At 45.9% G+C, this 56681-nt stretch carries 53 protein-coding genes, 1 tRNA gene and 4 pseudogenes (1 of these 58 running past the window's edge); 31 read left to right on the top strand and 27 right to left on the bottom strand.

Going from position 1 to position 56681, the window contains the following annotated elements; all coding sequences use genetic code 11:
- Positions 1-1368 carry the 5' portion of a hypothetical protein gene (locus QZW47_RS07720; protein ID WP_293125747.1) on the bottom strand. 81 nt of this gene lie to the left of the window's left edge, so 1368 of the gene's 1449 nt are visible here — the first part of the coding sequence; its start codon is at positions 1366-1368; its stop codon lies off the left edge, out of view.
- Positions 1369-1518: 150 nt separating this feature from the next.
- The gene (locus QZW47_RS07715; protein WP_293125745.1) at positions 1519-2181 is read right to left on the bottom strand and encodes a class I SAM-dependent methyltransferase; all 663 of its coding nucleotides are present in this window, start codon (positions 2179-2181) and stop codon (positions 1519-1521) included.
- A 300-nt stretch (positions 2182-2481) separates the two neighbouring features.
- Between QZW47_RS07715 and QZW47_RS07710 the strand changes: the two genes are divergently transcribed.
- Positions 2482-2952 (top strand): MarR family transcriptional regulator, encoded by a 471-nt coding sequence (locus QZW47_RS07710; protein WP_293125743.1) that lies wholly within the window; start codon positions 2482-2484, stop codon positions 2950-2952.
- Between the two features lie 163 nt (positions 2953-3115).
- Complete coding sequence (locus QZW47_RS07705; protein ID WP_293125741.1) at positions 3116-4795, top strand: HlyD family secretion protein; 1680 nt, start codon at positions 3116-3118, stop codon at positions 4793-4795.
- On the opposite strand, the gene QZW47_RS07700 is transcribed toward QZW47_RS07705, so the two are convergent.
- Entirely contained in the window at positions 4788-5120 is a 333-nt protein-coding gene (locus QZW47_RS07700) for a hypothetical protein (protein WP_293125739.1), read from the bottom strand. The two genes, QZW47_RS07705 and QZW47_RS07700, sit on opposite strands and share 8 nt — an antisense overlap.
- An 869-nt stretch (positions 5121-5989) precedes the next feature.
- On the opposite strand from QZW47_RS07700, the gene rpmH reads away from it, so the two are divergent.
- The 7 genes from rpmH (at position 5990) to QZW47_RS07665 (ending at position 11330) form a co-directional block, all read left to right on the top strand.
- On the top strand, positions 5990-6127 hold the full coding sequence (gene rpmH, locus QZW47_RS07695) for a 50S ribosomal protein L34 (protein ID WP_006632320.1): 138 nt from the start codon (positions 5990-5992) through the stop codon (positions 6125-6127).
- 47 nt (positions 6128-6174) lie between these two features.
- Complete coding sequence (rnpA, locus tag QZW47_RS07690; RefSeq protein WP_293125726.1) at positions 6175-6564, top strand: ribonuclease P protein component; 390 nt, start codon at positions 6175-6177, stop codon at positions 6562-6564.
- Positions 6551-6943 (top strand): PH domain-containing protein, encoded by a 393-nt coding sequence (locus QZW47_RS07685; protein ID WP_293125724.1) that lies wholly within the window; start codon positions 6551-6553, stop codon positions 6941-6943. Before rnpA ends, QZW47_RS07685 begins: the two co-directional genes overlap by 14 nt.
- Positions 6944-7146: 203 nt before the next feature.
- Entirely contained in the window at positions 7147-8295 is a 1149-nt protein-coding gene (gene yidC, locus QZW47_RS07680; protein WP_293125722.1) for a membrane protein insertase YidC, read from the top strand.
- A gap of 8 nt (positions 8296-8303) precedes the next feature.
- Entirely contained in the window at positions 8304-8777 is a 474-nt protein-coding gene (locus tag QZW47_RS07675) for a R3H domain-containing nucleic acid-binding protein (RefSeq protein ID WP_293125720.1), read from the top strand.
- A 261-nt stretch (positions 8778-9038) separates the two neighbouring features.
- On the top strand, positions 9039-9557 hold the full coding sequence (locus QZW47_RS07670) for a YceD family protein (protein WP_293125718.1): 519 nt from the start codon (positions 9039-9041) through the stop codon (positions 9555-9557).
- Between the two features lie 264 nt (positions 9558-9821).
- On the top strand, positions 9822-11330 hold the full coding sequence (locus QZW47_RS07665; protein WP_293125716.1) for an AAA family ATPase: 1509 nt from the start codon (positions 9822-9824) through the stop codon (positions 11328-11330).
- Positions 11331-11399: 69 nt separating this feature from the next.
- Here QZW47_RS07665 and QZW47_RS07660 read toward each other — a convergent pair whose 3' ends face one another.
- Positions 11400-11627: a hypothetical protein gene (locus tag QZW47_RS07660; protein WP_293125712.1), complete on the bottom strand. Its 228-nt coding sequence runs from the start codon at positions 11625-11627 to the stop codon at positions 11400-11402.
- On the opposite strand from QZW47_RS07660, the gene QZW47_RS07655 reads away from it, so the two are divergent.
- From QZW47_RS07655 to QZW47_RS07645, 3 genes are all read left to right on the top strand, one after another.
- Positions 11628-12086, top strand: coding sequence for an SH3 domain-containing protein (locus tag QZW47_RS07655; protein ID WP_293125710.1), 459 nt, complete (start codon positions 11628-11630; stop codon positions 12084-12086). It abuts the gene before it with no gap.
- Between the two features lie 559 nt (positions 12087-12645).
- Entirely contained in the window at positions 12646-12978 is a 333-nt protein-coding gene (locus QZW47_RS07650) for a hypothetical protein (protein WP_293126151.1), read from the top strand.
- Positions 12979-13292: 314 nt separating this feature from the next.
- A complete protein-coding gene (locus tag QZW47_RS07645; protein ID WP_293125714.1) occupies positions 13293-14624 on the top strand; it encodes a DUF559 domain-containing protein in 1332 nt (443 codons plus the stop codon).
- Between the two features lie 33 nt (positions 14625-14657).
- Here the strand turns inward: QZW47_RS07645 and cysC (QZW47_RS07640) are convergent.
- Positions 14658-15178: pseudogene (cysC, locus tag QZW47_RS07640) on the bottom strand (adenylyl-sulfate kinase).
- Positions 15179-15665: 487 nt separating this feature from the next.
- Between cysC (QZW47_RS07640) and QZW47_RS07635 the strand changes: the two are divergent.
- Positions 15666-16250: pseudogene (locus QZW47_RS07635) on the top strand (AAA family ATPase); the annotation flags it as partial.
- A gap of 69 nt (positions 16251-16319) precedes the next feature.
- On the opposite strand, the gene QZW47_RS07630 reads toward QZW47_RS07635, so the two are convergent.
- Entirely contained in the window at positions 16320-16547 is a 228-nt protein-coding gene (locus QZW47_RS07630) for a hypothetical protein (protein ID WP_293125712.1), read from the bottom strand.
- On the opposite strand from QZW47_RS07630, the gene QZW47_RS07625 reads away from it, so the two are divergent.
- The 3 genes from QZW47_RS07625 to QZW47_RS07615 all read left to right on the top strand — a co-directional run bounded on the left by QZW47_RS07625 (position 16548) and on the right by QZW47_RS07615 (position 19541).
- Entirely contained in the window at positions 16548-17006 is a 459-nt protein-coding gene (locus QZW47_RS07625) for an SH3 domain-containing protein (protein ID WP_293125710.1), read from the top strand. It abuts the gene before it with no gap.
- Between the two features lie 560 nt (positions 17007-17566).
- Positions 17567-17743, top strand: a complete 177-nt coding sequence (locus tag QZW47_RS07620) for a hypothetical protein (protein ID WP_293125708.1) — start codon at positions 17567-17569, stop codon at positions 17741-17743.
- 340 nt (positions 17744-18083) lie between these two features.
- Complete coding sequence (locus QZW47_RS07615) at positions 18084-19541, top strand: peptidoglycan-binding protein (RefSeq protein WP_293125706.1); 1458 nt, start codon at positions 18084-18086, stop codon at positions 19539-19541.
- A gap of 300 nt (positions 19542-19841) precedes the next feature.
- On the opposite strand, the gene QZW47_RS07610 is transcribed toward QZW47_RS07615, so the two are convergent.
- The 3 genes and pseudogenes from QZW47_RS07610 to lipA all read right to left on the bottom strand — a co-directional run.
- A complete protein-coding gene (locus QZW47_RS07610) occupies positions 19842-20369 on the bottom strand; it encodes a transcriptional repressor (protein WP_293125704.1) in 528 nt (175 codons plus the stop codon).
- A 260-nt stretch (positions 20370-20629) separates the two neighbouring features.
- A complete protein-coding gene (gene sigC / locus QZW47_RS07605) occupies positions 20630-21898 on the bottom strand; it encodes an RNA polymerase sigma factor SigC (RefSeq protein WP_293125703.1) in 1269 nt (422 codons plus the stop codon).
- 998 nt (positions 21899-22896) lie between these two features.
- Positions 22897-23769 (bottom strand): annotated as a pseudogene (gene lipA / locus QZW47_RS07600) (lipoyl synthase); the annotation flags it as partial.
- Positions 23770-23872: 103 nt separating this feature from the next.
- Between lipA and QZW47_RS07595 the strand changes: the two are divergent.
- Positions 23873-23946 (top strand) — tRNA-Pro (locus tag QZW47_RS07595).
- 236 nt (positions 23947-24182) lie between these two features.
- On the opposite strand, the gene QZW47_RS07590 is transcribed toward QZW47_RS07595, so the two are convergent.
- Complete coding sequence (locus QZW47_RS07590; RefSeq protein WP_293125701.1) at positions 24183-25058, bottom strand: SDR family oxidoreductase; 876 nt, start codon at positions 25056-25058, stop codon at positions 24183-24185.
- A 9-nt stretch (positions 25059-25067) separates the two neighbouring features.
- Here QZW47_RS07590 and QZW47_RS07585 point away from each other — a divergent pair, with 9 nt between their 5' ends.
- Positions 25068-25229 (top strand): hypothetical protein, encoded by a 162-nt coding sequence (locus QZW47_RS07585; protein WP_293125699.1) that lies wholly within the window; start codon positions 25068-25070, stop codon positions 25227-25229.
- Positions 25230-25366: 137 nt separating this feature from the next.
- On the opposite strand, the gene xth is transcribed toward QZW47_RS07585, so the two are convergent.
- Together xth and QZW47_RS07575 are read right to left on the bottom strand one after the other, a co-directional pair.
- Positions 25367-26152 (bottom strand): exodeoxyribonuclease III, encoded by a 786-nt coding sequence (xth, locus tag QZW47_RS07580; RefSeq protein ID WP_293125697.1) that lies wholly within the window; start codon positions 26150-26152, stop codon positions 25367-25369.
- A 24-nt stretch (positions 26153-26176) separates the two neighbouring features.
- Positions 26177-27628: an ATP-binding protein gene (locus QZW47_RS07575; RefSeq protein WP_293125695.1), complete on the bottom strand. Its 1452-nt coding sequence runs from the start codon at positions 27626-27628 to the stop codon at positions 26177-26179.
- Between the two features lie 250 nt (positions 27629-27878).
- On the opposite strand from QZW47_RS07575, the gene QZW47_RS07570 reads away from it, so the two are divergent.
- The 5 genes and pseudogenes from QZW47_RS07570 to QZW47_RS07550 all read left to right on the top strand — a co-directional run bounded on the left by QZW47_RS07570 (position 27879) and on the right by QZW47_RS07550 (position 30786).
- Complete coding sequence (locus tag QZW47_RS07570; RefSeq protein WP_293125693.1) at positions 27879-28268, top strand: hypothetical protein; 390 nt, start codon at positions 27879-27881, stop codon at positions 28266-28268.
- Positions 28269-28273: 5 nt separating this feature from the next.
- Positions 28274-29005: a cysteine peptidase family C39 domain-containing protein gene (locus QZW47_RS07565; RefSeq protein ID WP_293125691.1), complete on the top strand. Its 732-nt coding sequence runs from the start codon at positions 28274-28276 to the stop codon at positions 29003-29005.
- Positions 29002-30117 carry an outer membrane beta-barrel protein gene (locus QZW47_RS07560; RefSeq protein WP_293125689.1) on the top strand — a complete coding sequence of 372 codons (1116 nt, stop codon included), beginning with the start codon at positions 29002-29004 and terminating at the stop codon, positions 30115-30117. The genes QZW47_RS07565 and QZW47_RS07560 overlap by 4 nt, the downstream gene beginning before the upstream one ends.
- Positions 30118-30218: 101 nt before the next feature.
- Positions 30219-30553, top strand: a pseudogene (locus QZW47_RS07555) (DUF6883 domain-containing protein).
- A gap of 8 nt (positions 30554-30561) precedes the next feature.
- Positions 30562-30786 carry a DUF4926 domain-containing protein gene (locus QZW47_RS07550; RefSeq protein ID WP_293125685.1) on the top strand — a complete coding sequence of 75 codons (225 nt, stop codon included), beginning with the start codon at positions 30562-30564 and terminating at the stop codon, positions 30784-30786.
- A gap of 332 nt (positions 30787-31118) precedes the next feature.
- On the opposite strand, the gene QZW47_RS07545 is transcribed toward QZW47_RS07550, so the two are convergent.
- The 5 genes from QZW47_RS07545 to cysC (QZW47_RS07525) all read right to left on the bottom strand — a co-directional run bounded on the left by QZW47_RS07545 (position 31119) and on the right by cysC (QZW47_RS07525) (position 39692).
- Positions 31119-32756 (bottom strand): acetolactate synthase large subunit, encoded by a 1638-nt coding sequence (locus tag QZW47_RS07545; RefSeq protein ID WP_293125683.1) that lies wholly within the window; start codon positions 32754-32756, stop codon positions 31119-31121.
- A 298-nt stretch (positions 32757-33054) separates the two neighbouring features.
- Complete coding sequence (locus QZW47_RS07540; protein ID WP_293125681.1) at positions 33055-34422, bottom strand: NAD-dependent succinate-semialdehyde dehydrogenase; 1368 nt, start codon at positions 34420-34422, stop codon at positions 33055-33057.
- A gap of 456 nt (positions 34423-34878) precedes the next feature.
- The gene (locus QZW47_RS07535) at positions 34879-37155 is read right to left on the bottom strand and encodes a tyrosine-protein kinase domain-containing protein (protein ID WP_293125679.1); all 2277 of its coding nucleotides are present in this window, start codon (positions 37153-37155) and stop codon (positions 34879-34881) included.
- A 190-nt stretch (positions 37156-37345) separates the two neighbouring features.
- On the bottom strand, positions 37346-39130 hold the full coding sequence (locus QZW47_RS07530) for an SLBB domain-containing protein (protein WP_293125677.1): 1785 nt from the start codon (positions 39128-39130) through the stop codon (positions 37346-37348).
- Positions 39131-39167: 37 nt separating this feature from the next.
- The gene (cysC, locus tag QZW47_RS07525) at positions 39168-39692 is read right to left on the bottom strand and encodes an adenylyl-sulfate kinase (protein WP_293125675.1); all 525 of its coding nucleotides are present in this window, start codon (positions 39690-39692) and stop codon (positions 39168-39170) included.
- Between the two features lie 883 nt (positions 39693-40575).
- Between cysC (QZW47_RS07525) and QZW47_RS07520 the strand changes: the two genes are divergently transcribed.
- From QZW47_RS07520 to hetR, 3 genes are all read left to right on the top strand, one after another.
- The gene (locus QZW47_RS07520) at positions 40576-42462 is read left to right on the top strand and encodes an FAD-dependent oxidoreductase (RefSeq protein WP_293125673.1); all 1887 of its coding nucleotides are present in this window, start codon (positions 40576-40578) and stop codon (positions 42460-42462) included.
- A 95-nt stretch (positions 42463-42557) separates the two neighbouring features.
- Positions 42558-42782 carry a hypothetical protein gene (locus QZW47_RS07515; RefSeq protein WP_293125671.1) on the top strand — a complete coding sequence of 75 codons (225 nt, stop codon included), beginning with the start codon at positions 42558-42560 and terminating at the stop codon, positions 42780-42782.
- A gap of 652 nt (positions 42783-43434) precedes the next feature.
- A complete protein-coding gene (gene hetR, locus QZW47_RS07510) occupies positions 43435-44337 on the top strand; it encodes a heterocyst differentiation master regulator HetR (protein WP_293126143.1) in 903 nt (300 codons plus the stop codon).
- A 202-nt stretch (positions 44338-44539) separates the two neighbouring features.
- On the opposite strand, the gene QZW47_RS07505 is transcribed toward hetR, so the two are convergent.
- Positions 44540-45460, bottom strand: a complete 921-nt coding sequence (locus QZW47_RS07505) for a TIGR00297 family protein (RefSeq protein WP_293125669.1) — start codon at positions 45458-45460, stop codon at positions 44540-44542.
- Positions 45461-45471: 11 nt separating this feature from the next.
- Between QZW47_RS07505 and QZW47_RS07500 the strand changes: the two genes are divergently transcribed.
- Positions 45472-45903, top strand: a complete 432-nt coding sequence (locus tag QZW47_RS07500) for a VOC family protein (protein ID WP_293125667.1) — start codon at positions 45472-45474, stop codon at positions 45901-45903.
- A gap of 625 nt (positions 45904-46528) precedes the next feature.
- Here the strand turns inward: QZW47_RS07500 and QZW47_RS07495 are convergent.
- Positions 46529-47146: an alpha/beta fold hydrolase gene (locus QZW47_RS07495; protein ID WP_293125665.1), complete on the bottom strand. Its 618-nt coding sequence runs from the start codon at positions 47144-47146 to the stop codon at positions 46529-46531.
- 315 nt (positions 47147-47461) lie between these two features.
- On the opposite strand from QZW47_RS07495, the gene QZW47_RS07490 reads away from it, so the two are divergent.
- The gene (locus QZW47_RS07490) at positions 47462-47935 is read left to right on the top strand and encodes a hypothetical protein (protein WP_293125663.1); all 474 of its coding nucleotides are present in this window, start codon (positions 47462-47464) and stop codon (positions 47933-47935) included.
- Positions 47936-48397: 462 nt separating this feature from the next.
- Here the strand turns inward: QZW47_RS07490 and QZW47_RS07485 are convergent, their stop codons facing one another.
- Complete coding sequence (locus QZW47_RS07485) at positions 48398-49585, bottom strand: tetratricopeptide repeat protein (RefSeq protein WP_293125661.1); 1188 nt, start codon at positions 49583-49585, stop codon at positions 48398-48400.
- 108 nt (positions 49586-49693) lie between these two features.
- Between QZW47_RS07485 and QZW47_RS07480 the strand changes: the two genes are divergently transcribed.
- Positions 49694-50017 carry a DUF4258 domain-containing protein gene (locus QZW47_RS07480; RefSeq protein ID WP_293125659.1) on the top strand — a complete coding sequence of 108 codons (324 nt, stop codon included), beginning with the start codon at positions 49694-49696 and terminating at the stop codon, positions 50015-50017.
- Positions 50007-50231, top strand: coding sequence for a YgiT-type zinc finger protein (locus tag QZW47_RS07475; protein ID WP_293125657.1), 225 nt, complete (start codon positions 50007-50009; stop codon positions 50229-50231). Before QZW47_RS07480 ends, QZW47_RS07475 begins: the two co-directional genes overlap by 11 nt.
- A gap of 18 nt (positions 50232-50249) precedes the next feature.
- Here the strand turns inward: QZW47_RS07475 and QZW47_RS07470 are convergent, their stop codons facing one another.
- The 7 genes from QZW47_RS07470 to sir all read right to left on the bottom strand — a co-directional run bounded on the left by QZW47_RS07470 (position 50250) and on the right by sir (position 55726).
- Complete coding sequence (locus QZW47_RS07470; RefSeq protein ID WP_293125655.1) at positions 50250-51017, bottom strand: PPC domain-containing protein; 768 nt, start codon at positions 51015-51017, stop codon at positions 50250-50252.
- A gap of 12 nt (positions 51018-51029) precedes the next feature.
- A complete protein-coding gene (locus QZW47_RS07465; protein WP_293125653.1) occupies positions 51030-51476 on the bottom strand; it encodes a hypothetical protein in 447 nt (148 codons plus the stop codon).
- 64 nt (positions 51477-51540) lie between these two features.
- Complete coding sequence (locus QZW47_RS07460) at positions 51541-51945, bottom strand: lysozyme inhibitor LprI family protein (RefSeq protein WP_293125651.1); 405 nt, start codon at positions 51943-51945, stop codon at positions 51541-51543.
- A gap of 101 nt (positions 51946-52046) precedes the next feature.
- Positions 52047-52403, bottom strand: a complete 357-nt coding sequence (locus tag QZW47_RS07455) for a type II toxin-antitoxin system PemK/MazF family toxin (protein WP_293125649.1) — start codon at positions 52401-52403, stop codon at positions 52047-52049.
- Complete coding sequence (locus QZW47_RS07450) at positions 52384-52614, bottom strand: hypothetical protein (RefSeq protein WP_293125647.1); 231 nt, start codon at positions 52612-52614, stop codon at positions 52384-52386. Before QZW47_RS07450 ends, QZW47_RS07455 begins: the two co-directional genes overlap by 20 nt.
- Positions 52615-52673: 59 nt before the next feature.
- Entirely contained in the window at positions 52674-53495 is an 822-nt protein-coding gene (locus QZW47_RS07445; protein ID WP_293125645.1) for a 16S rRNA (uracil(1498)-N(3))-methyltransferase, read from the bottom strand.
- A gap of 239 nt (positions 53496-53734) precedes the next feature.
- Positions 53735-55726 (bottom strand): sulfite reductase, ferredoxin dependent, encoded by a 1992-nt coding sequence (sir, locus tag QZW47_RS07440; RefSeq protein WP_293125643.1) that lies wholly within the window; start codon positions 55724-55726, stop codon positions 53735-53737.
- 287 nt (positions 55727-56013) lie between these two features.
- Here sir and QZW47_RS07435 point away from each other — a divergent pair, with 287 nt between their 5' ends.
- Positions 56014-56262 carry a chlororespiratory reduction protein 7 gene (locus QZW47_RS07435; protein WP_293125641.1) on the top strand — a complete coding sequence of 83 codons (249 nt, stop codon included), beginning with the start codon at positions 56014-56016 and terminating at the stop codon, positions 56260-56262.
- The last annotated feature ends 419 nt before the right edge of the window (positions 56263-56681 follow it).

The raw sequence follows: 56681 nt of genomic DNA, 5'->3' as shown, positions 1-56681 counted from the left end.
GACACCGCTGACGCCTAAGCTAATTTTATACATAACTGAGGAGTTATTGGCGATGCTATTGGCATTAACCAGAAATGTATATCCCGAAATATAACTGCCCCCAAGGCTTACTTTCCCGGTAGAATCGTTGGGATAGGGATTGTAAGTCCCCACCAGAGCAATTGCGATCGACATACTGGCAATAACTACAAAAAACTTTTTCAGCAATCGCGAGCTTCTAACTTGGTTTGCGAGATGACTTAACGGCAAGCACAATATAAACATAGGAGCCACAAACCACCTGACGCCGTAGGAATACCCACCGTACCCAACTGTCCTAAATGTATACATTAGCATGAAAGCTAGAGAGGCTACCAGACCGTAAAGGTAGGGGATTTTGTACGGCAATATTCTTTGTCTCAAAATTGCTATAACACCCATAAATGAGAAGCACAGAAGAGGAGTATGCGAGAACAATCCTCGACTGCCTAAAAACAAAGTAAAGGCATATTTCATCGTCCCTAAAAAACTCTTCTGTGTCACCAGTCCAGACAAATTTTCCTTGTTAAAAAGAGAGCCAGGATATTCCCACAGCGCTGAATTCATTGCGGGGGGGACTATACTGCCAGAAAGATATATATTTAACAATAAGTAAATTCCTAATAAAGGAATAAATGATAGAATAAATACAAATACCAGCTTGATAGATTTGCTTGTATAAAAAACTAGAAAAAAAGGCATAAACAAAAAGCACGTGATGTCCACATTCCCTGCCATTGACACCAAAATACCGCAAAGGATAACATTCCTGATTTCTACGGATTCAATTTTCAACAAGTAGTATAAACTGGCTATCAGGAATACGGCAGCCAGACTGTGATTGTTAAATGTAAGTGAATAAGGCAAAATCAGAGTTCCTGTGCCTGCCAAAAATGTTGTTATATTAGCCCACGCTTCCTTTATATCAAATATTTCGAGCAAAATTTTGTGAAAATAAACTAAACCTATACAAGATAGGACTCCCACCGTACTTAAGGTCACTAAATAATAAGTTAATTCCAAATTATTCGACAAATCAATACCGCAGATTTTATTTAACAAAAAATAAACCGCAGCCCCCATAAGTGCTGGCAGTGGCGGTTTATCCGAATAGAAGTGGTTGTTGTAAAAATACTTGTCGATCGTAAATAAGGGGGAGTTGTCAAATTGAGAGTTATCGATCGTAAAAGTTTGATATTCCACCAAAGACTTAACAGTAGCTATTCTGGAAGCATCAGCCACAGATTGAATATCTGATTTTGTTAGCAGAGCCAGCAAAAAAAAATACATCACAAAAACTGTGACATACTTGTCCACTTTTATCTGCTTTAATCGTTTTACAAATTCCATTGTTTTTGGGGTTGAATAGAATAATAGGTAGGCGACCCGATGGCGATCGCCTTACAAGATTAAGATGGTTGGCATTTTTTAGAGCAAGGATTTTCCCCTATTCACATTTTAGTTCGTGTTGCTTGCCAACGAAGCCCCACCCTCCTATTATTAATTTTGGCGGTAAGCAACTACCGCGTAAAACGGATCGCCGCCTCCGATCCCCAGCATTTGCATAAAACTCGGCAAGCTAGACTGTTTAGCAATTACTTCCGGCTTGCTAAATCCGGGTATATTAGCTCCTTTGACAGAATCAAAGTAACCCTTGACTAATTCTACCCGATCGCTCTCCGAGCCTTCGCGCCAAGCAGCAATTGCTTTTTGATAAAACATCCGGTTAGAAAAGCTCATAATGGCTACGCCCCCCGGCTTCAATATCCGGTGAATCTCCGCAAAAATCGCATCCGGCTGCTGCAAATATTGTACCGAAACGCAGTTGACAACCGCGTCAAACTCTGCATCTGGCAGTGGCAATTTGGGATTTGCGTTCAAATTCTGCACGAAATAATGATTCAGTCTGGGATTTTTTGCCAATTCTGCTTCATTCATCCCGTGTCCTTCGACATGGGCAAATTCCATTTCCTCCGGCAAATGAGACACCCAACTGCTCATCATATCCAAAATCCGAGTATTCGGTTTCAGCCGTTCCCGATACAATTCGGTTAATTGCTGAATGAATCCCTCGTCTACGTGCGTCACAAACCGGGGAGAGGAATAGAACAAAAGGTCGTCTGTGTCGTCTAACTTGGTACGCTTAGAGGCTGGAAGCAACATAAATTCCATCGCAAATCAGATTTACCCTTTCTAGTTTAAAAAAAATTAAGAATTGTAAACACACTTCCGAGGGCGGAGATCCGGCACTAGGGTGATTGAGGGTGCGATCGACAATAGTATTGAAGGCGACACATCCCTAAATAACCTGTTTGAGCACAGGCTCTGGGGCCTGTGTTACTGCAAAATTTAGGTATTGTGGAACGAGCCGGAGAGCCCGCAGAGCCCAAAAAACCTTAGATACCCTTGACAGCTCAAAAAAAACATCTTACACTGATAGTACGAACGCTAAGTAATAAGCATATGGTTACTACATCCACTGTCGATCGCACAAATCTAGCTCAGTGGCACGACGTTCTCGCCCCCTACAGCCTGGGGTACCGCATCAAACTGCTGGGACAGCTAGGGACTCGCAGGCTGCAAGAAGCACTCGAACCCTTTGGGCTGACACCGTTTCACTGGTTGGTGCTGTGCTGCTTGTGGCAAGAAGACGGTTTGCCAACTTCCAGCATTGGTGACAAACTGCAACAGGTAGGCGGGACACTGACAGGCGTACTCGATCGCATGGAAGAAAGAGGCTTAGTCCGCCGGGAGAGAGACACGCGCGATCGGCGGATTTGGCGAATTTGGCTGACAGATGCAGGTAGGGAACTGCAAGACGTGCTGCCGCCGCTAGTAGCAGATATCAGAGAGAAGTCGATGACTGGAATTTCCGACGCCGATCGCCAACTCTTCTCCCAATTGATCGATCGGGCGATCGTCAATTTGTCCTAAACCGAAAAATCGCTCTTTCGACGGAAGCGCAGCAGCATCTACCTCCACTACATTACTAATAACCGAAAAATACTACGCACTCTTAAAACAAGCAGTCTTACTAAATAAAAACTACGTACCCTAAACAAACGACATCTTACTAAAGTATCAGGAGTCAAATACGATGAAAGGCACAAACGAAATCAACCCAGCAGAATTCAACGGCAACGGCAAAGCAGTAGCGATCTTAGAAAAGCCTCACGACGACACCATAGCCAAAAGCCTGCCAGTAATCCCCGCACCAGAAACAGAAGTCAGCGCCCCTACCGAACTCAAAACCAGCCCAGAAACAGAAATCCAAGCACCCCTACCGGTGCCGCCAACACCCAAGAAAAAGCCCACCAAAGCGATAATTTTAGCAGCGCTGGGCATCGGGGCGATCGCCGCCGCGGGCAACTTCGGCTACCACTACTGGCAATACGCCTCCATCCACCAAGAAACCGAAAACGCCACAGTAGCCGGACACATCCACCAAGTCAGCAGCCGCATCAACGGTACTGTCGGCGAAGTCTTGGTAGAAGACAACCAACAAGTAAAACCCGGACAACTGCTGATTAAACTCGACCCCCGCGACTACCAAGTTAAACTGCAACAATCTCAAGCAGCCTTAGAAAACGCCCGCCGCCAAGCCGAAGCAGCCTCCGCCAATATTGCCCTAGCTTCTCAAACCAGCCAAGGCAAAACAGCCCAAGCCCAAGGAGATATCGGCACAGCCAACGCTGGCATTTCCACCGCCCAAGCGGCAATTAGAGAAGCCCAACAAGGCGTACCCGCGGCAGAAGCCGCAGTCGCCCAAGCAGAAGCTGGCGTGCCCGCAGCGATCGCCAAAGTTGCCCAAGCTGAAGCTGGAATTCCCCAAGCACAAGCCAAAGTGACGGAAGCTGAAGCGGGTATTGCCGCGGCGCAAGCTCAGTTAGTGCAAGCGCAAGCTAATCTGGTGAAAACCCAAGCCGATTATCAAAGATATCAAAGCTTGCAGCAAGAAGGGGCGATCGCCCGCCAGCAACTAGACGCATCGAAAGCAGCCTACGAAGTAGCGATGGGCCAAACCACCGCAGCCCAACAAGGAATTGCCCAAGCTAGAGCCAGGTTAGCTCAAGCCAAAGAAGGCGTCACCGCAGCCGAAGCAGCAGTCGCCCAAGCTCGGGAAGGAGTAAAACAAGCCGAAGCCCAAGTAGCCCAGGCTAAAGTCGGCATCGCCAGCGCTCAAGCTAAAGTCGCCGTAGCCCAAGAAGGAATCAGCACCGCCGAAGCCAAACTTGCTGCGTCGAAGGGCGGATTGCAACAGGCTCAAGCTACGGGCGAGCAAACTAAAGTCAGTCGATCGCAGTACGATGCTGCTAAGGCTGCGATCGCCCAATCGGAAGCTGCGGTTAAAGATGCTCAATTGCAACTTTCTTACGCCAATATCACCGCTCCCGCCGCCGGACAAATCGGCCGCAAATCCGTTGAAGTCGGGCAGCGGGTGCAGTCTGGAACTCCCTTAATGGCGATCGTCAGCAACGATTTGTGGGTAGTTGCCAACTTCAAAGAAACGCAACTAGCAAACATGAAACCAGGGCAAAAAGTTGAAATCAAATTAGATGCTTTTGGCTCCCGCAAATTTGAAGGCCGTCTCGATAGTTTTTCCCCAGCTTCTGGCGCTCAATTTTCCTTATTGCCTCCAGACAATGCGACTGGTAACTTCACTAAAGTAGTCCAACGGATTCCGGTGAAAGTTGTATTTGATGCCGAAAGCATTAAAGGTTATGAATCGCGAATTGCACCTGGGATGTCTGCTACCGTAAACGTTGAACTCAAATAAACTCAGCATTCATTCCACAGCCCAAGAAACCGGGTTTCTGCGATAATTTTGGTTGGGTGACGAGTATCTGGGAAGAAACCCGGTTTCTGGAGATTATCCACAGCCCAAGAAACCGGGTTTCTGCGATAATTTTGGTAGCGTGACGAGTATCTGGGAAGAAACCCGGTTTCTGGAGATTATCCACATCCCAAGAAACCGGGTTTCTTCGATAATTTTGGTTGGGTGACGAGATATTTGGCAAGAAACCCGGTTTCTGGAGATTATGTAAAGGCCAAGAAACCGGGTTTCTTCGATAATTTTGGTTGGGTGACGAGATATTTGGCAAGAAACCCGGTTTCTCCTTAATTATGCAAAGCCCAAGAAACCGGGTTTCTTCGATAATTTTGGTTGGGTGACGAGATATTTGGCAAGAAACCCGGTTTCTGGAGATTATGTAAAGGCCAAGAAACCGGGTTTCTTCGATAATTTTGGTTGGGTGACGAGATATTTGGCAAGAAACCCGGTTTCTCCTTAATTATGCAAAGCCCAAGAAACCGGGTTTCTTCGATAATTTTGGTTGGGTGACGAGATATTTGGCAAGAAACCCGGTTTCTGGAGATTATGTAAAGGCCAAGAAACCGGGTTTCTTCGATAATTTTGGTTGGGTGACGAGATATTTGGCAAGAAACCCGGTTTCTCCTTAATTATGCAAAGCCCAATAAACCGGGTTTCTGCGATAATTTTGGTGGCGTGACGAGTATCTGGGAAGAAACCCGGTTTCTGGAGATTATGCACAGCCCAATAAACCTGGAATAGCGTCGATATCTCGTCGCCCAACCCAAACTTCTCATCGGCGGAGAATCGAAGTAATAATCACCGTAATAGTCGCACTTGCAATCAGACTGAAAGCAAGCTGCACAACCCACTGCGTAGCTTTCTGGTAGTTGTCGAACTTGTCGTTAAATTTTTCAACCTCAGCCGATAATTTCTCAACATCAGCCGACAGCTTGTCTAGCTTGTCTAGCTTTTGAATAACATCTGCTAGCGTCGGCTCATTACTGGAAGTAGTTGTGATTATCTTTCCCTAAAAACAACAATATTAAAACCTCATTATATCACTATTTTCAAAAAGATTGCCAATAAAACAACTCTATGGTACACTAGAAGATTGTGAATATTAATCAAAAGTAAAGTAACAAGCCGGGAGAAATCGAAATGACACAGCAAACCCTGCACGGAACCAGCCGCAAAAGAAAAAGAACATCCGGTTTTCGCGCCAGAATGCGCACCGCAACCGGTCGATTGGTAATCAAAGCCCGCCGCAGCAAAGGTCGCCACCGCCTCGCAGTCTAGCACTGCACTATTGGTTGAGAAGCCGATGATCGCGATCGCCCAACGCCATGTTGCCTCCTACAAACCGACTCAAGCACCGAAAAGACTTCAGCGCCGTCTACCGCAAGGGAATGCGCCGCAACTCCGCTCATTTCAGCTTGAGAGCTCTACGCAAACCCAAAAGCGTCGAATCAAGCAAGCCCTCGGCCGAGAAATCCTTGCAGCCAACTCGCACAGGCATTTCTATCAGTCTCAAGGTGAGCAAGCGCGCTGTAGTCCGCAACCGGATCAAGCGCCAGATTCGTGCTGCTTTGCGACAGCTATTGCCCAGATTAAAATTCGGGTGGGATTTAGTAATTGTCGTGCGTCCGATCGCACAAGAGTGCAATTATGCAGAAATTCTGCAAGAATTAGAGCAGTTGTTGGTAGAAGCCGAGGTATTAAATGGGAATTCGTGAGGAAGTATATTATGAAGGCGGCCCCGCGCCAGGAGACTTGATTATCAACTTACTGCTGGGGCTGACTGTGGTAGGAATCCCCCTCGCCGTAGGATCAATTGTCCGGGCGCTGTGGCTGCGCTACCGGATTACCAGCCGCCGAGTATCCGTAACTAGCGGTTGGATGGGGCGCGAACGCACAGACGTTATCTACTCAGATATAGTCAAAATCGTCACAGTACCTCGGGGTTTCGGCAGTTACGGAGATATGGTGCTGACCCTGAAAAATGGCAGCCGCTTGGAACTGCGATCGATTCCGAAATTTCGAGCAATGTATGACTACATTAACGAAAAAATTCCCGCAGCAGCTCAAAAAGCTAACGCGACTCCAGGTAAATAACCTCACCGCTTTCACCCTGATTAGAGGCTGAAGTCATTAGCAGTATTGGCTTTGCTCATTACAAGAACCAGGTAGCGGGCGGTCGATCGACAGGCAATGTCCTAAGATAGAGACAACAGCCTAAAAGTTGAGACGGCCCGCATTCAGCGGGTAAAAATAGTTCTCAACAGCAAACAAAGAGCACCTAAATTAACTCAAAGCGAATGGATTTTGGTATCTCGTTTCTTTCCAACAACCTCATGCTGCCGATCCTAGATTTTTTCTACGGGATCGTGCCAAGCTATGGTTTAGCGATCGTAGCTCTGACGCTGGTGATTCGCTTTGCTCTATATCCTCTAAATGCAGGCTCTCTTCGCAATATGCGGCGCATGAAAGTAGCGCAGCCGTTGATGAAAGAGCGAGTAGATCAAATTCAAAAACTGTATAAAGAAAATCCTGCCAAACAGCAGGAAGAAATGAGCAAAGTATACAAAGAATTTGGCAATCCTCTAGCAGGATGCTTCCCGTTAGTATTGCAAATGCCGGTGCTATTTGCACTGTTTGCAACGCTGAGGGGTTCGCCTTTTTCTGATGTAAATTACAGCGTCAACGTCCAAGTTTTGCCGAAAGAACAAATCGAAACTGTTCAACCGCAAGCCTTTGCTACGCCTCCACAAAATATTTACGTGACGGGTACATTTCACGCTCCAGTTGTGGGCGTGATTCCAGCAGGTGACAAACTCGCAGTCGGCGATACAACCAAGGTTGAATTTAAGACCCCAGAGGGCAAACCTCTCGAAGCTTTAGCGGCCGAAAACAAGAGCGAAGTTGACTTTGTTCCCCGCTGGAAAGTTATCAAAGGCGAAGAATTTGTGAAGGTAGACGAACAGGGCAACATCGTGGCTTTAGCGCCCGGTGAAGCCACAGTTCAAGGCACAATCCCCGGATTGGCTACTAACAAAGGATTCCTGTTTATCGAAGCTCTAGGCCGCGTGGGCGCGATCGACTCAGACGGTACAATCCACTGGGATATTTTAGTGATGATCCTCGGCTTCGGCATCAGTTTGTACATCAACCAAACTCTTTCGGGACAAGCACAAGGGCCAAACGACAACCCCCAACAGGCTACAGTCAACAAACTGACACCTGTAATATTTTCGGGGATGTTTTTGTTCTTCCCGCTCCCCGCTGGCGTGTTGATGTATATGCTGATTGCGAACATCTTCCAAACAGTTCAATCGTTTATTTTGTCCAGAGAACCACTGCCCGAAAACCTCCAAAAAATCGTGGACGAAGCAGAGGCGAAAACCAAAAAAGAACAGGGATTAGATGCACTTCCCTTCGAGCCGGGCCGTACTAAGAAAAAGGCTTGATTGTTAAAATGAAAGACTCAGAAATGCAGCGCGGACAGCAATGGTTAGAAGAATTGCTAAAACTGTCCGCAATTCCCTCTAACGTGGTAGGCCAACAGCAAGATGATTGCTATTGGATGACAATAGATGAAACCAATCTCACGCCCGAACAAGTTGCGATATTAATTGGCCCAGACGGTAATGTCCTAGATGCCATTCAGTACCTCTGCAACACAGTTGCGAACATCGCTCACGAATCAGATGAACCGATTGCTTATACAGTCGAACTAAACGGCTATCGCATCCGCCGACAAGCAGAATTGCGATCGATGGCAGAATATGCAGCAGAGCAAGCGCGATCGACGGGAGCGGAAGTAGAACTCAAATCGCTCTCTTCGGCAGAACGCCGTCAAGTCCACAGCTTTTTGAGCGAATGTGAGGATATAGAAACTTACAGTCAAGGACAAGATAGCGATCGGCGTTTGGTAGTGCGTCTGCGCTGACGGTGACAAGAAAAAAGAAAAAAGGAAAAAGGAAAAAGCCAAAAATGAGCTATTCCTTTTGACTTTTGGCTTTTGACTTTTGACCCACCCAAAAACAGGTACAAGCCCCCGACTCTCTAGGTGTGGAAATCGCCAAATTTTAGACTTTTGTTTAAGCTAAGCTCCCAGATTCATCTGTGAAGTCAATCTAAAATCTAAAATCTAAAATCGACTGGCTTTTACCTTGAGTTCAGGATAACAAAACGGCGAAAGATGATGATTATGGAGACAATTTATATCCCTCATCTACTCACAAAAACTGAGCGGAAAGAGGTAATTGATTTTGAAGAAATTATCCCCGACTTAGAAACTCTGACTCCGGTGCGGGGGCGACTGCAAGTTACTCACAAAGGGAATTTTCTCGATGTGAAGGCGAAAGCTGAAACAATTGTGACTCTTAGCTGTCACAGATGCCTGAAACAATACAATCACCGTTTAAAAATCCAATCATCGGAAATAATTTGGCTCGAAGAGAAAGTGAGTGAGCCTGATGCAAGTTCAGGAGAATTTGAAGTTGATTTAGAAGATTTGGTGGAAAATTTATCTCCCACAGGCTATTTCTCTCCGACTGATTGGGTGTACCAACAATTGTGTTTGGAACTGCCACACAAACAGCTATGCGATGTTGAATGTCAGGGAATAGATTTAAATGAGAATGATGCAGAAGAGACAGAAATCTCAGAATCTGTATCGGACAGTCGCTGGGCATCTCTGGCAGCACTTAAACGGCAGTTGCCTTAGGCAGTTGTCAGTAGGCAGTTGTCAGTAGGCAGTTGTTAGTAGGCAGTTATTAGGGGCTTCCAGCTTAATACTATACCAATCAGTTTGTTGCTCCTTCGACAAGACAATTGCATGGCTGAGATTTTATTTATACGCAAGTCCCTTAGTTCTCAATGGCAATTACTAATTACTAATTACTAATTACTAATTACCAATTTACCAATTACCACGGCCAACTGACAACTGCCAACTGCCTACTGCCAACTGACAAATGACTAATAACTAATGACTATTTTTAGCGACGAGTTTGAACTGCTGCTACGATCGCGCTACCCCCTAATCTACATTCCCACACGGGAAGAAGAGCGCGTAGAAGTCGCGATCGCCCAATGCGCCAAAAAACAGGGTTCTCGCGCCGTCTACATCTGGGATTTTGTAGATGGCTACCAAGGCAATCCCAACGATGCGGGTTTTGGCAAGCGCAACCCGCTACAAGCTTTAGAGTTTCTCGAAAAATTGCCCGCCTCTGCACCAGCAATCTTTATTTTGCGAGACTTTCAGCGGTTTTTAGAAGATGTCTCGATTTCCCGCAAGCTGCGGAATTTGGCGAGACTCCTCAAATCTGTGCCCAAAAATATTGTCATCGTGTCTGCGACAATTTCGATTCCCGAAGACCTCAGCGAAGTCATCACAGTTTTGGAGTTTCCCCTGCCTGCGGCGGCGGAAATAAAAATTGAGGTGGAAAGACTGTTAGGGGCTACCGGACAGGTCATAGAAGGGCGTTTGCTGGACGAAATGGTGCGCTCCTGTCAAGGTTTGTCGATCGAACGAATTCGCCGAGTCTTGGCAAAGGCGATCGCCACCAGAGGCGAACTGCATCCCGACGACGCGGAACTTATTTTAGAAGAAAAACGCCAAACCATCCGCCAAACTCAAATTCTTGACTTTTACCCAGCCCGCGAAAACATCTCCGATATCGGCGGTTTGGACAATCTCAAGGAATGGCTGCTGCGGCGCGGTGGTGCTTTTTCCGATCGCGCGCGGCAATACGGTTTGCCACATCCCAGAGGCTTGTTGTTAGTGGGAATTCAAGGTACAGGCAAATCATTAACCGCAAAGGCGATCGCCCACCACTGGCATTTACCTTTACTGCGGTTGGATGTCGGGCGCTTGTTTGCCGGATTAGTCGGGGAATCGGAATCGCGCACCAGACAAATGATTCAGCTAGCGGAAGCCTTGGCGCCTTGCGTGCTGTGGATTGACGAGATTGACAAAGCTTTTTCGGGATTGGATGGTAAAGGCGATTCGGGGACAACCAGCCGCGTGTTCGGGACTTTTATTACTTGGTTGGCTGAAAAAACTTCGCCGGTGTTTGTCGTCGCTACGGCGAACAACATTCAGTCTTTGCCGCCGGAAATGCTCAGAAAAGGCAGGTTTGACGAAATATTTTTTGTAGGTTTGCCAAGTCAGGAGGAACGGCGGGCGATTTTTGAGGTACATTTGTTGCGGTTGCGATCGCACAGCATCAAAAACTACGATCTAGAGCGCTTGGCTTACGAAACTCCTGATTTTTCAGGAGCCGAAATCGAGCAAACTTTGATTGAAGCCATGCACATTGGGTTTAGCCAAAATCGAGACTTTACTACTGATGATATTTTAGAATCAGCGAGTCAGATGGTGCCCTTAGCCCGAACGGCGAGCGAGCAAATCCAATTTTTGCAAGATTGGGCTGCTGCTGGAAAAGCTCGCCTTGCTTCTAGATACGGCAGTTTGAGCCGCCGGATTCAGGGATAGTCTCACGAAGACATTGTGCAGACAGCATTCGGCATTCGCCAGAAGCTGAATTTTTTTTTCTCCCGTAGTCTATTCCACCCAGCCCGATTTTCCCGATTCCCGATTCCCGATTCCCAATTCGCAATTCCCGATTCCGTCTTCCGTCTTCCGTCTTCCGTCTTCCGTCTTTCTTCTTCCTTCTTCCTTCTTCCGTCTTCCGTCTTCCGTCTTTCTTCTTCCGTCTTCCGTCTTTCTTCTTCCCTCTTCCTTCTTCCCTCTTCCTTCTTCCTTCTTCCTTCTTCCTTCTTCCTTCTTCATATGAACAGTGTCTATAGCGTTTTCAAGTTTTTAGTGGGTTTTCTGCTAGCGATCGTCCTAATGGCAGGCGCTAGCGTAGCTGCTGCACTTTACTTTGCCGCCAAGCTAACTACCGCGCCCGAAAGACCTGTGTTTCCTAACGATAAAACAGCAGTTCAGATCGCCGCCGGGGCCAAGTCAACAGCCAAAGCCAGCCCTGTTTCTACCTCTAGCGATGCCTCGTCTCCGAAACCGCTGGAACCTGGAACTTACCGAGCTTTAGTCACTCAGCCGATCGGTTTAATTCTCCGGGATAGTGCCAACCGCGACTCCAACCGCATTGGCGGTGTTGGTTACAAAGAAAAAGTCGTAGTTTTGGAAGATTCACCGGACAAAGAGTGGCAGCGGATTCGAGTGGAAGATGGCAACCGCGAAGGTTGGGTCAAGGGCGGCAATACCGAAAAAGTAGAAGGCGAGTAAATCGATTTTGGATTTTGGATTTTGGATTTTAGATTTTAGACCAGAGACAGTCAAATCCTTCTGAGTCTTTTTTGTTTTTTGTATAACATCACATCTTAAGCAATAAGTCAAGTTAAATTTATTTAAGTATCTTTGGCAGCCTATTCTGAGAAGCTGAGACTGTGGGTGCGATCGCTCTTAATAGATCCCAATTTTCAGATAAAAGTTGAGCTGACAAAAGGTTTAAATCCCTATAGCCCAATACGGTTCACTTAAAGTTTTTTTGTCATTGCGAGCGTACCCGCGAAGCAATCGCAGTGTTTATTTTTCACATGATTTTATAGACTGAACAGTCTTAAGTAAACCGTATTGCCCTATAGCCAAACAGCAAAACTCTAATTTTGATAATTAAAACTTATGTAGTTTATGTAATTAATGATAATATGTTAATAATTTTAGCAAAACTTTAAGGTTGATTGCAAAAAACCGCCCTTTGTCACCGCAACAAGGACAAGAGTGGTAGTTGTAATTACACGATTCAAGTTGGCTTTGAAATTAACAGCTATTTAGGATAAAAAATATGTACGATAAACGTCCCGATCGAGATTGGGCTACTGCTGCTGTGACTGCGGCTTTGGGAGCAGGAGTTGTCACATCTTTTGCTGTCAGCAGAGGTCAGAATCCGCTGGTAGCTTTGGAAATTACTGTTTTTGCCACGGGAGTTGCTTTATTGCCCACATTCCGCTACTATAATAGTAGTGGTCTAAACAACCCACCCAACTTTGCAGTCGATAATTGCCAAAAACTAGGCAAGAAACCAAGCCTGAAGGAGACACGGGGAAGCAGACGTAAGGCAATGGCGAAATCCAACCTTGAATGCACTGATACATTCTCAACAATTAAAAGAATTTGATTGTAGTCGCCATAGGGTATTGGGAGACTTTAAACGGACGCTGAGACAGAGTAGGCGCTTGCAGCTTAATACTATACCAATCCTTTGGTTGCTCCTTCGACAAGACAATTGCATGGCTGGGATTTTATTTATACGCAAGTCCCTTATCAAACATTTGACCAGCAATTTCATGGTTTTTCAGTTCCTACCGTTTGAATTTGGAATTGCTGACAAAATCTATAGGGCGTTGCTGAATAAGCAGTAGATATGCTAAAATATCATGTCGGGAGCGCGGGTATTGATAATGATGATATTAATTTTTAGGGATTTCTACCATGTCTAATCAAATTAATCCAGATTTGATGAAAAAAAATATATCTCAAAGAAATGTCATTAAAGAATCTGATGAATCTGATAGCCTTTCAGAACCAAGCATAGTCATAGAACAACAACCAGTTAATCAAAGTATATTAAGTGAGAGGTTTAATGTTCTTAATCAAGCTACCCTTTCCTGGCAAAAAACGACAGAAAAAGCAAGTCAAACATTAAGTAATGTCACTGATTCTGCCACTCAAAAGGCTCAAGAGGCTAAAGCCACTCTCAATCAAACCTTAAATCAATCCGAACAAATTAGTGACTCTGTAATAAAAAGTATCCGAAAAGTGATTGTAAACTCTTTACAACAATGGATGGAAAATCGTCCTTTCATTGCCTGGATGTTAAATCATCCTTTATCGAGCTTACTATGCCTGTTAGTGTCGATTTCCTGGCTGCTCAATAATCCTTTATGGATCTTCATATACTTGTTATTAATATCCATAATAGGGTGGGAACGTTTAGCAGTAATTGCTGAAATTATTCAAAATATTTGGTTATTATTTTTAGAATCTTCTAAGGTTTGGTTATCATTTTTTAAATCTTCTAAAATTTGGTTATCATTTTTTAAAGCTTATATAAAATTAAGAGAATGGTTGATGTTAAACTCTTCTAAGTTATTCACTTTCAACAAAACTAATGTTTCAAAGAAAGTTAATAGTAATTTTGAGGAATTGACTAAAAGTAACCAGATTACCGTTATTCCTGAGAAATCTACCAACCAAGTCAATGCCCAAGTCAATAGTAATTTTGAGGAATTGACTAAAAGTAACCAGATTACCGTTATTCCTGAGAAATCTACCAACCAAGTCAATGCCCAAGTCAATAGTAATTTTGAGGAATTGACTAAAAGTAACCAGATTACCGTTATTCCTGAGAAATCTACCAACCAAGTCAATGCCCAAGTCAAGGTTCCCTATGAGTGGAGTGGGATGTATTTTGGATCTCAAGTCGAGATTTACATCGCCCAGGAACTTGATAAACGGGGGGTCTTATTCTTCAGTAACCTCCAGGGTCGATTTAGTCAGGATGGTTCCCCTATGACTGTTGCTAATAATCTGCTCAACGGAAGGATTGAGTTAGATTTCCTTGTCTTTCATCAGGGTAAGTGTCTCATCCTTGAAATAGACGGTATTCATGATCAGAACAAAGGACATAAGGAGATCGATTATGCCCGCGATCGCATTCTATTGAGAAAAGGAATAACAACAGTCAGATTCACCGCTCAAGAGTGTCTGAATCAACCTGCCGATGTCGTAAGTGAGTTTTTGCTTTGCGTTAGTGAAGGGTAAATCTTGATTGAGGTGGATTGGCAAAGAAACTCTCTACACTTTTTCTAAAATCTTATCTAAAACCTTGTCTACAGATTGGGCAATTGTCTCCACATCGGTATGACAGATCAATTCTGGAGAGATGGGAGATTCGTATGGATCGCTAAGGCCAGTGAAGTTAAGAATTTCTCCCGATCGCGCTTTGGCATATAAGCCCTTAACATCGCGGGCTTCACAGACTTCTAATGGAGCATTTATAATACTTCCACAAAAATATTTGTGGATTGACGAATTTCATCGCGGAGCGATCGATACGGACTGATGGCAGCCACGATCGCAATCACACCATTGCGACTGAGCAAGTTTCCCACAAAAGCAATGCGGCGAATATTCGTGTCACGGTCTTCCTTGCTAAAACTCAATCCCTTGGATAAATGAGTTCTGACGACATCACCATCTAACAGTTCTACCTTGTAATTTGCGGCTTTGAGTTTTTCGATGACAGCAAGGGCGATCGTCGTTTTCCCTGCGCCAATCAAGCCCGTAAACCATAAAAGCATCCCAAAATGATTCAAATTATTTACCTTAAAATCTACTAATAGATGATATCTTGGTTAGTGTCACAAATTTTTTGACACCTGTATTTTGAAATTTTGGGATACTCTTGAGTAAGACTTGAGAAAGTCAAATTTTGCTTCTGGTGAAAAAATAAAGACACTAACCTTTTTCGAGCCGATGCCAGAGTTCTGTATGGGGTAGTGCCTACAACATCGCGAAGGTGATGGTGGGAATGCCTGTGAGTTCCGCAAAGCGGACAATGCGATCGCCTCAACAATCTTCTTCTCAAGTTTATAAGGGGCGATTCCTACGGAGCGCTTCGCTATCGCTATCCCATCCAACTACAAATATTCTCGAATGATTTGATGCGTTTTAGCTTGCGATCGCCATAAAAATTTCGGCGTTGCTGATTTATGGCATGAAAGGCTAAATATGCAATCCATGAAAACCAGTGTCTATAAAGCTTCTGGATTTTTAAATTATTTGTTTCATACCTTGATTAAGCAACGCCTGATTCAGCTAGCTGAAGCTCTAGCGCCCTGCGTGCTGTGGATTGACGAGATTGACAAAGCTTTTGCCGGATTGGATGGTAAAGGCGATTCGGGGACAACCAGCCGCGTGTTCGGGACTTTTATTACTTGGTTGGCTGAAAAAACTTCGCCGGTGTTTGTCGTCGCTACGGCGAACAACATTCAGTCTTTGCCGCCGGAAATGCTCAGAAAAGGCAGGTTTGACGAAATATTTTTTGTAGGTTTGCCAAGTCAGGAGGAACGGCGGGCGATTTTTGAGGTACATTTGTTGCGGTTGCGATCGCACAGCATCAAAAACTACGATCTAGAGCGCTTGGCTTACGAAACTCCTGATTTTTCAGGAGCCGAAATCGAGCAAACTTTGATTGAAGCCATGCACATTGGGTTTAGCCAAAATCGAGACTTTACTACTGATGATATTTTAGAATCAGCGAGTCAGATGGTGCCCTTAGCCCGAACGGCGAGCGAGCAAATCCAATTTTTGCAAGATTGGGCTGCTGCTGGAAAAGCTCGCCTTGCTTCTAGATACGGCAGTTTGAGCCGCCGGATTCAGGGATAGTCTCACGAAGACATTGTGCAGACAGCATTCGGCATTCGCCAGAAGCTGAATTTTTTTTTCTCCCGTAGTCTATTCCACCCAGCCCGATTTTCCCGATTCCCGATTCCCGATTCCCAATTCGCAATTCCCGATTCCGTCTTCCGTCTTCCGTCTTCCGTCTTCCGTCTTTCTTCTTCCTTCTTCCTTCTTCCGTCTTCCGTCTTCCGTCTTTCTTCTTCCGTCTTCCGTCTTTCTTCTTCCCTCTTCCTTCTTCCCTCTTCCTTCTTCCTTCTTCCTTCTTCCTTCTTCCTTCTTCATATGAACAGTGTCTATAGCGTTTTCAAGTTTTTAGTGGGTTTTCTGCTAGCGATCGTCCTAATGGCAGGCGCTAGCGTAGCTGCTGCACTTTACTTTGCCGCCAAGCTAACTACCGCGCCCGAAAGACCTGTGTTTCCTAACGATAAAACAGCAGTTCAGATCGCCGCCGGGGCCAAGTCAACAGCCAAAGCCAGCCCTGTTTCTACCTCTAGCGATGCCTCGTCTCCGAAACCGCTGGAACCTGGAACTTACCGAGCTTTAGTCACTCAGCCGATCGGTTTAATTCTCCGGGATAGTGCCAACCGCGACTCCAACCGCATTGGCGGTGTTGGTTACAAAGAAAAAGTCGTAGTTTTGGAAGATTCACCGGACAAAGAGTGGCAGCGGATTCGAGTGGAAGATGGCAACCGCGAAGGTTGGGTCAAGGGCGGCAATACCGAAAAAGTAGAAGGCGAGTAACCATAATACCGGATCTGATCTCCTGTACGATCGCAGCTATCTGTTAGTAGTGATGAATTGACTCGTGATAGTTTCACCAGACTCCCATTGCATTTATTCGCTCGCTGTAAATCTCTAGAAATTACCTGCGTTAATCTGCTCGATCTGCGTCGATTGACGCTTGAACGATCGCTCGAAAATTTATGCTATCAGTCTCAGATTAATCTCCGGTTTCCGCAAATTACTATCACTTTTTGTTCTGAAAATCAAGTTAAGTTTATTAACGATATGGGACGGGCAGTCCAAGATGCAGAGCCAGCAGGCGATCTCGCCCCTGCAAAATCCAGTATTTGACTTCACAACACAACGGAAAAAAGCTTTTCATACCTAAAACTTAACATCAACACTCGAAAATACAGAATTTCAATTTGTCTGCTCGCTCAAAGTATGTTAAGTTTTTTAACAAAATTTTAAGGTTAGTTGCAAAGCGTAGGCTTTTGTCACCGCAGCAGAGGCAAGAGTGATAGGTTGAAGTGCATAGATCTAAGTTTTCAGTTTCAAAATTACTAACCATAAAAAATATGTACGACAAACGTCCCGATCGAGATTTGGCGACTGCTGCTGTAACTGCTGCTTTAGGAGCTGGGGTGGTAACTTCTTTTGCAGTTAGCAGGGGACAAAACCCTCTGGTAGCCTTGGGAATTACTGTTTTTGCAACGGGAGTAGCTTTGATTTGCGATCGGTTCGGCTTAATTTAACTGACTGCCATACCTAAAAAGTGCTGTAAGTCAACGGTATTGCTCAATAATTAACATTTTTCTCGAAAAACCAAGAATTTTTAGGCAATAATACACAAAAACTGGTCATTTTTTGCTCAGGAAGGCTAAGATGTGGCTGCAAACTTTTTGCTCGCAGTCGCGTCTGTACGAACAGCGATGCTATCTTGGTTGTTGCCTGTAATTATTTTTGAAAGAAAAATTTTTACCAACGGGTGCTTGGCGCAAACAGGTAAAACTTAGCCTTGATAGAGCAGCAGCAGCCTAAAGCTGAGCTTGAGTTTGCTCGTACACCCCAGCCACAATTTCACACTAAAAATTTATGGAATCCCTCGCCTATCTCGAACTTGCTCTGGTTTGCGAAGCACCCGCACCAGAGTCAAACATTTTTGATGCACCCAAGTGGAAAAACCTATCGAGTCAGACTTATTTGCGCTTGCTTTCACTGGCTGTGATGCTGTCAGTTTTGAGCGCGGCAGGTTCGGCTTTTGCTCAAATAGACCCGGTTTATCCCAATTTGCGTTCAGTTCAAGACAGGTTGCGGGATCTCGGCTATTTTCCCAGAGCTTCTACTGGGCAGCTCGGCTCGGTTACGAAACAAGCTCTTACTAACTTTCAGCGAGACTATCAACTGTCGCTAACCGGTAGGCCCGATCGATCTACGGTGATAGTCCTCAACAGTTTGGCTGATGGCGATCGACCTTTTAAAACTACTTATACAAACTATAGCTATAACGAGCTGCGCTTTGGAGACTCGGGTGCAGAGGTTTCGGATCTCCAGCGCAGGTTGCGGCAGCTAGGCTACTTCAACACCACTCCTACAGGGAATTTTCGCGAAATTACTCTCAATGCAGTCAGATACTTTCAGCGAGTCAACCGGCTGCGGGTGAATGGAGTTGCTGACAGACAAACTTTAGCTTTGCTGTTTGGTTCCACCAGGCCCGTTCCCCCGACGGCGCCTCCGGAAAATATTTCGGGAAATGGCGGTTGCAAGGGGCTGCGGTTCGGCGACAGAGGGGCGACGGTAGACTTGATCCAGCGGCAGTTAAAAGCTTTGGGCTATTTTGAAGGTGGCGTTGACGGCAAGTTTCGCGAACGCACTCTCTACGCTGTGACTCGTTTTCAACAAGATTACAATCTGATTTCTGATGGCTGTGCTGACACTGCTACTTTGACTGCGATTGATGCCCAAATGAGGGCTGCTCAAATTACCTCATTTTCTGAGGATGATGACGTGCAAAGCAAGGCGCCAGCAGATGTTTTGAAGTTGGGTGACAGGGGCAAACAAGTAGAAGTTGTGCAGCGGCGGTTGCAACAATTGGGTTATTACAGGAGCCAGATTCACGGTTGGTTCGATCGACCGACGGAAGCAGCTTTGAGCCGGTTTCAGAAAGATCGAGGGCTGTTCGGGACTGGAAGAGTCGATCGCAGCACTCAATCGGCTTTGCAACAAGGTAACAAGCCAGCTACTCAAGCGCTGTCCCCCGGTCTGCGACGGGGCGATACTGGCCCTGCTGTCCGACAGCTTCAATCTGCGCTCAACAGTCTCGGCAAAAACCCCGGCCAGATCAATGGAGTTTTTGGAGCGGAGACTGAGCGGGCCCTGCTGTCGTTTCAGCAGGAACGCAATTTGTCTCCGGCGACGGGTATTGCCACTCCGGAGACTTTGAAGGAATTGCAAAAAATGTCGGCTGGGCGGTTGGCTGTTCCAGCAGTTCCCATTAGTGGCAGTGTTAATTCTCGTCGATCGAACACTCAGCAGTTGCAAACTAAGCTGTAAGACCTCGGCTTTGATGCAGGATCGATCGGCGGAGTTTGGGATGCTACAACCAAACACGCGATCGCTCCTGTTCAGGGCAGTTACCGAGGCACCACAGAGGATTTGTTGAGCGAGATTTTTTAGTTCGCGACTAGGGAGTGCTGCGTCACAGCAGCCGTCTGGCTTCTGATTTCCGGCTCATTCGTTCAACCATTTCTTTTGCTTCAGGGCGGCTATTTCGGCGCAGGTGCGATCGCACCTGCGCCGATTTTTGTTAATAATTCTAACAATCCCTACTAAAAATGCAAAAATAGTGTACGATCACTCGATTGCATCCGGGGCGCTGCTGCCGTTGGTGGCGATCGACCTCGGACAAGACCAATTGCTAGAAACCAAAGACGGCCATCCCATTCGCAAAGCTTCGTGGCACACCGTATGAATCGTTAGCTGGCAGTCTAAAAGGTGTAACCCAGACTTTTCAGCTTGCTTCATGCCAATTTTCAAAATCGAATCGTTGTTAAATTCGATCGTTCTGTTGCACTGAACGCAGACCAAGTGGTGGTGGTGGTGCGGGTAAGGCTGGTTTATTTCATAGTGTTTGTGACCTTCGGCTAGTTCGAGTTCGCGGAGCAGGCTCATCCTTGCCATTAACTTTAAAGTTCGGTAAATGGTGGACAAGCTAATGTTTTCGCCCCTATTTTTTAACAAAGTGTACAAATCCTCGGCACTCAGGTGGTTGCCTTTCGGGAGGTTCTGAAACACCTGCAAGATGGTTTCCCGTTGGGGAGTCATCCGCCAGCCTTTGTCATTGAGTTCGGCTTTAAATGAGGACGCGGTGTAAAGTGCCATAGTGACCCTCTCAAGAAAGTCTGCCTATTGACAATAATACACAATGATCGAGAGCTTTTGCAAATATCTAAGCTTATTGAAAAAAGGTTGCAGAAAAAATTTGGTTTTTGATAATTTCAGACTGCAAACTAGCCAGAAAGCCTTGGACAGAGGACAGAAAAATCTTGTTGAAGTTGAAATAATTACTTCTGTCGAATGTTTTCTGTCGAATGCCTTCTACCTAGTTTCAGTATTGACCCGTAAATGCACGCCCGCCCACTTTAACCCAAAGACTCCAGATAGTCGCGCACGCGGTTGCGTCGCTTGGGTTGGCGGAGTTTTTGTAAAGCTTTAGCTTCGATTTGGCGGACTCGCTCGCGGGACAAGTCCAGAGCGCGACCGATTTCTGCCAGCGAGTAGGGGTGTCCGTCGCCCAAACCAAAGCGCATCAGAATTACATCTCGCTCGCGGCTGGTCAAATCTGCCAGCAATTGCTGCAAGTCGCGGTGCAGAGCTTCTCGCATCAGCATTTCTTCTGGGGAGATGCTGTCGGTTTCGAGCAAGTCGCCCAACTCTGTATCTTTTTCGTTCCCTACTTTAGTTTCCAGAGAAACAGAGCGGGGGACTCGCAGCAAAACTTCTCGGACTTGGGGGGCTGTCATGTCTAACTCGACAGCGATATCTTCAATAGTCGCTGTGCGACCTTTTTCTTGAGAAATTTTGCGCTGGGCTTTCTTGATTTTGTTAAGTTTTTCGGTGATGTGGACGGGGAGGCGGATCGTCCGGCTTTGAGTAGCGATCGCCCGGGTAATTCCCTGGCGAATCCACCAGTAGGCGTAGGTGCTAAACCGATAACCGCGAGTCGGGTCGAATTTTTCGACAGCTCGCTCCAGTCCCAGAGTTCCTTCTTGTATTAAATCGAGCAATTCTAAACCGCGATTTTGATATTTTTTCGCCACCGAAACCACTAGGCGCAGGTTCGCCTTAATCATGTGGTCTTTAGCTTCGACCCCTTCCGTTTGAATTCTTTCGATCACCTCGACGGTCATCTCTGCTAATTCTGCCCACTCCCGCTTCCCTTCGGACATAATTCGCTTGAGTTCTGGCACGTCACTGACGCCAGCAGTTAATGCCCAGCGTTCCAAAGATGGTTTGTGTCCCAATTGTGCAGACAGGCGATCGCGCACCTCAATTAAATGTACGAAGCGTGCAATTAGCCCTTCTTCTTGGGAGGCCACCGTGTTCCGCAATTCCAACAATTTGATATAGCGCTGAACTTTTTGAGCTTCCGAGACTTCTTCGTCTCTACCCAATAGACGCACTCGACCAATTTCTTGTAAGTACAGGCGCACTAGATCGGTGGTGCGGCGACTAGCATTTTTTTGCAATTTCGATGCTGTGTCTGCGTCTTCTGTCTCTGCTGAGTCTTGGTCGATGGGTTCGTCTCCAGCTTCTTCAGCATCTTCATCCAACACATCTACATCTTGCAAGGGATTGACTCGCAGTTGTTCGTCGAATTCAGCTTCAGCGTAAAAAGAGGTGGCTGGCATAGTGATTTTCTCAGTTGCTCCGGGTGAAAAGATGCTACGCTTGGCGGTTATTTATAATTATGATGCCCATTTCGTTAAGATGAAGCATCACCGCTTTTTGTTTCTTGACTAACTTTCCTGACTTTTGTGCTGTCGTTCGATCGAACTTTGGCTGCCCCACTTGTTTTACCAAGATTCGGGAAAACGCTAAGAACTTTCTGATGTAACAGTTTGAAGGCCCGAAAAGTGCGTTGTACTTCTTTGCTTACATAGCTAGTATAGATAATTACTGGCTATAAACAAGTGACCGTGGTCAGAAGTTAAGTTAATCTTCATCACCAATAACCTGGTTCCCGATCACTTCGGAAAAATAGGGATTTTTTTAATAAAACTTTATATATTTACCTTTTTCCATTATATCTATTGCAGTTGGGTGGAAGTTTAATCCCCTACAGAATATGAGCTTGAGAGTATTTTTACCCTGCCGGACGCTACGCGGGCCGATGGCGAATAAATGGGGTTGCTGCTTGAAAAATTTGACAAAAATACCCGGTTGCTCCATGTATTTAGCGTAGGTGTCGAGTGGGATGGGGCCATCAATCTCTAACTTTTTTGGCTGTGAACTGGGGCTGGGGACTTAACCTCGCCGAATATGAACACAATCAAAAACAGGCTTTTTTGCACTCCGGCTGGTACAGAAAGCGTAAGTTTTTCGCCTTTGTTACCGCATTTGTGAACATTCAACAGTGGCGTTGGATTTGTCAATCCGTGAAAACACTTAAAAACCTACTTTTTAAATAGTGTAAAATTCGCGATTTGGGTGTGAGCGGGCATAGATATTGCGCTCCCTCAGCTCGCCTGAATCTCAGTTTTTCATCCAAAATCCGAGTTTATTCGCTCGCATAATGTAATGGCTGCTGGAGAAATCCAACCCCGGCTTAACTTGTCACCAGCCCTGTTACCCGATCGAGTTTTAGTGAAAATTGTGCGATCGGGCCAATCCACTCAAATTAAAATTGCTAGCGGGGGTAAAGCTTCATCAGTTCCCTCACCTTTTCGGCGTGATAGGAACTGCGAGTTAAGGGAGAAGCGACAACTTGCAAGAATCCCAAAGATTCGCCAAACTCTCTCCAAGCATCAAACTGTTCCGGTGGCACAAAATTTTCAACGTTCAGGTGCTTTTGAGTCGGTTGCAGGTACTGTCCAACTGTCAAAATATCGCAGCCAACAGCCCGCAAGTCCTGCATCGCCTCCCGAATTTCGGCATCTGTTTCTCCGAGTCCTACCATGATACCGGATTTGGTGTAAACCTCCGGTGCGATTTGGCGGCTGCGCTGTAAAAGTTCGAGGGTGCGATCGTACTTTCCTTGGGGCCGCACCTTGCGGTAAAGTCGCTTGACAGTTTCGGTATTGTGATTGAGTACCTCCGGCTTAGCTGCGAGAATAATTTCCAAAGCTTGCCAGTTGCCGCACAAGTCGGGAATCAGAACTTCTATAGTTGTATCGGGCATTGTCGATCGTACAGCTTGAATGCACTCGACAAACTGAGACGCGCCCCCATCCGGTAAATCGTCCCGATTAACAGAGGTGATCACAACATGATTGAGCTTGAGCCGCCCCACCGCCTGCGCCAATCTTTCCGGTTCCGTCGGATCTAAAGCTTGGGGCTTTTTCTCAAAATCGATGTCACAGTAAGGACAGGCGCGGGTACAAGCCGGGCCCATAATCAAAAATGTAGCAGTACCTGCGTTGAAGCATTCGCCGATGTTCGGACACGAAGCCTCTTCGCAAACCGTATTCAGGGACAAATCCCGCAAAATTTCTTTGACGTTGCCGACGCGCTCCCATTGGGGGGCTTTTACTCGCAACCAGTGGGGCTTAACTGTCACGCCTGTCTCCGCCTGAGTAGTGTTTTACAAAAAATTCTAAAATCATTATATAGGAGCTTGCTAAGTTTTGACCTGAGTGATATCGTAAAAATATATTGACTAAATTCGGGATGTAGCGCAGCTTGGTAGCGCACCTCGTTCGGGACGAGGGGGTCGCAGGTTCAAATCCTGTCATCCCGATTGCTTTGTAAGGCTTATCGCTAGGTCATTTAGGAATATTATTTAACTCTCGATTGACGGTTTTTAGCTCATCTTTCGCTCATCTCGTCTTTCAGGCTAGCTAAAAAAAGTGACTGTTATTCAAATTCTGTTAACCTGATTTTTAAATTAAATTACGTATTCTCCAGCAGTTTCGAGGCAGAGCCTCGGGATATTCATTACCAGGCAGAGCCTGGTAACGAGAAAACTATAAAATATTAAACGCTTAAATTGCGGCGCAAAAAGCTTTCTAGGGATTCCATTCTCATACCGTAGATTGACTCCAATTTTTGCACTTCTTCGGGAGTGCAGAAAAATTCGTTACCCAGCAATACGCGTAAGGTACCTAAGCCTTTTTGAGCTTGAGGATTCAACAAACCGACGGCATTTCGCAAGCCGTCAAATACCATCAGCGGCGGGTTAATTACCATCGGTTCGCGATTGAACAAGCGTCCGAAAATGCGGGCAATGTCGTCTCTAGTCAAAACGTCCGGGCCGCCGACTGTTAAGATTTGGTTGCGGGCGCCTTCGACTGTTGGCGAGTCTACTGCAATCTTTGCCAAGTCGTCGGTACTGACAACAGATGTGCGGTTTTTGCCGTCACCAATCAGCAGGTACAGTCCGGTTTCTCGAAATCTTTCAGCGAGGGGCAGCAAACTCGAAGCGAAACCAGCAGGCCGCAAAATGGTATAATTTAATCCGCTGTTTTGCAGGTATTTTTCGACTTCTCGCTTGGCTTTGAATACTGCGGAATCTTCGTATCCGCGATCGACTCCGAGGACAGAAAGAAAGACAAAATGCTCAACTCCGGCTTCTTTGGCGCAGTCGATTAGCTCTATGTTAGCGCGGTAGTGTACTGCTTGAACGTCGCCGCCGGTGCCGTGGGTGCTAATGATATACTGCACTCCTTGGCAAGCTTTTTTGATATCTTTGTCTTGTTTCAAGTCACCGATAAAAATTTCTGCGCCTCGGTTTTCTAGTTCTGAGTACCGAGAGGCGAGGCGAACAAATGCGCGGACAGGTTTATCTTGCTGTCTGATTTCTCGTACTATTCGGCGGCCTAGGGCGCCTGTTGCTCCAGTTACTAAGAACATGATTTTTGGTTGTTGGTTGTTAGAGGAGAAGGAAGAAGGAAGAAGGAAGAAGGAAGAAGGAAGAAGGAAGAAGGAAGAAGGAAGAAGGAAGAAGGAAGAAGGAAGAAGGAAGAAGCTAGGGTTTTAGAAACCAGGTTTCTAGAATTTCTGATTGCTTCACCTAAGATTTAGGGTATAAACCGGGTTTCTCTTGTCAAGCATCGCCATAAATTTAAGAAACCGGGCTTCTTAAATTTATGGTTGCTCAACCTATGATTTAGAGTAGAAACATGGTTGCTTTTGCCTTGGTTTTATTTATAACTTATAAATCAAATTTCGACAATTACGGGGGTGTGGTCGCTGGGTTTAACTAATTTTCTGGGAGCAGTATCTATTATACAACTTTTTGCTGTTTCGTAGAGGGGAGGGCTGAGATAATGGTGGTCGATTCTCCAGCCGTTGTTGCGGGGAAATGCGGCGGCGCGATAGTCCCACCAGCTATAATGTCCGCCTTCTGATGTGAATTTGCGAAAGGGATCGCTTAATCCTAATTCGGTGATTTCTGTTAATGCTTGGCGTTCGGCTACTGATAAGCCAACGGAGTTTGCAGCAGCTTTGGGATTGTGAATATCTCGATCGTCCGGCACGATATTGAAGTCGCCACAAATGCACAGGTTGGGCGATTTGTCTAGTGCTATTTTGAGGTATTCTTGCAGTAGTTTGAGCCAATGTAGCTTGTATAGATACTTCTCGGAACCGACCTCGGAACCGTTGGGAACGTATACGGAAATGATGCAAATATCGTCTATAACCCCGGCTATGAGGCGCTTTTGTTCGTCGAAGCTGCCGACTGTTGCGTCGCCGAGAATGGGGGAAAATCCGGCGCTGAGTTGTGACATGGGCGATCGGCTAAAAATAGCGACGCCGTTGTAGGATTTTTGACCGGAAATGTAACAGTTGTAGCCGATGTCGAGGAAGGGTTGCAGGGGAAAGTCTTTGTCTATAACTTTGGTTTCTTGCAAGCAGAGAACGTCGATTTGGTTGGTTTGCAACCAGTTAGTAACGTGTTCGATGCGGGTGCGAATTGAGTTGACGTTCCAGGTGGCGATTTTCATTATAGTAAGTAATAGATTAATCTGTTAATTTGTGGTTGTGGTTTTGTTTTTTACATATTCTCTCAAAACTGGCTGCACGGTAAAAAGCGATCGCTCTTCTTGTTTGACTTTTTCAACTAATGACCGCCTTCCTAAAGATTGCACGACTTTCAATAATTCTGGGGGTGATAGTTGCAGGTGGGCTGGCATTTTTGATATTTCAACTGCTGCGGCTTGACTAGCTAACCAGGATATTACTTGTTTTTCTGGTTCGGTTAGTCGATCGCACTTTTGATGCAGCAGAGATTCTAAATCACCTAAAAATAGGGTATCATAGGAGAGAAACTCGGCAACGCTGCCGCCGAATAAATCTTGAATCATAGTTGCAACTATATTTAACCATAGGGGATTGCCTCGGTAAAGGTCAATCAGTTGTGACCATTTGTCCTCTTCTGCTAATCTTTTTTCTCTGAATATTTCCCCTGCTTCCGGGCCTAAACCGTTGAGTTGCAGCGATTTACAGGGGCGGTTTTCGCCTTCTAGGGCGGCAATTTCTCTGGGTTTTTCCCAACTGAGGAGAATTAAGCAACTGTTGTGGGATGATTCTGCTAGTTGTTTGAAGAATTTGCCGTAATTTTCATAGCCTGGTTGGTAGTGGCCTGCGAGTTGTCCGCTGGTAAAGATGGTTTGGATATCATCGAGGATTAGGAGACAGCGGTGCGATCGGAAGTATTCTAGTAGGGGCAATCCCCCTGTGGCTGCGATTTCTTCGGCGGAGGGGGCGGGCACGGGGGCGGGGGCGGGCACGGGGGCACCGCCCCTACAAAGGAATTGAATTAGGTTTGTTTGCAGGGTTTGCAGGGGTGGAGAATTGCGGAGGCTGCGGTAAATAATATAATCAAATTCGTGTTGAATTTGTGGGATGAGTTGGAGAGTTAGGGCGGTTTTGCCAATGCCGGATAAGCCGTATATGGTGATGAGGCGGGTGCGGTTTTCCAAAATCCACTGTTTGAGGGTGGTGAGTTCGGATGTGCGATCGTAAAAGGTTAAGATTTCTGGTGCGTCGGATAAGTCTATTCGTAATTTAGATTTATTTCGATTGGAAATAGGTTGATTAGGCTGTTCAGATATTGGAATTTCTGATAAATGAGTATTATTTACACAAACATTAATACTACTACTTTGTGCATGGTCTCCAATTTGTGCATAGTCACCAAAATATGATGAGGCAATTATAGATAACTGATATCTTTCCACTGTGGGGCGAAAGTTAGATTGATTGATGTCTTCACCTAATGTTTGTGAAAGAAGCTTCCATAATTTTGATGCTTCCGTCCTGACATGAGCTTTGCTACGCTTGCAATTTTCTGCTATTTCTGGGTATTTCTGACGTTGCCAAGTGCCGCGCAATATAGCTTGTTGTATGTGATCGAGGTGTTTTCCAGTTTCGGAGAACACAATGTCGTCAGCCCATTTTGCGACTTGTTTATCGTCCATAGGTCGATTAAGGGGTTGTGGTTTTGCCGATTGCTACCCTACTTTATCCTATTGTTTCCTACTTTGGCAACTAAATGCTACTATTCCCTAATTTTTAAGCTAAAAATTTTTTTAACAAATACCTACTCTATCCTACTAAAAATATTAACTTAAATCAACCAAGTCAAAGATTTATGTTGTATAAAAAGTAAAGGATGCTTTTAGGGCCACACACACACTTTTTATCTGAAGTTGCCAAGGAGATTTCAAAATGAAAAAGTTACTGACCGCAACAGGAACAGCCATGTTACTTGCTAACATGACGATCGCTCCTGCCTTTGCTGATTCACTGGCACAGCCAACTACACCAAGGCAACAACAACAGGTTGTATTACCCGAAGGACAAATGATGAGTGATGCGGAACTATCACAAGTTGAAGGAGAGTGGGTCTGGGTTGCAGCAGGTACGGGTTTAGAGCTTGCCTTCAAGTATGCAGAGTGTCAGCGCCCCGGGCAGCAGTGTGGTTGGCAAGACTATGCTATAGCAGGTGCTAAGGGAGCTGCTTTTAGCTTGATTCCTGGCGGTAGTGCTGCCAAAAATGGAGTTCGTTTTTTCCAAAACGGGCAAAAGATTAATGGGCTGAGAGTATTCGTTCGATAACTCATTTGAATGCGGTCAACCAGCGTTCCCAAGCTTTGTTTGGGAACGCTATTTTATCGGGCAAAAAAACTGTGAAGCCAGAGCAAGCAAGTAAATTTACAGATATCTTATGTTTAGTTTTTAATTGTGTTTGTATTTTGGGAGCGGTTGTATTTCCTAGTTTTGCTGATCCAATCACTCCTTATCGCACCCTCCGCTATGAAAAAGTGATAGGTCAGACCAGCTATTACACCTGTGGCCCGGCGGCTGTAGCTACCCTACTTACTCACTACTACGGTCAACCGACAGGGGAATCTGAGATTTTAGAACTGTCAGAAAAAGCGATGCAAGGAAGTGGAAAAAAACCCGAAGAAAGAGGAGTCACCGCTTTAGCATTAAAACAAGCTTTAAGTGATAAAGGCATTCAAGTTAGGGGGATGCGACTTACGCTAGCATCCTTAGCCGACTACTTTAGTAAAGGGGGGCTGCCTGTTGTTTTGCACGTCACCAAACCTCAAATGCACTATGTTTTAGCAGTCGGCATGGTAGGGGATTGGGTAATTTTAGGAGATCCATCATGGGGACGGCGGGTTCAACCACTTCGCGCTTTAGTAAATGAGCAAGGTTTTAGTGGCGTAACACTTGTACCACTTCCACCTGAAAACTTGATGTCCACTGCAAAAGAACAGCAAAGCGAAACGCTACGTTGGGCAGAACTCCGTTTAGCAAGGCTCAACTCACTGAGAAGAAAATTATGATGAAAAGAGTCCTGATTCTGCCGATCGCTTTGCTGATATGTCAGCCTGCACTGGCTCAAATTCCCATTGACCCCTTGCGACTACCAGACGAAGAAACGGGAGGATATATCTACACTTTTGGTGTCAATTACATACCCTCTGGACGAGACGGATTTGATTTTGATCGAGAAGGGACTCCATTTAATTTTGAGACCTTCAACCAATCAATTAACTTTTCTGTTTCAGGAAGCTACAGTTTCAGCCGTAATTTAAGTATTTCAGCCAATGTTAACCCTAATTTGTTCATTGGCAGGCAAAAACGAGATTTTAGCAATCGTACTCAAACTCTAACAGAAACTAACACTGACATTGGCGCTGGTTTGTCTGTAGAATACCGTCCCAAGCCTGGCTCTACCCTAGACCCTCGTTTTTCAGTCGGTGTTGCTTACCCTTGGACAGTGACAGTTCAAGGTCAAGCTAGTTTAATCAGAGATCCTGTAATTGTCTTAGGTTCTCTGGGATATTCTCAACCGTTAGACTCTGCTAATAGCAGTCTTAATTTGGGACTGGGAGCGGGGTTTGTAGCAAATGAGAGAGTTAATTTCAGTGCTTATGCTAACTACGCCATACCTATCGGCGATACTAATTTGCCTGTAACTTCGCTGTCATTCCGCACTGGTTACAATTTGGATAATAAAGGAGATCAGGATATCGGGCTACGCACAACTCTTAGTACGCGGGGTGGAGATACGAGACTAGGAGTTGGCATCGAGTGGGGAGGTCGAGGAAATATTGGTTCCCGGAGACAAAACAGCAATTCCACAAACAATCCTGAGTCAACTAATAGAAATACACCTAATGTTATCGATAACACGCCATCTTCTGTCCCTTCTCCATCAGTCAACTTTCCAGCCACTCAGTTTACAGGTAATATGCCGTCTGCGAAGGATTCCAACGTTAGCACAAATGCTGTATTAGGAGGCAGTACAAGGGATGCTGTTCAACAACTAGATCGACGCTTGCAGGAAAAGGATGTTCAGATAGAAGCTTTACAGAACCAAGTGATAGAACTTCAACGGAGTTTAGAACGTTTGCGCTGTCAGATTGCAGAAAATAAGGAAACTTGCAAATAAAAATTAAAAACAAAATAATTGTTCTCAACTTTCTGCAAAAGAGCGATCGCCCCTGCTTGACCCATCACCTCAACTCTGGTTAGTATAAAAGAAGTAAGCTATTGAAACTGCCAAACTATGAAAGAGCAGTCATTCCTCAGAAAAAAATTACTGAATATCTGCTCTCACTCACCCACCGCGACGGGAAAAGCAAAGCAAATTTTTTTTGCGGTTTGGCTTTTCAGTCGATGCTTGGGAAGTCATGGCAACTGCCTTGCTGCGTCATGCCGCTGACCATGAATTAGCTAAAATTGAAGAATCTCCTTTTGGGACTCGGTACGTTGTTGAAGGAGAAATGCTAGCAGCAGATGGCAGAACACCCTTTGTGCGTTCTGTCTGGTTTATTGAAACTGGAGGCGACACTCCCAGGCTAGTCAGTGCCTATCCACCTGATTAAAAAAGAAAATGATTGAAGAACTTGACAGCGTTGTTTTAACAACTGATATCCCAGAACAAAACTTAAGCCAAGGCGATATTGGCACTGTGGTTTTAGTGCATCAAGGTGGCGTAGGATATGAAGTAGAATTTGTTACCTTGACCGGAAAGACAGTCGCTATTATCTCACTCTTTAATTCACAAGTCCGACTCATAGGTGACAGAGAAATTGCTCACGCTCGAATGCTAGCTTGAAAATTATATAACCGGAAAGCTGTTTTTATAGAAATGCGATCGCCCTTCGTCTCCCAACTTTCTGAAAAAGCCCGCGCGGCGCAGCTATCCCGTAGCGATCGCCCATTTCAACCCTATACTTATAAAAATGATTCATCCGAGATAAACTAGGTAATAGAAAGCCAGCAACTTCTGAACAGTTGACCAAGGCGAAACAATAGAAGAAGCGATCGCCAACCTCAAAGAAGCTACAAGACTTGATCTCGAAGAGTGTCCCTTACCCGAAATACAGCAGATTTCAGGTAAGTGAACTATCTTGATAGACACTGACACAAAAATGCCCGTTTCCTAACTTATGTATGGCAACTCATATCCCCAGATAATTGACTGAAACGGGCATTTTCCCGGTAATCTACCGGACAGTCAATCACGCAGGGGACATCTTGAGCGAGCGCTTCTTTCAGAATAGGAATAAAATCGCTTGCCGCTTTGACGCGATAGCCTTTTAAACCCATACTTTCGGCAAATTTCACAAAGTCGGGATTGCCAAATTTGATGAAATCTGAATGACCAAAGTGATCTTCCTGCTTCCATTCAATCAACCCGTAGCCGCCGTCATTAAAGATGAGAGTCACAAAATTAGTACCGACGCGCAACGCAGTTTCTAACTCTTGACAGTTCATCATAAAGCCGCCGTCGCCAGTGGCTGCTACTACTTTGCGATCGGGATAAACGAGTTTTGCCGCCACCGCGCCGGGAATTGCAATCCCCATCGCGGCAAATCCGTTGGAGATTAAACAGGTATTGGGGCGATCGCAATGATAGTGCCGCGCGATCCACATTTTGTGAGCTCCCACGTCAGATATGACAATATCTTCCGGGCCCATGACTTGCCGCAAATCGTAAATCATTTTTTGCGGCTTGATCGGGAAACCGTCGTCGTTTGCATATTGTTCGTAGCCAGCGCGAATATCCGCCCGCAATTGCTTAGCAAAAGGATCGGTTTTCTCCATGCGATCGGCACGCTGCAAAATTTCATTCAGCGAATCAGAAATATCCCCCACAACTTCTACAACTGGAATGTAACTGCTATCAATTTCTGCTGGCAGAGCTCCCACGTGAATAATCGGAATTTTGCCTTCAGGATTCCACTTTTTTGGGGAATATTCAATTAAATCGTAGCCAACAGCAATCACTAAATCTGTTTCTTCAAAAGCACAGCTAATGTAATCCCGTTTTTGCAATCCTGTCGTCCAAAGTGCCAAAGGATGAGTGTAAGGAATTACGCCTTTGCCCATGAAAGTATTAGCTACGGGAATATTTAGTCGAGTAGCAAATTCTGTCAAAGCATCGCTGGCGTTAGCGCGGATCGTGCCGTTTCCTACTAAAAGCAGAGGGCTTTTTGCCTTAGAAATTGCTACAGCAGCTTTGTTGAGGCTTTGGTAAGCACCAAACGTTTTTTCGCGATTGTCTTTGGCGAGCGGATTTCCTTCCACAGGCATTGCTGCGATATTTTCTGGCAAGTCAATGTGAACTGCTCCCGGCTTTTCGCTTTGAGCTATTTTAAAGGCTTTGCGGACAATTTCTGCCGTAGTGCTGGGGCGAACAATTTGAGCATTCCACTTAGTAACTGGGGCAAACATAGCGACCAAATCTAAATATTGGTGCGATTCTATGTGCATTCTGTCTGTGCCGACTTGTCCGGTAATTGCGATTAGAGGAGCGCCGTCTAAGTTGGCGTCAGCAACTCCTGTCATTAAGTTAGTTGCGCCGGGGCCCAAGGTGGACAAGCAAACGCCGGCTTTGCCTGTGAGGCGGCCGTAAACGTCGGCCATGAAGGCGGCGCCTTGTTCGTGACGAGTAGTAATAAATTTAATAGAAGAGTTTCTTAGGGCTTCTAGAACTTCTAAATTTTCTTCTCCTGGCAGTCCGAAGACGTATTCTACGCCTTCGTTTTCTAAACATTTGACTAAGAGTTGAGCTGTGTTCATTTCCGTTTTTTTCCTCTGTTACTCAGGATTTGTTTTTCTGAAATAATCTGCAATCTTGGGATTTATTGTACAGCTTTTAAGGGTGACAAAATTTTTAGCCGATCGCACTTTGTCAACTTTTCACAAAAATACTGCATCTGATTTTATAACCGCAGATAGAAGAACGGGCGACACGAAGCGTGCTACCATCACCCGTCAAGGGGTCAGAACGCCCGTGCCCGCGATCGACTGGCGAGACGCCCGTGCCACTACAAACACAGATAGATTTGGGTTTTTGCGAAAAGTTGATGGCGCGCGCTTATTTTACCCAGACTGTTTTAATGTTCACAAATTCGTGAATTCCTTCGATGCTCAATTCGCGTCCGTAACCCGATCGCTTGATGCCGCCAAAGGGCAATCTGGGATCTGATTTTACTAAGCCGTTGATGAATACGGCACCTGCTTCTAGTTCCGAAATAAACCGATCGCTCTCTTCCCTGACTGTAGTCCAAGCGGTGGCTGCTAAGCCAAAGGATGTGCTGTTGGCCAGGGCGATCGCCTCATCGATACCTGCAACCCGGAATACCATAGCTACCGGGCCGAAAAACTCTTGTTGGCGCGCCTCCGCATCCGGGGGAATTTCTGTCAGGATGGTTGGCAAGTAGAAATTGCCGGCTTTCTCTGACAGCGGGCGGCCGCCTGTCAGAAGTTTTGCTCCCGATTGGATGCAGGCTTGCACTTGATTGTCTAATTCTTTGAGGATTGCGGGAGTAGCCAAAGGGCCGATATCGGTTTCCGGTAACATCGGATCGCCTACTTTTAATTGCTCGAATTTTTCCACAAATCCTTTGATGAATTCGTCGGCAATTTCTTCTGCTAAGATAAACCGTTTAGCAGATACGCAAGTTTGGCCGCTATTGAGCATTCGTGATGTTACAGCCGTTGATAAAGCTGTTGGTAAATCGGCGCTGGACATGACAATAAATGGGTCACTTCCTCCCAATTCCAGCACAACTTTTTTCAAGTTTTTGCCGGCATTTACGGCTAAACTTTCGCCCGCTGGTTCGCTACCTGTGAGAGTTGCTGCTTTTACGCGATCGTCCGCAATGATTTTAGCTACTTTGTCAGCACCGACTAACAAAGTTTGAAAAACTCCTTCGGGAAAGCCAGCTTCCGCGAAAATTTGTTCGATTTTCAAAGCGCACTGCGGCACATTAGAAGCGTGTTTGAGCAAGCCGACATTGCCCGCCATCAGCGTCGGCGCCGCAAACCGAAAAACTTGCCAAAATGGGAAATTCCAGGGCATGACGGCTAAAATAGCGCCCAACGGTTGGTAACGGACAAAGCTACTGCTAGCGTCGGTGGTTGCGGGTACGTCTGCCATGAATTGAGCGGCATTTTTGGCGTAGTAGCGACAAACTAAGGCGCATTTTTCTATTTCGCCGATCGCCGATTTGAGTGTTTTGCCCATTTCCAGCGTCATCATTTCCGCGTAAATTTCGCGATCGCGCTCCAAGATATCCGCCGCTTTCTGCATCCAGATTGCTCGCTGCTCAAAGGGCAGGTAGCGGTATTTGTTAAAAGCTTGCTGTGCTAATTCCAGCTTAGCTTCAATTGCCTCATCTGCGATCGGCTCGAAAGTTAAGAGCGTTTCTCCCGTTGCCGGGTTGATAGTAGCGATAGCCATTGTTTGATCTCCATTTCAAAAAATACAAAACTCCCTGATAGTTGTGAAGCTAGTTCGGGAGTTGTATTGATGTATTACAAAATTGGAATTTACCAGCCATACTTTTAGGTCTTGCTAACTTGCAAGTGCCGGGTTTTGTTTAAATCTCTCTATGTCTAATTATAGTGCAAGGTATTAATCACAAATCTTAAGAAATTTTGTTGTTAAAGTTTATGTTGGCGATCGAACTGGCAACTGGTTCCCAGCCAGAGCCTGGGAACCCATATCAGCGAGGCTCTACCTCGACTGGGACGATCGACAATGGAGGCATCGAAGTGGCAACTGGTTCCCAGGCTGTGCCTGAGAACCCATATCAGCGAGGCTCTGCCTCGACTGGGACAATCGACAATGGAGGCAGAGCCTCCGGATCTCCGTTACCAGGCAGAGCCTGGTAACGAGTAATAGAATCAAATCTCCCTAAACAGGCTTTTCCTCGATGTAATTCTGCACGTAAGACTGATAGTAATACCTGCTGCCCTTATCGTTATTCGCCACCATTCCCAACAGCGGAATCCCCGCCATTTTCAAATCTTCAAAAGCCAATAACAGCGCCTCCCGCTCAGTTTGATGCAGCCCCACCACCAGCATCAATCCGTTAGTATGAGCCGCCAACAAATTGGCATCCGCCAAACCCAAAAGCGGCGGAGTATCGTAAATAACTAAGTCAAAATGACTTGCCAAAGCTGCCATTAAATGCTGCATCTTTCGCGAAGAAAGCACCTTTGTCGGATCGGGAGGCACTGGCCCGGATGTTAACACAAACAGATTTTCATCGCGGGGCGATCGCAAAATCACCTCTTCCACATCCAAATCCTCAGCAATCACATTGTGCAAGCCTTGCCAGTTGGGCAAACCGAGCATTTCGTGGACTTGCGGCCGCCGTAAATCCGCATCCACCAACAGCACCTGCTGGCCCATTGCCGCCGCCGCCCGCGCCAGATTTACCGCCACAGTAGACTTACCGTCAGCTACTTGACAAGACGTAATTACACAGGAATTGATCGGAGTATCAACGTTTAACAACCGAATATTAGCATTGAGCGATCGAAAAGCTTCTTGAAAAGCATCCGTCGGCACCGGCGAACTTTTCACATCAATCGTAGTTGTGTCAGCAGGCGGCAGTCTCAAAATTTTATCGCTAGCAGGAATTACCCCCAACAAAGGCAACCGAATCGAATGTTTGACATCCTCCGGAGAGTTGAACACAGTTTTATTATTAAACCGTTCCGCCAACTGCGCCGCCAGCATCCCTAACAGCAAACCAGCCAATCCTCCCAAAGCCAAATTCACAGGCATAATCGGAGCAACAGCCATCAACTCGCCATTTTTGTAGCGCGGAATTTCCGGCTTAGCAATAACTTCCCAAGCCACCTCTTTTTTGCCCACAGATTCAAGTTGTAAAGCTTGCTGTTTTGCCAGCAAACCATTCAGCGTACTGTTAGTCAACTCCGCCTCCCGCTGCAAATCCCCATAGCGCCGCAAAATCACCGGGAATCCTTGAGAGTATTGATTCAACTCCTTAGCAGCTTGTTCTAAAACTTGATTCCGCACCCCCAAAACCTGAATAGAATTAGCAGTACCGATAAACTGTTCGATTAACTTAATCCGCACCGGATCTTGAAAAGCCAGCACTTGCGAATTCACCTTAGCTAAATCATTTCCCAGCACCTGTTGGGCTTCTTTTTTCAACAAAGGAATCAAGTTTTTGCGCTGATCTCGCAACAATTGCATTTGTGGAGAGTTGTCTGTATACGTCGCTGAATTAATCGCAATTTGCCCTTCCAATTGCTGCAATTGAGTCAGCATTCCTTGATAGCGGGGAGCTTGACTCAGAGCCGAAGCCATCAGCGCTTGTTGTTGGGTTAATCCAAGCTGACTTTGCAGGTTAGCATAGAGCAATCTCTGCTGGTTAAGCTGCGTTTGTGCGTCCAATCTTTGCGCTTGAAGTTGGCTGATTTGCTGCGCCAGTTGTTGGGTTTGAATTTGCGGATCGATGAAATTGTACTGCTGTCGCAACTTTTGAATTTCAGTTTGCAGAGCTTGTTGACGCTTTTTCTGGTTGGGAATTTGCGATTTTACAAAATCCAGACTCTGGCTAATTTGAGTTTTCGTATCTTGCACGCTGTAGTTGCGGTAGCCTAGGGCAACTTTTTCCAAAACAAACTGAATTTTTTTGGGATCGTAATCCCGATATCTAACTTCGATAATCTTGGTATTTTTGAAGCGATTAATTGACAGCCTGGTTTGCTGAGAAAACGGCAAATTATCTGCTTTTTGGTTCAAAAGGTAGTGGTAATTTATTTCTGGATATTTCGCCCGCAACTCTTTGATAATCGGCGACATGACTTGCGGGCTTTGCAAAACTTGAATTTGCGATTCGTAGTCAAAACCCGGGCTCTCAGGCGTTGCGGGAGTCGCCGGTTGCAGTTTGATCTCGCCGGAGTAGACTTTTGCTAAAGTGTTTTGCGTAACCGCGGGTTCTACTAATAATTGAAAGCGCCCTTCGTACTCACTTTTTTGATTCAGCGTCCAGGCAAAAACTCCGGTTGTCACTGCCGCTGCTACGCCGATGACTAAGATGGAGCGACTGCGGCAAACTTCCCAAAAGCTTAACTGTTCTTCCTCTGTGTTGTTCCTGCCAAAAAATTGCTCTTCTTCATAAAGTACCGAAGATAATCTTTGTTGTCCAACCATTTTTTTATTTTGATTAAACAGGGCTATTTGAGATTTTTTACCTGGTTTCATTTGATTGCTACAACTTATTAGTTTAAACGTTTATACGACTGGCGCCGTTTCATCAACTTGGTTGCTAACTATCAAGCTTGTTACCAAACCGATTTTTTATCAAGCGGGTTGATGAAGCCTTAGCGCTAGTCTATTCAAATCACCGAAAAATATTGAACAACCGGAATATTCCCAAGAGTGGGCTCAGAGGAGCGAGAGTCCCGCCTACATTATCCGAGAACGTAGCGCGGCTCGATCGCCTTACCATAATTACATCATTATTTTGCAGTTTGGGATTGCTTTCCTCATTGGCGGTTGCTGAAAAATCCACCTTGACACTTAGCCGCGAAATACTACCGTTAGGATTGAGGCGAATTAAATCCACCGAATCCATTTGGGCCCGCGATTTATTGAAACCTCCCGCTGCTACCAGTGCTTGATTTAAAGTAGTGTTGGGCACCATAGCAAAAGACCCGGGTTTCACGATTTCTCCCACCAGACTAACCTTAATCGAATCCGGTGAAAAATTAGAAGTAGCAACTTGCGCGCCTTCGAGTGCATCAAGATTTTCGGCTTTGGGAACGATTACCGTATCTCCCTGTTGCAGCGTTAAATCTTGGGATACATCTCCCGCTTCCAAAAGTTGCCACAAATTCACATTAATAATTTGTTCGGTACCCGCCCGCGTCAGACGGCGAACTTGTATTTGTCTGATATTAGCTACCGGCGTAATGCCGCCCGCCATTTTAATCGCCCTAGTTACAGTTTGTTGCAAAACTATTTGCCCGCCGCCGTCGGTTTCCTTCTTTTCAAACAAACCAGAATCTGCACCCGATTCATTCTCTTGTACCTTACTTTGAACCTCTTTTGCCAGAGTATAAGTACCGGGGCGAGTTACTTCGCCCACTACAGCAATATTAATTGGTTGAGTGCTTTGCCCGGTAATGTTAGCTACTGCTAAAGTCGGTGCTTCTTGGCGGTTGAGGCTAGTGACTGTGGGAATAAATATAGTATCGCCGTCGCGCAAAGTTAGATCGGCGCGCAAATCGCCGTTTTGCAATAATTCCCACAAATCCACACTAATAATTTGTTCCTGTGCGTTGCGCTGGGGGCGGCGGATTTTGATTTGGCGCACGTCTGCTGACTGGGTAATTCCGCCCGCCATTCGCAGCGCCCGCGAGATTGTGGGCATTTGAGTGCCGATTTGCTCTGCTGTGCCTCCAGGCCCTGCTGCTGAAGATATTGTATAGGCTCCGGGGCGGTTGATTTCGCCGGCGATCGCAATTTGCAAAGGACGCGCCGCCAGCAGTTTCAGGGTAATCCAAGGACGTTTGAGATATTTGCCGTATCGTTCCTTGACAGCATTAGAAGCTTGTTCTAAGGTCATTCCAGCCACGGATAGGCTGCCAATTAACGGCAAACTCAGGGAACCGTCGGCCTGTACTTGGTGTTGACCGTTGGGGCCGCTGTATTCCGGGACGTTGAAAATATCCATTTGAATGCGATCGCCCGCGCCCAAAGTGTAAACTTCCGATCGTACACTTGCAGGCGCACTGGCCGGAACCGCCGGAAATCCCGGCGCTGCGGGTACCGGTACGGGAATCGGAGAAAGCGAAGCAGGAGGAGGGGGAGGAGGAGAATAAGGAAGAGGAGGAACAGAAGGAGAAGGAGGAGAAGGAGGAGGAGGAGGCAAAAACTGTGCCGCCGCCGGATACGACCCCACAGCAGCCACCACCGCTGACACTGTTAAACTTTGGACAATTAAATTTTTGACGGCATTACTTACGTAACAACCCAGCTTGCAGCTTTTGCTGAAAACCTCTCCCTCAGACCCTTTCTGGCAAAGATCAGGGATAAAATCTCGCCTTTCCCTCTCCTCCAAGGCAACCCAAAAGTGAGGTTGTTTCTCAAGTTGCACGTTGCGCGAAAAACTTTTCACCACCATCGCTGTTTGCCCCTATCCTCTTCCTACCCCGCCAACATCAAATGTAACCCAACTCTTCTAACTTGCTGAGAACTTTTTTCACACAGTCTGCCAAACTTTCTCGCTCTGTGTAACAAATAATCTCAGGATTGACAGGTTCTTCATAGGCATCGTCAATTCCGGTAAAACCCTTAATTTCTCCGGATCTCGCCTTAGCGTAGAGCCCTTTGACATCGCGCGCTTCGCACACTTCTAGCGGCGCTTTGACATACACCTCAACAAAATTTGGCTCGATCGCTCTAATTTCGTCGCGAACTGCTCTGTAGGGGCTAATAGCTGCCGTCATTGCCACAACTCCATTGCGGCTGAGTAGGTTCGCCACAAATCCAATCCGCCGAATATTAGTATCTCGGTCTTCTTTACTAAATCCCAAACCTTTTGACAAGTTGGTACGAACGACATCTCCATCCAATATTTCTACTTTGCAGCCTCGACCCTTCAATTCTGGTTCAAGCGCTTTGCTGATACTTGTTTTGCCGGAACCGCTCAGCCCGGTAAACCACAATATAAAACCTTTTTCCATTTTCAATTGCTTTGTTAGTAGTGAATGATCGAGAAATTATGCGATCTATTATTCTACTGTCCCTGTTCCCTATTTTTAGCTTTTTTTTTGATTTTAAATGCGATCTGTCTCATAATAACTAATTTATGACTTACGCTCACAAACCCGTAAAAAGCAAAAAATCGTGGATTACTGACGCTTATATCTACGAATCTACTCGGTTTCTACCATCGGCATTTCAGGACTATATTTTTTTATTAACTACAGATGAAGCCCTTGATGCAGAGGAAGAATATAAATCAATACGGTTCACTTAAGAATAATCGGGCTTGCAAAAAATGCTTGTATGGGTTCCAAGGCTCTTCCTTGGAACCCATACAAGCGAGGAAGAGCCTCGGCACAGGATTTGGAGGCTCTTCCTCCTGATCTGCGTTACCAGGCACAGCCTGGTAACGAGTAGAATTCGTCAAAAAGCGTTAAGTGAACCGTATTGGAATATAAATAGGCGAATAGGCGATCTAAAAGTGATTGCGGAACCAACAAAGTGCTGTATCTACGTAATTACCGATATATGATTTGTCAAGTCTTTACAAAGCAAAATTTAATTAGCCCCAACACCACACATCTATAGGTGTTCTCAAAAAGGTGAGGTACAGGTTTTGATTTTGGATTTTAGATTTTAGATTTTAGATTGGGGGATTGGGGGATTGAGGGATCGAGCCGGTCAATACCTCAGATGAGAGATCGAACTGCTATATCCTGTAACACGTGACGATCGCCATTAGTAATCTACAATTCTTCAATCTAAAACTTGTTCGCTCCCGACTTGTCAGCCAGCGTCTTGTCCGAAGAGCTCTCGCCGAAGCAAGCCGAAGGAAGTCGCATAATCTCAAATCCTATTGCCATGTCCTCAACCTTAAAAGCAGATGTTCTAGTAGTCGGTGGCGGTACCGGTGGCACCGCAGCCGCCGTGCAAGCGGCCCGCCGCGGTGCCAAAACTATTTTAGTCAGCGAATTTCCTTGGCTGGGAGGAATGCTGACGAACGCGGGCGTGTGTGCCCCCGACGGCAACGAATTAGCAGCCTTTCAGACGGGTTTGTGGGGTGCGTTTCTCCGGGAACTCCAGCAGCGACAGCCCGGTGGTTTGGATTGGGGCTGGGTCAGTTTTTTTACTTACGATCCCCGCACTGGTGCTGAAATTTTTGCTGATTGGGTTAAGTGTTTGCCGAACTTGCAGTGGATTTCTGGACAAAAAGCTCAAGATGTGCTAATAGAAGGCAACATAATTTCTGGGGTTCGGTTTGCCGATTTTACGGTGGCGGCCAAAATCACTTTGGATGCAACGGAATTGGGAGATTTGCTGGCTTTAGCCCAGGTGCCGCACCGCTGGGGTTGGGAATTTCAAGCCCAATGGGGAGAACCTAGCGCGCCGATCGCCCCTAACGATCTCACACAAAGGTATTCGGTGCAAGCTCCTACTTGGGTGGTTGTAATGCAGGATTTTGGCGAAGGTGCGGTGGCGCCCGAAATTCCCCCGCCGCCTGTTGACAATCCCGATCGATTTATCGGTGCTTGGGACGCTTACACTCCCGAACAATTTCTCAATTACGGCCGACTGCCTGGGGGATTGTTGATGATTAATTGGCCGATTCGTGGTAATGATTATGGTGAAGGAGTCGATCGACTAATTGAATCTGAAACATCCCGACAAGAATTCCTCCAAGAAAGTCTCTGGCACAGCCAAAGTTTCGCCCGCTTCATTCAAACCCAACTCGGCCTGCGCTACGGCTTAGCAGAGAATATTTTCCCGATTTCACCTACAGAAAATTCACAAAATTCTTGCCTGGTTCGTTCTGCTTTCGCCTTGCACCCGTACTACCGAGAAAGCCGCCGTTTGCGAGGGATAAGTACAGTCACAGAAACAGATATTTTGCCTGTTTTCGGTGCCAGAGTCGCGAAATTGCCGATCGATTCTCAGGGAATTTGCCAGACAATTGCGATCGGCAACTATGCCAACGATCACCACTACACTAGAGGCGACATTTTCTTGCAGCCCAAATCCATCCGCTGGGGCGGGCGCTGGACTGGCACTCCCTTTACAATTCCTTACGGTGCGTTAATTCCTGAGAGTACAGACGGTTTGCTAGTCTGCGAAAAAAATATTTCCGTGTCTCACATCGCCAACGGTGCAACTCGCTTGCAGCCTGTGGTGATGAATATCGGACAGGCGGCGGGGATGGCGGCTGCATTGTGCGTTGAAGCTGGATGTCAGCCGCGCGATTTGCCTGTCAGGGTTTTACAGGAAGCTTTGCTGCAAGATTCTGAGGCGAGGGCGGCGGTTGTTCCTTTATTTAATTTGACACCCCAGCGATCGGATTGGCTCGATCGGCAGCGCTATTATCTCGATCGACCTCAAGCATATCCCGCGAGTGGCGAATGTCCTTTGTCAGTTAAAAGCGATCGAGAAACCCGGTTTCTCAACGAAAGTTCTGTATTTGAAACCAGAACCTTGACATTTGAACCCAGTTTCTGCGCCAGTCCCAGCAGTAAAACAGCAAATAGCGAGAGCGAATTTTCGGGTATTTTCCGCCGCCTGGGCGCACAAGACTGGACGCTAAGCCTGACAAATCCCCCATCCTGGAGGGGTCAAACTTGGCAACTCGTGACTTTAGACTGGGAAACCGACCAATTTTTAGAGAATTGCGCCACAGAAACACCTCTGAGGGTATGGGGAAGGCTGAATGAGGCCGGTGCTTGGCTCCTGGCGGGAGCAGTAGCATTGAATCGGTGAGGTTTTTTGCAAAGTTCCGAAAATTGCCAGAAATCTCTCCTGATCTATGGGGTCAACTCTGTATCAGGTAATAGACACTGACACGGATACTACCCATGCAAACCTACACTGCAATTGCTTTCCTGAGCCTGTTGGGCATTACCTTGAGTGCCAGCGCCGCTAGTGCTTTTGAGTCTCCAGCCTCCATGCTCGAAACTGCCACGGCTCAATATATGTTGTCAGCACAAACTCAACAAAAGGGCGAGCGCCTGCCTGAGAGAGGCAGCGGACGCAGAAGCTTTACCGAGCCTAATGTTACTCAGGCGCTACAAAATTTCTAATGGCACGGGTCAAGTGATTGCCGCAACGCCAGTTGGTTCGCACCGTTGATTCGATCGCTCCATCTGATTTTCTGGGATTCTAGTCTTTCCGGTTAAACGGCAACTACACTTTTTGTTGACAGTCCTTCGGATATTCTTTTTGTATGAGAAATGCTAGCATATAAACCTATAACCGCCATCTACCTAGAGATAGACTCTAGTGGGTGGCGGTTTTGTCTGGCAAACGATACAATTCTGGGCCTCTAAGATGCTTCGATTGTGCCCCTCTTTTGCTTTTGCATTCTGCCGCTTCCCGTCTCGGCGCCGCCTCAAGTTCCTGTCGCAACACTTATTTACGTTATCCCCCCGCAGGTGGGGTTGAATTTTCAACCGCTGCACTATAATTAACGTGCGATAACTAACTTATATATAAGTAAATCCTGAGTGCTGAAGGTTCCGCACTCTTGTTAAATTCGCCAATAAGAACCACTTATGCGGTGGCGATCGCCTTTAAGCCAAGCTCCCAGCGCTCTCATGGAATTTAATTGGCTTCAATCTTAGTCTAGCTGGCAAGCTTTCCGGCGACAGTCGGCTATGCTTGATTCGGCGCTCTTGCAATAATTTCGTGGAGGACGACAAAATGCCTCCTAATTTGGCTATTTCGGGGATTGTGATGAAAAATGACTCTTTGGATCTGGTCAAAAGCCTCAGCCCTAGTGCAATGGATCAGATCATGCTATATCTGGCGTTTAGCGCCATGAGAACCAGTGGGCACAGGCACGGGGCGTTCCTTGACGCGGCCGCCACGGCGGCTAAGTGTGCCATTTATATGACTTATATGGAGCAGGATAACCTGCGGATGACCGGGCACTTGCATCACATTGAGCCTAAACGGGTGAAGGTGATTGTCGAGGAAGTTCAGGAAGCTCTGACTAAGGGAAAATTGCTGAAAATGTTGGGTTCCCAAGAACCTAGATATTTGATTCAGTTTCCTTATGTCTGGCTGGAACAGTATGCTTGGGTTCCGGGACGCCCTCGAATTCCGGGAAACAGCTTGACTGCGGATGAAAAAAAATATCTCGAAGGCAAGATTCCTGCGAATCCGCCTGATGCTCAATTGATCAACTCTTTTCAATTTATGGAGTTGATCGAGTTTCTGCACAGGCGATCGCAAGAAGATATGCCTCCGGAAAGGCGAATGCCACTGAGCGAAGCTCTAGCAGAACACATCAAGCGCCGCTTGATATATTCCGGAACGGTGACTCGGATCGATTCGCCTTGGGGAATGCCTTTTTATGCCCTCACCCGCGCTACTTACTCTCCGGCAGAGCAGGAAGAACGCACTTTTACAATGGTGGAGGATACTGCTAGATATTTCCGGCTGATGAAGGACTGGGCGGAAAAACAACCAAACGTCATGCGAGTTATGGAAACTTTGGATATCCCGCCTGAACGGCTCGAACAAGCTGTTGAGGAATTAGATGAAATTATTCGCAATTGGGCCGATCGCTATCACAAGCGTGGCGAACCAACAATGGTTTTACAAATGGTTTTTGGGCCGCAAGATGACGCTTAATGTCAGTTGTCAGTTGTCAGTTGTCAGTTGTCAGTTGTCAGTTGTCAGTTGTCATTGGTCGATCGCTTGACACGAATGACTAACGCTCAATAACTAATAGTCTTGGAGGCAGAAACCGGGTTTTTTACCGAAATACGGCGTTAATGCCTTGAATTTTCGTAAAAAACCCGGTTTTTTGGGTCGCGATTGCGTCCAGGATTGACTAAGCTAAAAAAGCTTTCCAGACAGAGGCTAGGACGATCGCGGCGATCGCTCCGATCAGCGTATTGAAAAAATTTACTACCTCATTCGTCAGCCACTCAAACTTAGATTGCACTGTCGCGCCAATCACGCTCTCGATGTTGGTAGCAATAAAAGCTGAAATAACACAAAAAGCAATTCCTGTCAAGTCTATTAAACCCACAGCCCAACTAACCAGCGCCATCAGCACCGAGCCGACAATACCTGCGATCGTTCCTTCCAAACTGACAGCCCCTTCGGTTCCCCTAGGTACAGGCTGCAAGGTAGTAATCAAAAACGTATGTTTCCCGTAAGCTTTGCCGATTTCGCTAGCGCAGGTATCAGAAAGTTTAGTGCAGAAACTAGCGACATAACCCAGCAACAACAGGGAAATCACATCTTGTGGCACAGCCCAAATCACATCTTGTGGCACAGGCATCTTGCCTGTGTCTCCCAAAATACGGCCTGTGTCTCCCAAAATACCGCCTGTGTCTCCCAAAATACGGCCTGTGTCTCCCAAAATACCGCCTGTGTCTCCCAAAATAGACAATGCCAAAACTCCCACAGCGCAGAAAGTAGCGGTTAAAGCCGAACCCCAAACATTTTCCGGGCCTCGGGCTCCGGAACGTTTTTCGGCAATTCCTTGGGCTTCTTTTTGAGCTTTGCCGATGCGGGTAACTCCTGATCCCACCAGAAAGTAGAACATCACCACAGCATAGCCTTGCCATCCCAAACTGCCCCAGATGATGACGCCCAGCAGCCAACCGTGGAGTTGTCCAGCCGGAGTAAGTAATTTTTTAGGAGCAAGTGTGGCGATCGCGAGTAAAAATGTATTCAGGGCGATCGCCACCAACCAAGGATTAGACCAAGATAAATAATTAAAGAACAATTCTGAATTCTGCATTTAGTACCTCCATGAGCCAAGTCTTATTTCATCTTGCCTTCCCCGTGACAGATATTGCCCAAACCAAAGCCTTCTACGTAGACGGACTCGGCTGCCAATTAGGTCGCGAATCCCCGAATTCTGCGATTATGGGTTTGTGCGGGCATCAAATAGTCGCCCACGTCAGCCGCGAAGCTGTGACGCCTCAGCGAGGCATCTATCCCCGGCATTTTGGGTTAATTTTCACTTCGGAAGCTGATTGGGAAGCGTTGTTAGCAAAGGCTCAGCAACACAATTTAAATTTCTATCAAGAACCTAGAAGGCGATTTGTCGGTTTGCCTACAGAACACCGCACTTTTTTCTTAGAAGATCCTTTCCACAATATACTGGAGTTCAAGTATTACTGCGAAGCTGAGGCAATTTTTGGCCGCAGCGAATACGCTGAAGTCGGCGATGCAGTTTAGTAGTTAGATGAGCCTCGTGGGGTGCGTCAAGATCAAGTTCTTTTTTGGATGACTGAGCATCTTTCTGTTGGCGCACCTTACCAGTTTTATCTTTCCCGGTCACTCATAACACAATAGGTTCGGGCGCTCTGAATTATTTTTCGGATTTGATGCGGACTAAAGTCCTCACTACAAACCTGTTTTGCCTTCTCTTTTTGGGATTTGATGCGGACTAAAGTCCTCACTACAAACCTGTTTTGAATTCTCTTTTTGGGATTTGATGCGGACTAAAGTCCTCACTACAAACCTGTTTTGAATTCTCTTTTTGGGATTTGATGCGGACTAAAGTCCTCACTACAAACCTGTTTTGAATTCTATTCTTCGGATTTGATAGCGAGTTAGTAAGCCGCCCCTGCTCAATCCTACTATAAAGGCTGTTTTGGCTGGAAGTTTTTGTCTAGATAATCTGCCATTTATACGGCTAATTCGTCGATGCTGGCGTTGCCCCAGTGGGGCGAAATATCGAGGGTGTAGGCTCACCAATCTCAATCTCTGAGATCGGCAAACATTTTGGGGAAATTTTTCTATTTTCTGAAATTTCCGTGAATTAGTAAGACTGGGTTGGGGCTGAAATTGCTATTCATTTTTAAGTATGAATTTTATTTTTAATAGGTGCTTTGAGTTCTGCTACTAATGCGTTAATACTTTGGGTTTCTGTTACCATTTGGCGGTGCAGCATTACGTTAAGTTTGACTTCTTTGCCTACTGGCATTTGGGAGCTGTTCGACGGTACAATCATGATGTCAAATGGCGTCCACATTGATGTAAAATTTATCCGTTTGAGCACGGTTACATCTTGATTTAAATCGCGCAGCAAGCCGCTATCGGGCCGCATATCGAGGTATCCTGGTAGGGCTAGGGAATAGGCGGTGAGGGTTCCTTTGTGGGGGGAAGATATGGTGATGAAACGCTGGACTCGGTTAATTCCTCCCAGTCGCTGGACGTAGTAGCGGCTGACGATGCCGCCCATGCTGTAGCCTACTATGTCTAATGTCTGTTCTGGATCGAAGGTTTCAGATATGTATTCTGCCAGTTGCTTCGCCAGTGAGTCGAGGCCGAGGCTGCCGTCGTTGGGGGTGAGGTTGAGGCTGTGAACTGCCCATCCGAGTTCGGTGAGGCGGGCGGACATTTTGCTGAAAATAGACTTTGTGTCCCAAATGCCGTGGATCAAGATGACGGGATTGCGATCGAGCGAACTGTTCATTTTGCCTAAAAATTGCTTGCCGATTACAGCATAAATTACTCCCCTAGGGAGTTTGACCCCTACTGGGACAGCTAGCGAATCGGATCGAGATATCGCGGGCAAATACCGAATATGTCATAAATTCTGAGATAATCGTAAATAAGTGCAAAGGTAAGACTGGCATTACTGAGTAAAAACTACTAGAACCTCTGCATTTTTTGACAAAAAATGTAAATTTTGATTAAGAAATGTAGACAAAGGTTGCCTTACCTCGTAATCTGACTTTGTTGACAAACTTGTACAAATTTCCCTAAAAGAACAAAAGGAGTAAGTCTAATGTTTGGTTTTATCAAAAATTTCTTCGGCGGTATTTTCAGCTTTTTCGCCGGACTGTTGGGCTTGAAAAAGTCTGAATATTTCCTAGATTTAGGCGAATCTTCGGCTAAGGAACCGGCTAAAGTTGCACCGGCGAAGGTTGAGCCTGTTGTTGCCAAGCAGCCTGAGCCTGTTGCTGCTGCACCGGCAAAAGTTGAGGCTGTGAAGTCTGAGCCGTCTGAACCGGCAAAGAAAGCTAAGGTAGAGAAAAAGTCCAAGAAAGAAAAAGAACCAGTAGCTAGCGTTCCTGCTAAGACTTCCGAACCCGCTAAGGTACCTGCTGCTGCAACTAACGGCAAAGTACCGAGTCAAGCTGAACCTGTTCGGACTTTTGCTCCTAATAATTTAATGCCAACACCAACTGGAAATCGTCGGAGTCCTGGCCCCAGCATGAACAATTTCCGCGAAATGGCCCGTCAGGTGAAAACCAAGTAGAACTTAGGGAATTTGATATTGAATAATTCCCAATACTGGGGTTAAAAATTAAAAAATGGGATTGCTAATTTTTAATTTTTAACTCTTTTTTTATTTCCTATTTCTTGGGTGTCTGAGCAAGATTATTCGTAGGGTGTGGATTCATCGACAATTACTCGCACAAAAAGCGACAATCTCATAGCGACGCACCTTACAGAATCGTTGAAAAGACAACCCTCCGTTTCACTCCGCCCAACAATTGTTGTGTAACAAGACTTTTTGTAAATGGTATAAGGTAATACGGTTCACTTAACGTTTTTTGTCCGCAGCGAGCGAGCGCGGCAATCGCAGAGACTATGACATTTCTCGGTTAAGTCAGGTGCGCGCTGAGCAATTATTTTCTTAAGTGAACTGTATTGTGGTAGAAGGTGCGTCGCCATGAGATTGTCTATCTTTTTTTAAGATTTTTGATAGCGACGCACCCTACGAATACTTATTCCTTGTTGATTTTTCTTCTTCCCTGTTTCCTTGGTTTCTGAGAAAGGCTAATCCACTGTATAGCTGGAAAGCCGGGTCCCAAGGAGTTTCGGCTTTGCGCTCGACTTCTACATGAGGGTCAATTTTGCTTAACATCTGGGTGTAATCCAGGACTGTATCGGCAAAAGGAGTAAATTCTGACCACACTGTAACGTCAAGTTGTTGCTCAAATATTTCTAGCAAGTGATTCCAGTTGATTCTGGTGGTACTTTGAGGGATTTGTGGGGATTTTTTGACTCTGGATGTTTGGTTTTTTTGGTTCGGTGAAGCTGGGATACTTGGTGAAATTTTGGTGAAGTCAACGCCTTGTTGAAATTCGTAACTTTGGTCGCAAATTCGCAGAATGCAGTGGCGGCTGGGAATGTGTAAGTCGCAGATTTGAGCGTAATCTTGCGTGATTTCTTTGTGGCGAAATTCATCGTTTCTGCGGTTGGGCGAGTAGTCCATAACATCAATAAAAATCGGTAACGCGCCTTCTACTATTTGGCTGACTTCTGACCATTTAAATTCTATGGAACCAAGTCTATCGAAGTTATCTTTGCAAACTACGGTTGGGGAAGATAGAGATTGGAAGTGTTGCACTCGGAAGATTTGGATTTTTTGAATGTCGGCTAGAGTTGCCCAAAATACGGGAATTCCGGCGTTGATGAGTTCTTGGCCGTAAATTCGCAGTTCGGCGATGGGGCCGGTTTTGTAGAGTCTCCAGCCGCGGCTTTGGATTTGCATCCGGGTTGTGTAGGCGTCGGTATTGAAGATTCTGCTGATGTTTTGTATGGCTGCGGGCTTGTCTTCGGGACTGACGGGTTCGAGGATCAGGAGTCCGGGATCGAGGCTGTTGGGGTCGTTTTTGGCGGTTTCGATTGCTTGTTGGCGCAGGTTTTGTTGTGCGGTTTCAATGCGTTGAATGCCTTGGCGGGCTTGGGAGACGATTTTGGGGTTGGTGATGTCGCGGAGTATTTGTTTGTAGGTTGTTTGGGCTTTTTCGGGGTTATTGGTGAGTTCGTAGTAGCGGCCGATGTAGTATTGTACCCAGGGATTTTCAGGGGATTCTTGTTGCAGTTGTTTGATGAGTTGGGCGGCGCCTTTGTAGTCTTGGCGATCGAGGGCGGCTGCTATTTGGTGGATGTCTGTCATGGCGGTTGCGGGAATGGGTGTGTTTCTATCTTGGCTGATGTTTGGTTGGTTCCGCCACTGGTTAACAACTTTCGCTCTTGTGTTAACTTATGGATATGATATGTAAGTATGACAATAATTGAAAAAATACGTGTCAAAATTGTACGCAATGATTTTGAGCTTTCACAACACGCAGTAAACCAAAGCATAGTTCGCGGTATCAGCGTACAAGAACTTCGGGAAGCAATAATGATTGGTGAAGTTATCGAAGAGTATCCCGATGACAAATATGGCCCAAGCTGTTTGATTTTTGGTTTGACTATTGCCAATAGACCTTTGCACGTTCAGTGCAGTTATCCATCTCGTCCTTTGGTAAAAATCATTACTTTATATGAACCAGAGCCGAAAATTTGGATTAATTTTAAGTTAAGGATAAATCAAAATGAACCCTGATATCTGGAGAGAAACAATGGTGGAACAAAAGGTAACTTACACGCTTGAAATCAAAGGTAAGTTTATTATTATTGAAAATGTTCCTGCTAGAGTGTGTTTGGAAACGGGAGAGCGTTTTTTTTCGCCTGAGACTGTGGAACAGTTGCAGAAGATGATTTGGGAAGATAGAAAGCCGACTAGGGTGATTGAAACACCTGTTTTTGAGTTTGCTTAGCGGTTGGTTTAAGTTTAGTTATAGTTGATTGGAATTAATGCTGAGGGTGTATGAACCTTTGCTGGTGCGATCGAGTCCTTGAACAATTATTTTGTAAGTGCCGTTGCTGGGCAATTTTACGGTAATTTGGGATTCTCGGTTGTTGGGGCGAACAGCTTTGATATCGACAATTTTATTGCCGCTGGGTGCGATGATTGTGACGAAGTGCTCGAATGACCTGCTTTTGAGGTCGATGGTGACGGATTGATTTGCACGTCCTTGAAAGCTGTGTTCGCGGTAAAAGCTGCCGCCCTGAAGGCTGGGGTCGCCGTCTTTGAGGGTTCCCCGCTGCTGTAGCAGGGACAGGGATGTGAGTTTTGGTCGATCGACATTCTTGAAATCTAAGGCATAATTTGTCATGGGTGTATCCAAACCATTGCCTTCTCTGACTGTGATGATAAAGGCTGTTTTGTTGTTGGGAACTTGTACTATTTTGTCAATAAAGTTAGCTTCTATTTTAGGTTGACTTACAGTTTTGGGCTGGTTAAAATTTGGTTTGGATATACATAGAACTACGGTTCCATCTTGATATCGGGCGCTATAGAATAAATACTGTTGACCGTTACTTGTAAATTCGTTTCTGCTAAAAATAGTGTATCTTTCAAGTTGGGGTAATTGTTGGTTGGGGCGGCAATTTTTATCGATGTAGATTTCGTTGGCGGGTGGCTGCGGTTGGGCTAAGACTGCTGGTGTGATCGCGGTGATAGCTGCTGAGATGAGGGTGAGGGTAAGGGGGAGGGTTTTCATAAATATTTATCTTTAGGGATTTTTGTCAGGCTTGGTGCTGAAGGCGCGGATACATTCTGCGAGTTTTTTTTCGCCAAAGTCAGGTAGTTGGCTGATGTTGAGTTGGTACCATTTACTGAAATCGAAGGGTTTCCCGGAGGAGAATTGCCATTTCAGGCGATCGTAACCAGGATCTGGAGGAGATGCTATTGTTTGAATGTTAAAAGTGTTCTGACTAATTGTACCTTTCAAACAGCTATTGTCGCTAGTATTGCTGCGGTATTCAAAGGCTATGAAAGTTTCACCTGTTTTCTGAAAAATCATATATTGAGTTGCTATGCGGTTGGCTTCTGGGACTTCTCCATAAAAATATTTGCCGTCTGTTAGGTTTTGCAGTGTCTGCGCGGGCTGGGCTAAAATGGGTAAGCAGTAAATGCTGAAGATTGCTAGGTTAGTGCTGAGTAAGGTGTACGATCGCATTTTGGTGATTTTTCCTTTCTGTTTCCTACCGCGGACGATCGCCTTACAGGAAATTAACCCCGTTTTAATACTTTTCCAATTCAGCAGTACGCGCTTTTGTCATCCGATCCAAACATTCATTGAGAAAACCTCGATAACCTGTACCGCCACGACTTCTATAGGTTTCAAATTCGCAGTTATTATCCCGCAGCTTAATCCAGCCTAACTGTGCTTCCACAAGGAGCGATCGCTCTTCACCCTTCAATTTAGCAAGCAGTTGCTTGTAAACGTCATTCAGTCGTTTGTCGGAGGTTTCATACCTAAACCGAATACAAGCCCTGACTTCCACGTCTCCTTGGGGGCGATCGCAATTAATCTGTTGAGCAATGGGAAAAGGCCCAGATTGTGCCAAAACTGATGTTGTTGCTAAAACTGCGATCGGTGCGAGCGACAAAAAGAGCGATCGGCTTTTTCTTAAACTTATTTTCATTCCCCCTGAACCACCTATTTTAGGATGTAAGTAACACAAGACTGATTTGATGCCTGGAATTTCAAGATTATTTTTAGATTTGGCGATAGATGCCGTGTTTTTCAGATTGCGAAAGTATGCTTTAGTGCTGCATCTACTGCCGCCATATTTGACCAAATACCAATTTTGCGATCGATTTCCACTTCGAGAAGCGTTACCAGATTGTCTGTCATGATTACCGAATCAGCCAAAAGTCGTGTTTGCTGTCCTTCCGGTGTTGCTAGGGAAACTAAAACCCGGCTGGGGTGTTTGGCGCGGGCTAAATTGCTAGTAATCATTGCTGTAATAGTTTGTCCTAAATTAGTCCCGAGACGATCGGCTTGGACTATCAAAACGGGGCGGCGCTTCGCAGTACGCAAATCTGCATTGGGAAACAGAACCAGCACTACGTCACCGCGCCTATAAATCATCGTAAACATCCATTTCTGGTTGTTCCCAATCCTCTGTAAATCGGCTCAACCTTACGCGTAAATCTCCTGCTTGTTGCCGATCGATACCGCGAGATTGCAGCTCTACTAACCCTGATTCGGCGAGAAATGTCACAATCACTTTTCCTTCAGGTACGTCGGCTGGAGTTTCCAGTAACACAACTTGGCCGTCTCGATATATACCCTTTACTGATTTTAACATTTTATTTTTATTCCTAATGATTCATTGACATTTTAGCTTTGTTTAGGATATCTAGCACCTCAGGGAATTTTTTTGGGGGATGGGCGCTTTTCAAAAGCGCTTCCCACCAAAGATAAAGCCACAATCGGGGCTGTTACCGCCCTCAGGATTCTGCTACCCAAAGAAACAGGTTCAAAACCAAACTCGATCGCCTTTTGCACTTCTCCATCTGTCCAGCCGCCCTCCGGGCCAATAGCAATGGCGATCGATAATTCCTGGGGTTCTTCCTCCGGTTCTTGCTCCCCCCTTTGTAGGGGCGGTGCCCCCGTGCCCGCCCTAGGCTGGGGGGGTTCTAAAGGGCTCAAACAATCCCCCAAATAGCGATTTTCTCCACGCGCCACACAAATAAATCGATGTTTTTGATGGCAATCTTTCACAGCTAAATCAAAGGAAACAGGCTCTACAACCACTGGCACAATTTGACGCTCGGACTGTTCTGCCGCCTCGGTAGCAATCCTGATCCAGCGATCGACTTTTTGGGCGCTCGGTTTGAGCAAAGTGCGATCGCTCGTCAGCGGCAAAATACTTGCCACACCCAACTCCGTGGCCTGTCTGACAACCTCATCAAAGCCGTTTCCCTTGGGCAAAGCCGCCATCAAAGTCACCTCGACACCAAGCTCCTTATTAACTGCGATTTCTGCTGTTATCGACGCAATCAAACCTGTTTCCTGGGCTTCTAGGACTGCTAGCCACCAATGTCCTCGACCGTCCATTGCAATAAATTTATCGCCCTGATTCAGTCGCAACACGCGATGTAAATAATGCTGTTGTTCGGGGGTTAAGTTGATTGTGCGATCGCAAATTTGGGCGGCATTAACTGCTAATCTTTGTAATTGAGGCATTAAATTTTGGATTATTCGTTTTTCTATTAGATTTTTTTTCTTTAACCGCAGAGAACGCAGAGAGCGCAGAGGAAGAGAGGAAGAGAGGAGATAGGTAGGCGGGGTTTTAAGGGCTCGGAAATAATAAAGGCAAAGCATTTACAACCAGATTTATGTTAAAAATCTAAGTTTTTTTCTGCAAATGCTCTGCCCTTATATTACTTTTGGCTGAGTTCTATTGAATACAATCGAAAACTGGCTTATCCTTCCTCCTTAATCTTCTTCAAATAAGTCGAAATCGCCTCTGTAGCTATCTGCGTAATCGGCTTGCCCTGACGGGCGGCTTCTTCCTTGAGTTCGTTGTAGATTTCATCGCGGACGCTGATCCGACGGCGGACTTTGCCACCGCCAGCAGTGGCAGTCTCGTTTTCATCGTCGTTACTAGACGTAACATCTAAATCATTAATCTCAGTTGTCATCGAGTCAGCAGATTGGTGATTGGTTACAAATTGACGGATAGATTCTAACCCAACGCGATCGCAAAAATCGCCAAAACTCTCGCTTTGTTGCCGTTTTTGCTTGAAATAAACAAAAATTGGCTCCAGAAAAGCTTCAAAATCATTGACGTGCAGCTTTTCCTCAATTGGTTTTGCCAGCCGCGTCTGTGAGGGAGAACCGCCCAGCCAAATCTGGTAGGATTCTGGGGAACTCCCGACAAAACCCAATTCTGCCATATAAGGACGAGCGCATCCATTGGGGCAGCCAGTCATCCGCACTACAAAATGCTCGTCTGGTAAGCCAACTTTGGTCAAGCTCGCCCGAATCCGCTCTAAAATGCTGGGAATCACGCGCTCGGATTCGGTAATTGCCAGCCCGCACGTCGGCATGGCCGGACACGCCATCGCATAGCGTACCAAAGGATCGATCGCAGTTTCTGCTTTAATGCCGCTGCGATCGAGTATTCCCTGAATTTCTGATTTGATATCTGGGGAAATATCGTAAATCGTGACGTTTTGGTGCGGTGTCACCAGCAGGGGCACATTGTACTTCTGCACGATTTCCCGCAAAGCCGTTTTTAGCTGAAACGAGCCTTCATCCTTAATCCGGCCGTTTTCTACGGAAATGCCGACAAACAGCTTGCCGTCGCCTTGTTCGTGCCAGCCCAAGAAATCAAAATACTTCCACTCAGGCAGCGGTTTAAACGCTTCTAGCGGTTTGCCAAAATATTCGGCTACTTTTTCTTGGAACCACTTGACGCCTTTGTCGTTAATTAGGTACTTGAGTCGGGCGTGTCGTCTGTCTGTGCGATCGCCAAAATCTCTTTGCGTTGCTACAATTGCCTTGACCAAATTGTAAACATCATCCTTGGCAACATAGCAAATCTCGTCCGCAACGCGAGCAAAAGTTTCTTCTTTATTGTGAGTGCGGCCCAAACCGCCGCCGGCAAACACGTCAAAACCTTGCAACTCGCCAGCTTCATTGGTAATTACCACCAAGCTCAAATCCTGAGAGTACAAGTCAATTGAGTTGTCTCCCGGTACAGTAACGGAACACTTGAACTTGCGCGGCATATAATGCTCGCCGTAAATCGGCTCTTCCTTATCCTCGCTAAAGATTGTGCCGTTGCCGTTTTGCTGTCTGGCGGCCTTAACTGCGGGGTCTTCCTCAGCGGAAATAGCCTTTTCGCCATCAAGCCAAATTTCGTAATAAGCACCGGTTTGCGGTGTCAGCAAATCGGCGACATTGTTGGCGTATTGCAAAGCATACTGGTATTCTGGGCGATTTTTGTAAGGTGCTGGCGGTGCCATGACGTTGCGGTTCAAGTCGCCGCAAGCTCCCAAGGTTGACCCCATATTTTTAATAATTGAGGAAAACACTGCTTTAAGATTTTTTTTCAGCACGCCGTGAATTTGGAAACCTTGGCGGGTTGTGACGCGCAGCGTGTGGTTTCCGTATTCTTCAGATAGCTTGTCTAATGCCAAGAATAGTTCGGGTGGAACTAACCCGCCGGGATTGCGGGTGCGGAGCATGAACTGATAGTCTTTTTCTTGTCCTTTAACTCGATTGTCGCGGTTGTCTTGTTGGTACGAGCCGTGAAATTTGAGAATCTGAATCCCGTCTTCGGTGAAGTGGGTTGTTTCTTGTAACAGTTCAGTCGCAACGGGTTCTCGTAAATAGTTGCTGCGTTCTTTGAGACCTTCTGATTTAGAGGGCTTGCGCGCCGCAGGGGTTGAAGTGGTAGATGTAATCATGGGAATGTGTAGTGCCAGTTATAATTAGATAAAGGTCGATCGAATATTTCTTGACAATCTGATATTTGACAAATTTGCACTTGACAAATTTCCTCAGAAATGCTGTGTCGGATCTGTTGACAACTCGGTTAACAACTAAGCTAATAACGGTAATCCGGTAGGAATTCTGATGTTGTTCTATTTTAACACGATCGAGCCGGGGCCAGAAAATTGTAATTAAGAGTTTATACTTTCGCTAGCATAACTCCCGGAAACTTTAGAAATAATTAACCTCAACCTTTAAAACTATGTCACTGTATGACGAAGACACCTTTGTGGTGCTAGAAACAAACCAGCCGGAGCAGTTTTTGACGGCGGCGGAACTATTAGAAAAGCTGAAAGCGGTTTTAGCCGAAGAACACGAAGAGTTGCCACAGGATGTGCTAAAATTCTCTTCTGTGGAAGAACAAGCCAAGTATTTAATTGATACTTATTGTGAATTAGATGTGGGCCCAGGAAATTTTTTGCAGTGGTACGCAGTGCGTTTAGAAAAATAATTTTGGGCATGGGGCATAGGGCATGGGGCATGGGGCATGGGGCATGGGGCATACCTCACTTTTTTGAGAACTTCGATATTAAAACAAGTGACAAATAATAAGTAACAAAGGGCATGGGGCATAGGGCATGGGGCATGGGGCATGGGGCATGGGGCATACCTCACTTTTTTGAGAACTTCGATATTAAAACAAGTGACAAATAATAAGTAACAAGTAACAAGTAACAAGTAACAAATAACAAATAACAAATAACAAGTAACAAGTAACAAGTAACTTATGCCCGATGCCCGATGCCCGATGCCCGATTACCTCACCTAATTGATAAAGGCTATAGTTAATCTAACTACTGTCAAAATTAGCATGGCTAAGCAGCGAGCGAAATCTGATTTACCGACTAAGATGTGTCCGGTGTGCGATCG

The organism is Microcoleus sp. bin38.metabat.b11b12b14.051, assembly GCF_013299165.1.
Lineage (GTDB): Bacteria > Cyanobacteriota > Cyanobacteriia > Cyanobacteriales > Microcoleaceae > Microcoleus.
The sequence above is the reverse complement of the archived record's forward strand: the minus strand, read 5'-3'. Positions and strand labels throughout refer to the sequence as shown.

Coding starts and splice junctions, on each gene's coding strand:
- QZW47_RS07715 (WP_293125745.1), bottom strand. CDS start 2,181: ATGTTGCTTCCAGCCTCTAAGCGTACCAAGTTAGACGACACAGACGAC.
- QZW47_RS07710 (WP_293125743.1), top strand. CDS start 2,482: ATGGTTACTACATCCACTGTCGATCGCACAAATCTAGCTCAGTGGCAC.
- QZW47_RS07705 (WP_293125741.1), top strand. CDS start 3,116: ATGAAAGGCACAAACGAAATCAACCCAGCAGAATTCAACGGCAACGGC.
- rpmH (WP_006632320.1), top strand. CDS start 5,990: ATGACACAGCAAACCCTGCACGGAACCAGCCGCAAAAGAAAAAGAACA.
- rnpA (WP_293125726.1), top strand. CDS start 6,175: ATGTTGCCTCCTACAAACCGACTCAAGCACCGAAAAGACTTCAGCGCC.
- QZW47_RS07685 (WP_293125724.1), top strand. CDS start 6,551: ATGGGAATTCGTGAGGAAGTATATTATGAAGGCGGCCCCGCGCCAGGA.
- yidC (WP_293125722.1), top strand. CDS start 7,147: ATGGATTTTGGTATCTCGTTTCTTTCCAACAACCTCATGCTGCCGATC.
- QZW47_RS07675 (WP_293125720.1), top strand. CDS start 8,304: ATGAAAGACTCAGAAATGCAGCGCGGACAGCAATGGTTAGAAGAATTG.
- QZW47_RS07670 (WP_293125718.1), top strand. CDS start 9,039: ATGGAGACAATTTATATCCCTCATCTACTCACAAAAACTGAGCGGAAA.
- QZW47_RS07665 (WP_293125716.1), top strand. CDS start 9,822: ATGACTATTTTTAGCGACGAGTTTGAACTGCTGCTACGATCGCGCTAC.
- QZW47_RS07660 (WP_293125712.1), bottom strand. CDS start 11,627: ATGAAGAAGGAAGAAGGAAGAAGGAAGAAGGAAGAAGGAAGAGGGAAG.
- QZW47_RS07655 (WP_293125710.1), top strand. CDS start 11,628: ATGAACAGTGTCTATAGCGTTTTCAAGTTTTTAGTGGGTTTTCTGCTA.
- QZW47_RS07650 (WP_293126151.1), top strand. CDS start 12,646: ATGTACGATAAACGTCCCGATCGAGATTGGGCTACTGCTGCTGTGACT.
- QZW47_RS07645 (WP_293125714.1), top strand. CDS start 13,293: ATGTCTAATCAAATTAATCCAGATTTGATGAAAAAAAATATATCTCAA.
- QZW47_RS07630 (WP_293125712.1), bottom strand. CDS start 16,547: ATGAAGAAGGAAGAAGGAAGAAGGAAGAAGGAAGAAGGAAGAGGGAAG.
- QZW47_RS07625 (WP_293125710.1), top strand. CDS start 16,548: ATGAACAGTGTCTATAGCGTTTTCAAGTTTTTAGTGGGTTTTCTGCTA.
- QZW47_RS07620 (WP_293125708.1), top strand. CDS start 17,567: ATGTACGACAAACGTCCCGATCGAGATTTGGCGACTGCTGCTGTAACT.
- QZW47_RS07615 (WP_293125706.1), top strand. CDS start 18,084: ATGGAATCCCTCGCCTATCTCGAACTTGCTCTGGTTTGCGAAGCACCC.
- QZW47_RS07610 (WP_293125704.1), bottom strand. CDS start 20,369: ATGGCACTTTACACCGCGTCCTCATTTAAAGCCGAACTCAATGACAAA.
- sigC (WP_293125703.1), bottom strand. CDS start 21,898: ATGCCAGCCACCTCTTTTTACGCTGAAGCTGAATTCGACGAACAACTG.
- QZW47_RS07590 (WP_293125701.1), bottom strand. CDS start 25,058: ATGTTCTTAGTAACTGGAGCAACAGGCGCCCTAGGCCGCCGAATAGTA.
- xth (WP_293125697.1), bottom strand. CDS start 26,152: ATGAAAATCGCCACCTGGAACGTCAACTCAATTCGCACCCGCATCGAA.
- QZW47_RS07575 (WP_293125695.1), bottom strand. CDS start 27,628: ATGGACGATAAACAAGTCGCAAAATGGGCTGACGACATTGTGTTCTCC.
- QZW47_RS07570 (WP_293125693.1), top strand. CDS start 27,879: ATGAAAAAGTTACTGACCGCAACAGGAACAGCCATGTTACTTGCTAAC.
- QZW47_RS07560 (WP_293125689.1), top strand. CDS start 29,002: ATGATGAAAAGAGTCCTGATTCTGCCGATCGCTTTGCTGATATGTCAG.
- QZW47_RS07550 (WP_293125685.1), top strand. CDS start 30,562: ATGATTGAAGAACTTGACAGCGTTGTTTTAACAACTGATATCCCAGAA.
- QZW47_RS07545 (WP_293125683.1), bottom strand. CDS start 32,756: ATGAACACAGCTCAACTCTTAGTCAAATGTTTAGAAAACGAAGGCGTA.
- QZW47_RS07540 (WP_293125681.1), bottom strand. CDS start 34,422: ATGGCTATCGCTACTATCAACCCGGCAACGGGAGAAACGCTCTTAACT.
- QZW47_RS07535 (WP_293125679.1), bottom strand. CDS start 37,155: ATGGTTGGACAACAAAGATTATCTTCGGTACTTTATGAAGAAGAGCAA.
- QZW47_RS07530 (WP_293125677.1), bottom strand. CDS start 39,130: ATGGTGGTGAAAAGTTTTTCGCGCAACGTGCAACTTGAGAAACAACCT.
- cysC (WP_293125675.1), bottom strand. CDS start 39,692: ATGGAAAAAGGTTTTATATTGTGGTTTACCGGGCTGAGCGGTTCCGGC.
- QZW47_RS07520 (WP_293125673.1), top strand. CDS start 40,576: ATGTCCTCAACCTTAAAAGCAGATGTTCTAGTAGTCGGTGGCGGTACC.
- QZW47_RS07515 (WP_293125671.1), top strand. CDS start 42,558: ATGCAAACCTACACTGCAATTGCTTTCCTGAGCCTGTTGGGCATTACC.
- hetR (WP_293126143.1), top strand. CDS start 43,435: ATGAAAAATGACTCTTTGGATCTGGTCAAAAGCCTCAGCCCTAGTGCA.
- QZW47_RS07505 (WP_293125669.1), bottom strand. CDS start 45,460: ATGCAGAATTCAGAATTGTTCTTTAATTATTTATCTTGGTCTAATCCT.
- QZW47_RS07500 (WP_293125667.1), top strand. CDS start 45,472: ATGAGCCAAGTCTTATTTCATCTTGCCTTCCCCGTGACAGATATTGCC.
- QZW47_RS07495 (WP_293125665.1), bottom strand. CDS start 47,146: ATGAACAGTTCGCTCGATCGCAATCCCGTCATCTTGATCCACGGCATT.
- QZW47_RS07490 (WP_293125663.1), top strand. CDS start 47,462: ATGTTTGGTTTTATCAAAAATTTCTTCGGCGGTATTTTCAGCTTTTTC.
- QZW47_RS07485 (WP_293125661.1), bottom strand. CDS start 49,585: ATGACAGACATCCACCAAATAGCAGCCGCCCTCGATCGCCAAGACTAC.
- QZW47_RS07480 (WP_293125659.1), top strand. CDS start 49,694: ATGACAATAATTGAAAAAATACGTGTCAAAATTGTACGCAATGATTTT.
- QZW47_RS07475 (WP_293125657.1), top strand. CDS start 50,007: ATGAACCCTGATATCTGGAGAGAAACAATGGTGGAACAAAAGGTAACT.
- QZW47_RS07470 (WP_293125655.1), bottom strand. CDS start 51,017: ATGAAAACCCTCCCCCTTACCCTCACCCTCATCTCAGCAGCTATCACC.
- QZW47_RS07465 (WP_293125653.1), bottom strand. CDS start 51,476: ATGCGATCGTACACCTTACTCAGCACTAACCTAGCAATCTTCAGCATT.
- QZW47_RS07460 (WP_293125651.1), bottom strand. CDS start 51,945: ATGAAAATAAGTTTAAGAAAAAGCCGATCGCTCTTTTTGTCGCTCGCA.
- QZW47_RS07455 (WP_293125649.1), bottom strand. CDS start 52,403: ATGTTTACGATGATTTATAGGCGCGGTGACGTAGTGCTGGTTCTGTTT.
- QZW47_RS07450 (WP_293125647.1), bottom strand. CDS start 52,614: ATGTTAAAATCAGTAAAGGGTATATATCGAGACGGCCAAGTTGTGTTA.
- QZW47_RS07445 (WP_293125645.1), bottom strand. CDS start 53,495: ATGCCTCAATTACAAAGATTAGCAGTTAATGCCGCCCAAATTTGCGAT.
- sir (WP_293125643.1), bottom strand. CDS start 55,726: ATGATTACATCTACCACTTCAACCCCTGCGGCGCGCAAGCCCTCTAAA.
- QZW47_RS07435 (WP_293125641.1), top strand. CDS start 56,014: ATGTCACTGTATGACGAAGACACCTTTGTGGTGCTAGAAACAAACCAG.